A 54,361-nucleotide genomic window follows, 5' to 3' on the forward strand; every position below is an offset into this window, starting at 1 on the left:
CGCCCCCGGCAACCATGACCTGCCGGGTCGCCCGGAGCCGCGCCGGACCCCTGGCCCCCCAGTTCGAGCGCCAGAGGCGTCCGGCCCCTGGCGACGGGTCCACTTATCATGACACCGTCACGCGTCGGTAAGACGCACAGGCTACCCTCCAAACGGCTTGTTAACCATAACCGTCTAGGGAGCCTGCAATGCTACGTCGAGGATTTCGCGGCGTCGCGGCTGTTGCCGCCATGCTTGCTACGATGTCGACGCACGTTGCCCATGCCGAAGCCCTTCTGGGCAACGGAACTGTCGATCGCGTGCTGGTCTTGAGCATCGACGGCATGCACGCGGTCGATTTCGCCAATTGCGCCAAGGGTGTCTCGCCGATCGACGGCGGTACGCCCTATTGTCCGCAACTGGCAGCACTCGCTCAGCGCGGTGTCACCTACCAGCAAGCAACGACGTCGAAGCCGTCAGACTCATTCCCCGGCCTGACCGCCATCGTCACTGGCGGGTCACCACGGTCGACCGGTGCGTTCTACGACGTGAGCTACGACCGCTCGTTGTCGCCGCCGGCCAAGACGACGCCCTATGGCATCGTCGGTGGCGCCGATCTCTGCCCGCGCGTGGTCGGGACCCAGATCGGCTTCGACGAGGAGATCGACGTCGACCTGACCAGGATCGACGCCGGCGGCGGCATCGATCCTGGCTATCTGCCGCGCGACCCCAAGAATCATTGCGCCCCGGTCTATCCGCACAGCTTCATCCGCGTGAATACGCTGTTTGAAGTGGTGAGGGCCGCCGGCGGTTACACCGCCTGGTCCGACAAGCATCAGTCCTATGAGCTGGTGAAGGGGCGCAGCGGCCAGGGTGTCGATGATTTCTATGCGCCCGAGATCAACTCGATCCCGGTCTCTCTGCCGCAGGTCACGCTGACCGCCTGTAACCCCCTGCCCGACCAGACGGCCGTCGCCAACAGCAATGCCTGGACCGACAGTTTTGCCAACATCCGCTGCTACGACAGCCTGAAGGTTCAGGCGATCTTGAGCGAGATCAACGGCCGCCGGCACGACGGCGTCGCCTCCGCCCCGGTGCCAACCGTGTTCGGCATGAATTTCCAGGCGGTCAGCGTCGGCGAGAAGCTGATCGAAAGCAGCGCGGGTCTGACCGGTGGTTACACCGATCCCTATGGCGTACCGACTCCGGCGCTGCTCGACGAGATCAAGTTCGTCGATCATTCGATCGGCCTGATAGTCAACGCGCTCCGGGCGCGCGGCCTGCTCGACCGCACGCTCATCATCATCAGCGCGAAGCACGGCCAATCGCCGACGGACCCGAAACGCGTCCTGCGGATCCCGGCGGACAATGCCGGCCTTACAGCCCCCTCGTCGATCCTCAGCCCGAACGGCGTCGGCCGGGGCTACCCGGTCGTCCAGGCGCTGGAAGACGACATTTCCTTGATCTGGCTCAGCGAGAACAACCTGATTCAGACCGTGGGCAACGTGGCGCTGCTCGAATCCCATGCGAACCAGATCGGTGCCGGCGGTGGCCAGATCTATGCCGGGCCGACGCTCAACCTGATGTTCAACGATCCGGCCGTCGATCCCCGAACGCCGAATATCGTGGTCGCCCCCAACGTCGGCGTGGTTTACACCGGCGGCAAGAAGAAGCTCGCAGAGCATGGCGGCTTCGCCCATGACGACACCAACGTCATGCTCCTGGTGGCGCACCCGTCGCTCGCGGCGGCAACCATCAGCACGCCGGTCGCCACGGCCCAGATCGCGCCGACGGTGCTCGCCGCCCTCGGCCTCGATCCGGGCGCGCTCGATGCGGTCCGCGAAGAGGGAACGGCAGTCCTGCCAGCGCTGCAGCACTAGACCACTCTCAAATCCGACACGGTCGCTTCCCCTGCGCCCCATTCATGCTTGAATGGGGCGACAAAGCTTGGGAAAGACCGACGATGCAGATCGACGCCGACGACCGCCTGAATCGCTTCCTCGACGAAATCTTCCTGGAGGAACTGGCGCTGTCGCCGGAAACCGCGACCATGCTGGGGCGGGCCGAAGGCAAGGATCGCTGGGCCGACCAGTCGGATACCGGGCGCGAGGCCGAGTTCCGTCTGGCGGAGCGCGCGCTTGCACGGCTCGAAGCCGAATTCCCCATCGAGCCGCTGAGCCCGACGGGACGGCTCAGCCACCGCCTGTTCGCCGAGCGCTGCCGCATGCGCCTGGCACTCGAACCGCACCGCTGGCTGCTCTACCCGGTGACCCACATGCTGGGCGGCCATAGCCTGTTGCCGATGGTGCTGATCACCGCCCATCAGGTCGCCACCGCCGCCGATGCCGACGCCTATGTCACCCGGCTGCAGGGCCTCGGGCCGGCGATCGACCAGTTGCTGGCGGCGGTCGAGGCGCGACGCGCCCGCGGCGTCGCGCCACCGGGCCTGACCTATCCCAAGATGATCGCGGCGGCCCGCACGCTCGTCACCGGCGCGCCGTTCGATACACACGGCACGAGCCCGCTCCTGGCAGACTTCACCGCGAAGCTCGACGGGCTGGATCTGCCGGAGACCGAGCGGTCGCGCCTTGCCGCGGCCGCGACCGACGCCCTGCTCCGCTGCATCGGTCCGGCCTATCGCCGCTTCATCGCGACCATGGCGCGACTGGCGGCGGACGGACCGAGCGAGCATGGCTTGTCCGCATTCGAGGGCGGCCGGGCCGCCTATGCCACCCTGCTTCGCCGCGAGACGACGCTCGACCTGTCCCCGGCTGAGGTCGGCGCGTTCGGCCACGGGGAACTTGCGCGCATTCACGATGAGATGCGCGCAATCATGCAGCGGCTCGAGTTCCAGGGCACCCTGCAGGATTTCTTCGCCTGGATGCGCGCAGCGCCGGAACTGCATTTGCGCAACGACGCCGCGGGCAAGGCAGAATACCTCGCCCGCGCCCAGGCGACGGTCGACGCCATGCAGGCCCGCCTGCCCGATATCGTCGGCCGACTGCCGAAAGCGGCGCTCGAAGTGACGGCGATGGCCGGCTTCAACGAGGGCTCGGCTACCGCGGCCTTCTATAATCCGCCGGGCGACGGCGGCAGCCGGCCAGGCTATCTGGAAATCAACCTGCTCGATGTGTCGCAGAACCCGATCTACCAGATCGAGGCGCTGATGCATCATGAGGGCGTGCCCGGCCATCATCTGCAGATCGCCGTCGCCATGGAATTGGACGGCCTGCCGCTGTTCCGCCGGTTCGACATCTGCAACGCCCACGCGGAAGGCTGGGCGCTCTATGCCGAAAAATTCCCCAAGGAGCTGGGCTTCTACCAGGATCCTCATGCCGACTTCGGGCGGCTGTCGATGGAGGCGTGGCGCGCCAGCCGGCTGGTGGTCGACCCCGGCATCCATCACGACGGCTGGAGCCGCGACCGGGCGATCCGCTTCATGACCGAGAACACGGCAGAATCGCCGCTCAACATCGCGATCGAGGTCGACCGCTATTTCGTGTTTCCGGGCCAGGCGACGTCTTATGCGATCGGGCTGATCGAGATCCTACGCCTGCGCGCGGCGGCCGAGACGGCGCTCGGTGACCGCTTCGATCTCCGTGCCTTCCACGACACGCTCCTCGGCGGCGGCTCGGTCCCCTTGCCGATTCTGCGGGAACTGGTCGAGGACTGGGTGGCGGCGCGGGCGGTCCAGCCGCCGGCAGATCCGTAGCGACTCCCGGCGGCTACACCCGGCGCTTGGCGGTCTCGTCGGCATGGTCGCTGACGGCAGAGACGCATGCGGCGCCTGTTCTCAGCACGAAAGCAACCAGGTGCAACGTCGAACTGCCGGCGTGGAGAGCCGCAAGGTCCAAGGCGTTGATTCCGACTTGCGCTGCAGACCACAGCCCCTTGGATTTGTCCTTGTCCTGGAGGGCCTGGATAACACCAACCCCCGAACTGAAGATCGCGACCACGTCGATCGCTTCCGATGTGGCCGTCCCAAAGGCCGGATTGAATTCCTTGACCATGTCGCCGGCGCCGCCCGCGAGTGCCGTAACCAGCGACGCGCCGTGGCGATCCACCTTGAGGAAATTTCCGTAGGAGGCGAGATGGGTCCTGAGCGCCTCGGGATCCCCGAGCGCGCTTCCGGTGATCGGGACCGCCAGCGCCATAGAACTGTCGCCCGAGACCATCGCGACCGGGGTGCCGGTCGACGGATCGAGCGCTGGGCGCAGCAGCGCTGGAATATACGACGGCGCGGCTCCGATTTTCATCTTTTGCCCTCAAGGTCGGTTCAGCCCCAAGCAGCCCGGCGCTCGGTCCGACACGCAGGATAGTTCAGAGCCGGCGGAGACGATAGCCGCAACGGGGGTTTCAGCCGCTAGGCTGCCGCCGGCGGTACCACCAGCACCTTGTCGACCCGGTGGCCGTCCATTTCCTTCACTTCGAAGCGCCAGCCCTCGACCGAGATATGGTCGGCCACCTTCGGCACGCGCTTCATCCGCGCCATGAGGAAGCCGCCCAGCGTATGGAAGTCGCCGGTGTCTTCCTCGGGCAGGTTCTTCAGGCCCAACGCATCCTTGACGTCGTCGACCGGGGTCAGGCCATCGATCAGCCAGGAACCGTCCTCGTGCCGAATGATGCCCTGCTCGCCCGGTTCGCCCAGTTCCGCGATGTCGCCGACCAGCGCCTGCAAAATGTCGTGAAGCGTGACCAGCCCGTCGAAATCACCATATTCGTCCACGATCAACGCCAGGGGCTCGCCGGACTTTCGCAGCGTTTCCAGCAGCTTGAGCGCCGGCACCGTGTTCGGCACATAGAGCGGCGGGCGGATCAACGCACGCAGGTCGATCGGCTGGCCGGAAAGCGAGGCGGCCAGCAGGTCCTTGACCTGGAGGATGCCGACGACATTCTCGGGCCCGCCCTCGACGACCGGGAAGCGCGACAGGTCGGACGCCTTGATCTTCGCGAGATTGTCTTCGAGCCCATCCTCGATATCCAGCAGCTCGACCTGGGTGCGCGGCGTCATGATCGCGTCGACATGGCGGTCGCCCAGCCTGAGCGCCATCTGCACGATGGCGGATTCGGCCTCGTGGAATTCGCCGGCGGCGGCGCCCTCGCGCATCATCAGATTGATCTCTTCGTCGGTCACCGGCGCCGACTTGCCGCCGGACAGCGGCAACAGCTTCAGGACGAGATCGGTCGCCCCGCTCAAAAACCATTCCGCTGGCGAAACGACGATAGTGACCACAGTCATGAACCGGGCGAGGAAGATGGAGATCGCTTCGGGATGGGCGATCGCGATGCGCTTCGGCACCAGTTCGCCCACGACGATGGTCATGAAGGAGATCGTGATCACGATCAGGCCGACGGCGATCGCGTGGGAATAATCGGCCAGCGCCGGAATCGTCTCGATCGCGGCCGCCAGCGGGATCGCGAAACTGTCGCCGCCGATGGTCGACACGCTGACGCCGATCAGCGTGATGCCGATCGAGACGGTCGAGAGAAACCGCCCGGACTTGTTCAAAAGCGCCAATGCGGCGACGGCTCCGCGATGGCCGTTGTTGGCAGAGGCCTGCAGCCTGGTCTTCCGCGCGCCCACGAGCGCCAGCTCCGCCATGGCGAAGACGCCATTCAGCAGGATGAGGAACAGAAGGAGGATGATTTCGATCAGCATGTCCGGTCAAACGATCATAGCACGGGGTCCCGTTCCATTCGACCGGGCTCAAGCCGTTCGCCCATAAAAGAAAAGCCGCCCCGGAGGGCGGCTTTCCAAAATCGGTCGCGCGGAACCGGAGCCGATCAGCGCGAGTAGAACTCGACCACCAGGTTCGGTTCCATCTGCACCGGGTACGGCACGTCCGCGAGCTTCGGCGCGCGCACATACTTGCCCTTGAGCGCGGCGCCGTCGACTTCGTGGTAGGTCGCGAAATCACGCTCGCCCGAGGCGACGGCCTCGATAACCAGCGCCATCTGCTTGGACTTGTTGCGCACCTCGATGGTGTCGCCGTCCTTGACCTGGTACGACGCGATGTTGACGCGCTTGCCGTTCACGGTCACGTGGCCGTGGTTGACGAACTGGCGGGCGGCGAACACGGTCGGGACGAACTTCATGCGATACACGACCGCGTCCAGACGGCGCTCCAGCAGCTCGATCAGGTTCTCGCCCGTGTCGCCGCGACGACGAACGGCCTCGTCGTACAGGCGGCGGAACTGGCGCTCGCCGATGTTGCCGTAATAGCCCTTGAGCTTCTGCTTGGCCATCAGCTGCGTGCCGTAGTCGGTCGGCTTCTTGCGGCGCTGACCATGCTGGCCCGGACCATATTCGCGGCGGTTGAGCGGGCTCTTGGCCCGGCCCCACAGGTTGACACCGAGGCGGCGATTGATCTTGTATTTGGATTCTTGACGCTTGCTCATGGCACTCTCGTTTTCGGGACCCCTTATGGGATCGCCTTTTGTCCCGGTAGTCCCGCATCGGACCTGCCCTCAGGCCATGCGGGCGGGGTGTCCTCTCGATCGGAAGACCCCACATTCCCGGGAAGGGAAGGCGCGGAATATACGGTCTCAGGCGCTGCTGTCAACCGAACCCGGCCCGATGCATGGCCGATACGCATCGAGGCGCCGTCAATCCCGCTTACGGATCGCCACCAGGGACGCGATCACGCCATGCAGCGTCTTTACGTCCTGCTCGGTCAGTTCGGCGCGGGTCAGCAGGTTGCGCACGTTGCGGATGGTGTGCGCGCGCCGCTCCGGCGGATGGAAGAAGCCGCCGATCTCCAGCTCAGCCTCCAGATGGTGGAACAGGTGCACCATGTCGCCATGGGTCGCCGGCGTCGAGATCAGCGGCGTCACCTCATCGGCCATCGGTTCGGCCGTGCGCTTGCGCCATTCCCAGCCGACCAGCAAAACGGCCTGGGCCAGGTTGAGCGAGGTGAAGCCGGGATTGAGCGGAAAAGTCACCGCGGCATCGGCGAGTGCCACCTGGTCGTTGGTCAGGCCCGACCGCTCGCGCCCGAACAGCACCCCGCATTGGCCACCCTGCCGCATCTCCGCCACCATGCGGTCGGCCGCCCGGTCGGGCGACAGGATCGGCTTCACCATGTCGCGCGTGCGCGCCGTCGTGGCGTAAACGTGGTTCAGGTCGGCGATCGCCGTCTCGACCGTGTCGAACACGCGGGCGCCGTCGATCACGACGTCGGCGCCGGCCGATGCCGCGCGTGCCGGCTCCGACGGCCAGCCATCGCGGGGATTGACCAGGCGCAGGTCGGTCAGGCCGCAATTCAGCATGGCCCGCGCCACGGCGCCGATATTCTCACCGAGTTGCGGCTCGCACAGGATGACGGCCAGGCCTTCAGCCATGGTCAGACCTCCGCGCGCCGCCAGATCGTCCCGTTCGCCCCGTCTTCGAGCGAAATGCCGGCATCGGTCAATTCCTTGCGCAGCCGGTCGGCCTCGGCGAAATCGCGCGCGGCGCGGGCGTCGATGCGCGCGGCGATCAGGCGTTCGACCTCGGCATCGTCGAGCCCGCCGGCCCCCGCCGGACGCCAGCGGAACCAGGCTTCCGGATCGTCGCCCAGCAGGCCCAGCACTTCGCCGCTCGCCAGCAGGGCACCCTTGGCAGCGGCCTTGGCGGGCAAAGTCCTGGCCTTGTTGAGCTCGGTCGCCAGCTCGTGCAGCACGGCCTGGGCCTGGGGCGTGTTGAGATCGTCCATCAGCGGCGCCAGCACCGGCACGTCGTCCGGATAATCCGGCTCGATGTCGGCCACGGCACGCAGCGCCCCGTAGAAGCGGTCGAGCGCGCCCTTGGCCTCGCGCACCCGGCCGTCGTTCCAGTCGAGCGGCTCGCGGTACTGCGCCGACAGCATGGCATAGCGCAGCGCCTCGCCCGGGAAGCGCTGCAGCAGGGCATGGACGGTCTCGATGTTGCCCAGCGATTTCGACATCTTCTCGCCGCCCAGGTCGAGAAAGGCATTGTGCATCCAGACATTGACGAACGGATGGCCGTCATGGGCGCACAGGCTCTGCGCCTGCTCGTTCTCATGGTGCGGGAAGATCAGGTCGACGCCGCCGCCATGGATGTCGATCGTCCGGCCCAGCAACGCCTCGATCATGGCCGAGCATTCGATGTGCCAGCCCGGGCGGCCGAGGCCCCACGGGCTGTCCCAGCCCGGCTCGCCATCCTTGGCCGGCTTCCACAACACGAAGTCGGCCGGCGCCTGCTTGTAGGGCGCCACTTCGACCCGGGCGCCGGCGATCATGTCGTCGAGATTGCGGCCCGACAGCGCGCCATAGGCCGGCATCGAGGCGACGGAGAACAACACATGCCCCTCGGCGGCATAGGCATGGCCCTTGTCGATCAGCCGGCCGATCATCCGGACCATGTCGTCGATATGCTCGGTCGCCCGCGGCGTCAGGGTCGGCGCCAGCGCCCCCACGGCCGCCATGTCGATGTTGTATTGCTCTGTCGTGCGTTCCGTCACCTGGCGGATCGTCTCGCCGCTCGCCGCCGCCGCCGCGATGATCTTGTCGTCCACGTCGGTGATGTTGCGGGCATAGGTGACATGGTCGGCGCCATAGAGCTCGCTCAGCACGCGGAACAGCAGGTCGAACACGATGACCGGCCGCGCATTGCCGATATGGGCATAGGAATAAACCGTCGGCCCGCAGACATACATGCGGACGTTGGACGGATCGATCGGCCGGAAGTCTTCCTTGCGGCGGGTGGCGGTATTGTAGAGGGCGAGCGACACGGGCGCTTCTTTCCAGCGAAAACGGCAAATCCGAAGGGTTTTATGCGGCCCGGCGGCCGCGCAGTCCAGCGCTAGTCCGGACAGCCACACCTACAGAAAACGCCGCTCACCTTAAGCCGCATGGCCTGCGAGCCTGCCAAGCGCCCGCTCCCGCCCGATCAGCGGCAACAGACGCGCCAGTTCCGGGCCATGGTCGACGCCGGTCAGGGCCAGCCGCAGCGGCAGGAACAGGTCGCGGCCCTTGCGACCCGTCGCCTCCTTGACCGCGCCGGTCCAGGTGGACCAGCTGGTCTGGTCGAGCGGGCCGGCCGGCAGCAGGCCCGCCGCCGTCGTCAGGAAGTCGGCGTCGCCCGTGACCGGCGTCACCGGGCCCTGGACCACGTCCCACCAGGGGGCAGCATCGCCGACCCGCAGCAGATTGCCGCGCACCGCGTCCCAGAACGCCGCATCGGCACCGGCCGGCAACCGGTCCGCGACATCGGCGAACGACAACAGGTGCATCAGCTTGCCGTTCAGATGCTCCAGCTCGACGATGTCCAGCTTGGGCTGGCTGCGGCCGAACTTGCCGATCTCGAATTCCTCGATCAACCGAGCCCGATCGGTGCGGATCTCGATCGGATCCGAGGTGCCAAGCTTGGCCAGCAGGCTGAGGATCGACATCGGCTCGATGCCGTCGTCGCGCAGGTTCTCCAGGCTGATCGAGCCGGCGCGCTTCGACAGCTTCCCGCCCGAGGCATCGGCGATCAGCGAGAAATGGCCGAAGGTCGGGACAGTGCCGCCCAGGGCCTGGAACAGCTGGATCTGGACCGCCGTGTTGGCGACATGGTCCTCGCCGCGGATGATGTGGGTGACGGCGAACTCGACGTCGTCGACCACGGACGACAGCGTATAGAGCGGCTGGCCGTCGGCCTTGATCAGCACCGGGTCGCTGAGGTTCTCGGCATGGAACTCGACCGCGCCGCGCACCATGTCGTCCCAGGCGATCCGGCCGCGTTCCAGCTTGAAGCGCCAGGTCGGCTTCTCGCCGTGCCGGAGGCGGGCCTCGATCTCGTGGGGCGTCAGCTTGAGCGCCGCCCGGTCGTAGATCGGCGGCCGGCCGCGTGTCTGCTGCAACTTGCGCTTCAGATCCAGCTCTTCCGGCGTCTCAAAGCAGGGATAGAGCCGGCCGCTCGCGCGCAGGCGATCGGCCGCGGCGTCATAGGCCGCGAACCGGTCGGACTGCCGGGCGAACAGATCCCAGTCGAGCCCCAACCACGTGAGGTCGGTCTCGATCGCGGCGGCATGGGCTGCGGTCGAGCGTTGGAGATCGGTGTCGTCGATGCGCAGCATCAGCCGCCCGCCCGACTTGCGGGCATAGAGCCAGTTGACGATGGCGGTTCGGACGTTGCCGAGATGCAGCCGGCCGGTCGGGCTCGGTGCGAAACGCAGAATGGGGGTCACTCAGCCGCCCTGAAAGGAATTGGTGATGGGATAGCGCCGGTCCCGCCCGAAGGCGCGGCGCGTCGTCTTGACGCCCGGAGGCGCCTGCCGACGCTTGTACTCCGCCCGGTCCAGCATGCGCCAGACTTGCATGACGGTTTCCGACGCATGGCCGCGCGCCACGATCGCCTCGACGGCCATTTCGCGCTCGATCAGGCATTCCAGAATGTCGTCGAGCGTATCGTAGGGCGGCAGTGTTTCGTTGAGGTTCAGCGCTGCCGCTTGCGGTTTCGTGATGATGCGCCCGGGCATGACCGGACCGTCGGGGCCGAGCGCGCCCGCCGGCTTGTTGGCATTCCGCCAGCGCGCGAGTGCTGCCACGGTCGTCCCGTAGACGTCCTTCAGCACGGCATAGTCGCCGTAGAGCGGGGCAAGGCCGATCGACATGTTGGATTTGTTCGCGATCGACAGCACCATCCAGCCGAACGCGTCCGACAGTGCCGTCAGCGTCAGGCCGCGGGCGCGTGACCGTAGGTTTCCCCCAGGAAAGTCGCGTCCGGCGAGGGCCGGGGCCAGCATGGCGCCGAACGCTTCGACCACCGGCGCGATCCCGATGGTCCGCAGTTCGACGTCCAGCAGGTTGGATGCCTGCGCCGCGTCTTCCTGCCCATCAGCGGCCGTGTCGCGATCGGGCATCGTCACGCAATGGACCCGCTCGGAGCCCAGCGCATCGACCGCGACCGCCGCCGCGAGGGCCGAATCGATGCCGCCGGACAGGTCCAGCACCACGCCCGGGAATCGGTTCTTGTCCACATGGTCGCGCAGGCCCAGCACCATCGCCTGATAGGTCGCGGCCAACCCCTCTTCCGGCCGCGCCATCGGACCCGGCTCGATCACCCAGCGCTCGTCGTCGTCGAAGCGCCAATCGGTCGGCACGATCGCCTCCCGCCAGGACGGCGCCTGCAGCTGCAGCTTGCATTGCCGATCGAGCGCGAAGGAGCTGCCGTCGAACACCAGCTCGTCCTGGCCGCCGATCTGGTTGACGGCGAGCAGCGCCAGCCCGCTTTCCCGGACGCGCTGGACCGCGAGCAGGATGCGCTCGTCCTGCCGGTCGGCCTCGAAAGGCGAGCCGTTCAGCGCGATCAGCAGCTGCGCACCGGTTTCCTCCAGCGTCTCGGTCACATCCGGCGTCCGCATATCCTCGCCGATCATGACGCCCAGCCGCACGCCTCGAAACGCCATCGGTCCCGGCGGCGGCCCGGCGGTGAACACGCGATTTTCGTCGAACACGCCGCCGTTCGGCAAATCGTGCTTGAAGCGCACGGCCCGCAACTCGCCACGGTCCAGCAGCAGGGCCGCGTTATGGAGCTTGCCGTCCTGGCGCCAGGGCGCGCCGACCAACAGGGCCGTGCCGCCCGACGCGGTTTCCTGCTTCAATCCGTCGACGGCCCGCTCGATCGCATCGAGGAATGCCGGCCCCAGCATCAGGTCTTCCGCCGGATATCCCGCGAGGAAAAGCTCCGAAGCGACCAGCAGATCCGCCCCCTGCCCCCGCGCCGTCGCCAGCGCGGCCTTCAGCTTCGCCGCATTGCCGGCGATGTCGCCGACCGTCGGATTGAGCTGGGCCAGCGAGATCTTGAGACGATCGGTACTCGGCACGATGACGCCCTCGAACGCGCGGCACGGAATGATCCGGACCGCCTTGCCGAAACCTAGGAACCGGACCCGCGGGTGTCAACGTGGGGGGGCCCGTCGCGGCCGCGCATGGCCGGGTGTCGCTCCAGGACGCGAGCCAAGCGATGGCCGCATGGATGTCATCCTGCCGCGCGTGGGACGAGACCGCGCGTAGATGCGAAGCTAAGGTAACGAACCGTACCTGGAGTCCGCCCATGTCGCCCACGGTCAATCATCGCATCACGCTTGCCGCGCGCCCGGTCAATCGAGCGGTGCAGCCGGCGGATTTCCGCCTCGACACGGCGCCGATGCCGGTGCCGTCAGCGGGCGAGGTACTTTTACGCACGCTCTACCTGTCGCTCGACCCCTACATGCGCGGCCGGATGAGCGAGGCCAAGTCCTATGCCCAGCCCGTGCAGATCGGCGAAGTCATGGTCGGCGAGGTCGTGGCCGAGGTCGTCCAGTCGAACGACCCGACGCTGGTCCCGGGAGATACCGTGCTGGCGCGCATCGGCTGGCAGGAATATGGCGTGCTGCCGGCCAAGGGGCTGATCAAGGTCGACGGCGCCAGGGCGCCGCTGTCGCACTATCTGGGCGTGCTCGGCATGCCCGGCATGACCGGCTATTTCGCCCTGCTCGACATCGGCAAGCCCAGGCCGGGCGAGACGGTGCTGGTCAGCGCCGCCGCCGGCGCGGTGGGCCAGGTGGTCGGCCAGCTCGCCAAGCTGAAGGGCTGCCGGGTCATCGGCATCGCCGGCGAGGCGGAGAAATGCGCCTATGTGACCGGCGAACTGGGCTTCGACGCCGCGATCGACTATCGCGGCAAGGACACGGACGCGCTGGTCGCCGAGCTGGCGGCCCTGGCACCCCAGGGCGTCGACGTCTTCTTCGACAATGTCGGCGGCATCATCCACGATGCCGCCATGATGAGCCTGGCACTCAAGGCCCGGGTCATCATCTGCGGCGCCGTCGCGATCTACGACCGGTTGGAGACCCAGGACACCGGCGCCCGCTGGATGCGCACCATCCTGGCGAAGCGCGTGCGGATGGAAGGTTTCCTGGTCTTCGACTACGAGCCGCGCCGCGCGGAGTTCCTGGCCGACATGACCGCCTGGCTCAAGGGCGGGCTGATACGCTACCGCGAGGACGTCACCGAGGGGCTGGAGCGGGCGCCGGAAGCCTTCATCGGCCTGCTGACCGGCAAGAATCTCGGCAAGCAGCTGATCCATGTCGCGAACCCGTCCAGCCGATGAGAGCGGCCAGGCTGCTTGCGGCAGGCGCGGCGATCGTCATCGCCCTTTCCTCGTGCTCCGCGTTCGCGGCCGGCGCCCATAGCGGTCCATTGACGGTCTATTCGACCCGGCACCAGGCCGAAGATGCCAAGATCTTCGCGATGTTCACCAAGGAAACCGGCATTCCGGTCGACCTCGTCGACCAGGATTTCGAGCCGTTGTTCGAGCGGCTGACCAAGGAAGGCGCCAACACCCCGGCCGACCTCGTCCTGTCGGTCGGCGCCGCCACGCTGTCGCGCTGCGCCGACGCGGGGCTGCTGCAGCCGATCACGTCGGACGCCGCACTGCAGGCCGTCCCGGCCAATCTGCGCGACAAGAACGATCAATGGATCGGGCTCGCCTATTGGGCGCGCGTGATCGCCTATCAAAAGGACCGGTTCCAGGCGACCGACGTCGCCGACTACGAAGATCTGGCCGATCCCAAATTCCAGGGTCAGATCCTGGTCCGCTCCGCCTCCAGCCTGTATAGTCAGGCCCTGGTCGCCTCGATGATCGCGAGTCTCGGCACGGCGCCGACCGAGACCTGGGTCCGCGGCCTCGTTGCCAACCTGGCACGTCCGCCGCAGGGCGGCGACACCAACCAGCTGCAGGCGATGGCGGATGGCGAAGGCTCGGTCTCGATCGTCAATACGCGCTATTGGGCCCGCTTCGCCGCCTCGGACAAGGTGACGGAGCAGGAAGTGGTCGCCAATGTCGGCATCGTCTTTCCCAACCAGGCGAACCGCGGTACCGAGGTCGATATCGCCGGCGCCGGCATTTCGCGCTGGGCCAAGCATCCGCGCGCGGCGACCAAGCTGCTCGAATTCCTGCTCAGGCCGGAAACGCAGAAACTGTTCGCTGCCGCCAACCTCGAATATCCGGTGGTGGCCGATGTCGAGCCGGCTGCGGTGCTGGCCGGCCTCGGATCCTTCAAGATCGACGGACTGGCCGTCGCCAAGCTCGGCAAGTTCGCGCCGGAGGCCGACGCGGCGATGGCGCGGGCAGGCTGGGAATAGCCGAACACGCCGTTTCGAACCGGGAGCAGCGACATGAGCCAGTCGGACGAGGATGACGCCCCGCTCTGCCAGGGACCGGACCCGAAGCCGCGGCCGCCCGGTTATGCCCTGCCGCCTGGCGCCACGGATTGCCACGCCCATGTAATCGGGCCGTTCCAACTGTTCGAGCTGCAGGAGGACCGAAGCTATACCCCGCCAGAGGCCCCTTTGTCGGCCTATCGCACCTTGCTCGACACCCTGGGCCTGGAGCGTGGCGTGGTGGTGCAGCCGAGCGTGTTCGGCACCGACAACGCCTGCACCCTCGACGCGCTGGCCAAGCATCGCAACCGCCTGCGCGGCATCGCGGTGATCGACCATACGGTTTCCGACGAGGCGCTGGAGCGGATGGCCGGCAACGGCATCCGCGGCATCCGCCTCAACATGCTGTATCGCGGCGGGGTCTCGACCGACCATCTGGAGGCGCTCGCCAAGCGCATCGAGCGGTTCGGGTGGCACATCCAGCTGTTGATCGATTGCCGCACGCTGCCGATCCTGGCACCCAAGCTCGCCCGCCTGCCGGTCGACATCGTGGTCGACCACATGGGCCACATGCCGGCCTCGGCCGGGGTCGGTCATCCGGGATTCAGGCTGCTGCTGCAGATGGTCCGCGACGGGCGGACCTGGGTCAAGCTGAGCGGGGCCAATCGCACCTCGACGGCGGGCGCGCCCTATCACGACACGATCCCGTTCGCCCATGCCCTGCTCGATGCCGACCCGACCCGCCTGGTCTGGGGCAGCGACTGGCCCCATGTCGCGATCGACGGCTATATGGCGAACGACGGCGAATTGCTGGACCTGCTGAAGCTGTGGGTGCCCGACGAGCGTCAGCGCCACCTGGTGCTGGTCGAGAACCCCGCCCGCCTCTACGGCTTCGGCGACTGACGCCCAGCGTTTGGTAACGAACTGTTGCCATCGCCCCGTCCGCAAACATGAGACGCAAAAATTTGGTCGGCGCGGGGCGGCCGATCCCTATAATCGGGCCATGAGCCGATCGCCGCACATCATGATCGTGGACGACGACGAACAGATCTGTTCGCTCCTGTCCAAATTCCTTAGCCGCTACGACTATCGCGTCACGACCGCGCGGGACGGCAAGCAGATGTTCCGCGCGCTCGAAGTCAGCGCCATCGATCTCATCATCCTCGACCTGATGCTGCCCGGGGACGACGGCTTCGATCTGTGCCGGAAGATCCGGGCCAACTCGTCCGTGCCGATCATCATGCTGACGGCGATGCGCGAGGATACCGACCGCATCATCGGGCTGGAGCTGGGCGCCGACGATTACCTGGGCAAGCCATTCAACACGCGTGAGCTGTTGGCCCGGGTCAAGGCGGTGTTGCGGCGCAGCGCGCTCCGCCAGCGTCCGCCGGAGGAGATCATGTCCGGCACGCTGGGGTTCGACGGCTGGCGGATCGACCTCACCAAGCGCGAGCTGCGCAATCCCGAGGGTGCGCTCGTGCAGCTGACCGGCGGCGAGTTCGACCTGCTGGCCGCCTTCGCCGATCATGCCGGCCGCGTGCTGACGCGCGACCAGTTGCTCGACATCGCGCGCGGACGGGCCTCGGAAGTGTTCGACCGGTCGATCGACGTTCAGGTCAGCCGGCTGCGTCGCAAGATCGAGGTCGACCCGAAGGAACCGCTGCTGATCAAGACCGTGCGCAGCGGCGGCTACATCTTCTCCGCCAATGTGACCCGGTTCTGATGGCGATGCAGCACCTGCTCCGCGATACGATCGCGCTGCGACTGGCGCTGACCACGCTCGCGACGGTCCTGGTCGCGGCGATAATCGGCACCCTGTTCATGCTGCTCAACAGCAACCTCGCGCGACCGCCGCTCGAACATTCCGGGCTACTGAACGAGGTCGGCGTCGGGTTGCGCATGCTCGACGCAGCGCGGCCCGACGAGCGCCCGGCCCTGGCCGCCGCCGCCGGCGGCAGCGACCATTTCATCACCTGGTTTCCGGCATTGCCCGAGGCCGAGGCCGCCATGCTGCAGCCGCCGGAGGAGGACGGCCCGCTCGACGAACTGCAGGATCCCTTGCGCAAAATCCGGATCCTCGACACGAAGCTGCTGCCGCCCGACTCGCCCTTGTTGTTTCGTCATGGGCACCGCCTGCCCGATCCGCGCATCATCGCGATCCAGCTGCACGACCGCAGTTGGGCGCTCTTTACGGTCGGCGAGCAAGGCTGGGGCTTGTCACGGCCGCAGCGCCGGCTGATCGCGCTCGCCATCGGCATCCTGTCGATCATTCTGGTCGCCCTCGCGTCGACTCGCCTGCTCGCCCGGCCAATCGAGCATTTCACTAGCGCCGCCGAACGGTTCGGGCGTGATCCGAAGGCGGCACCGATCGCCGAGCTGGGTCCGGTCGAGCTGCGCCGCGCCGCCCGGGCCTTCAACGGCATGCAGGCGAGCGTCCAGCGCTTCATCGAGGATCGCACGCAGATGGTGGCCGCGATCTCCCACGACCTGCGCACGCCGATCACCCGGCTTCGGCTGCGGGCGGAATTCGTCGAGGACGAGGAACAGCGCGAGCGCATGCTGGGCGACCTCGACCAGATGGCCGAGATGATCGAGGCGACGCTCGCCTTCGCCCGCGACGACGCCGCAAGCGAGGCGCTGACCCCGCTCGACCTGCCGAGCCTGCTGGAAAGCATGGTCGACGAAGCGACCGACGCGGGGCACGAAGCCGCCTATCTGGGGCCCGCCCATCGCATCTGCCACGGCCGGCCGGTGGCGCTGCGCCGCGCCTTCGGCAACCTGGTCGACAATGCGATCAAATACGGCGAGGCGGTCGAGATCACCCTGGCCGAAACCGATGGTGGCTACCGCATCGCCATCGCCGACCGGGGGCCAGGCATCGCCGTTCCCGACCATGAGCGGGTCTTCGCGCCGTTCGTCCGCCTCGAAGCCTCGCGCAACCGGGATACCGGCGGCACCGGCCTCGGCCTGTCGATCGCGCGCTCGATCATCCGCGGTCATGGCGGGGAGATCGATCTGGAAAACCGGCCCGAAGGCGGCCTGCGGGTGCTGGTCAGCCTGCCGGGGTAAGACCGTCAGCGCGTGACGACGACCTCCAGATATTCCGACGGCACCGCCAAGCCGGGCCCACCCTGGCGCTGGAAGCGTTGCAGCAGGTCCCGCAGCCCCTGCTCCAGCTCGGCCTGCCGCGTTTCGTCCAGCGCCAGGAACGCCTTGTGCACCGGACCGTAGAAGGTGCGGAACACGGTCAGCCAATGGTCGGCCGACCGATAGCGGAACGTGAAATGGCGCGCGGTCGTCTCGATCGCCGCCACACCGGGAAACAGACTGTGCAGCCGATCGACCGTGCCCCAGGCGGCGGGCGACAGGACGCCGGGCGGCGGCGGCAGGAAGCTGCCGATCAGCTTGAACAGTTGGCCGATGAAACCGTTGGGCGTCCAGTTGGCGAGACCGATACGCCCGCCCGTGCGGCAGACCCGCATCATCTCGGCCGCCGCCGTGGACTGATGGGGCGTGAACATGACGCCGAAGGTCGAGAGCACGACGTCGAAAGCCCCATCGGTGAATGGCAGCGCCTCGGCGTCGGCCTCCTGGAACGTGACATCCAAGCGTTCGGCCGCCGCCCGCTCGCGCCCGCGCTCCAGCAGTGCCGGGACGTAGTCGGTCGAGGTCACCGTCGCAAAGCGCCGGGCGGCTGCCAGGGTGGCGTTGCCGTTGCCGGCGGCGACATCCAGCACGCGCTCGTCGGCGCGCAGGTCGACCGCCTCGCACAATGTCTCGCCCACGATCTGCAGCGTGGTGCCGACGATCGCATAGTCACCAGCGGCCCAGGCGGCCATCTGCCGCGCCTTGAGGGCCGCGAAATCGGGCTGGGGAGCGTTCGGGGAGACGGACATGGCGGGGCTCGACTCAGGACCTCGGGGAAGCCCGAGCATGCGAGCTTCGCCGCCGATTGTCGAGGTATCCCGTTACGTCAAGAGACTGCGGCGAGCGCCGAGCCGGAGAGGCGGCCGGTCGCATGGCGGCGGGACTTCAGTTCCTCCGCCATCAGGAAGGCCAGTTCGAGCGACTGGCTGGCGTTGAGCCGCGGATCGCAATGGGTGTGGTAGCGGTCGCCCAGCGAGCTGTCGCTGATCGCCTGGGCACCGCCGATGCATTCGGTGACCTCCTGGCCGGTCATCTCGAAATGCACGCCGCCGGCGTGGGTTCCCTCTGCCTCGTGCACGTCGAAGAAACCGCGCACCTCCTTGATGATCCGATCGAACGAGCGGGTCTTGTAGCCGGTCGAGGAGGTATGGGTGTTGCCGTGCATCGGATCGCACACCCAGACGACCTTGCGGCCCGCCTTCTTGACGGCGCGGACCAGCGGCGGCAACAGCTGCGTCACCTTTTCCGAACTCATCCGCGTGATGAGCGACAGACGGCCCGGTTCGTTCTCCGGGTTCAGGATATCGATCAGACGCAACAGGTCGTCCGGATTGGTCGACGGCCCGGCCTTGAGGCCGATCGGGTTCCGGATGCCGCGCGCGAACTCGACATGGGCGCCGTCGAGCTGGCGCGTGCGATCGCCGATCCAGACCAGATGGGCCGAGCAGTCGTACCAGTCGCCCGAGGTCGAATCGACACGGGTCAGCGCCTGCTCGTAGGGCAGCAGCAGCGCCTCGTGCGAGGTGAAGAAATCGGTCTCGCGGATCTGCGGGCTGGTCGAGGAGGTAAAGCCGCAGGCCGCCATGAAATCCAGCGTTTCGGTCAGCCGGTCGGCCAAGGCCTTGTAGCGCTCGCCCTGCGGGCTCTCGGCGACGAAACCCTGGTTCCACAGATGGACCTGGTGCAGGTCGGCATAGCCGCCGTTGGCGAAGGCGCGCAACAGGTTGAGCGTGGCCGCCGACTGGCTATAGGCTTGGATCATGCGCTGTGGATCAGCGACGCGGGCGGTCGAGGTGAAGTCCATGCCGTTGATGATGTCGCCGCGGTACGACGGCAGGCTGACCTCGCCGATCGTCTCGCTGGATGCGGAACGCGGCTTGGCAAACTGACCGGCCATGCGGCCCAGTTTCACCACAGGCACTGCCGCGCCGAACGTCAGCACGACGGCCATCTGCAGCATCACGCGAAAGGTATCGCGGATGTTGTTGGCCCGGAATTCGGCGAAGCTTTCGGCGCAATCGCCACCCTGCAGCAGGAACGCCTTCCCCTCCGAAGCGTCGGCGAGCGCGCTCTTCAGGCGCCGCGCCTCGCCGGCGAACACGAGCGGCGGAAAATTTCGCAGCAGGCCCTCGACCGTGCCCAGCGCCTGGGCATCGGGATAGTCCGGCACCTGGACGATCGGCCGGCTGCGCCAGCTATCGGGGGACCATGTCTCGACCATTTTCCGCCTCGTCTCTTCTCGTCTCGGCCGCTATTCAGCCGCTTTCGCCACCGGGTCGGGAAGCTTGTCGCGCAGGGTGACGAACTCCTCGGCCGCGGTCGGGTGGATGCCGATCGTCTGGTCGAACTGTTTCTTGGTGGCGCCGCATTTCACGGCGATCGCCATGCCTTGGATGATCTCCGGCGCGTCGGTACCGACCATGTGGCAACCCAGCACGCGATCGGTCGCGCGGTCGACCACCAGCTTCAGCATCGTCCGCTCTTCGCGGCCGGTCAGCGTATGCTTCATCGGCCGGAAGCGCGAGCGATAGACGTCGATCGCACCCACCTTGATGCGCGCCTCCGCCTCGGTCATGCCGACGGTCGCGACCGGCGGCTGGCTGAACACGGCGGTCGGCACGTCGGTCGGGTCGAACCTGGTCGCATTGTCGTTGAACAGGGTTTCGGCCAGTGCCCGCGCCTCGGCGATCGCCACCGGCGTCAGGTTCAGCCGGTTGGTCACGTCGCCGACTGCATAGATCGACGAGACCGAGGTCTGCGACCATTCGTCGACCGAGATCGCCCCGAACTTGTCGGTCGCGATGCCGACGTTCTCGAGCCCGATGCCCTCGGTATTGGCATGGCGGGTCGAGGCATAGGCCTGGGTGTTGGGTTCGCGGCCGGTGGCGTAGAGCACCTCGTCGACCTCGATTGCATCTCCGCCCGTCGTCACCAGGGTCAGGCCCTGGGCACCCTTCTCGATGCGCGTGATCTCGGTGTGGTTACGGATCTCGATGCCGTGGCGGACCAGCGCCTCGGTCAAAGTCTCGCGCACGTCGTCGTCGAAGCTCTTCAGCACGTGGCCGGCGCGGATCACCAGGGTGACCTCGCTGCCCAGGCCGGCGAAGATGCCGGCGAATTCGACCGCGATATAGCCGCCGCCGACGATCGCGATGCGCTTGGGCAAAGCCGGCAGGTCCAGCGCCTCGTTCGACGAGATCGCATGCTCGATGCCGGGAATTTGCGGCGCCACCGGCCGCGCACCGGTCGCGATCATGATGCGCTGCGTCGTGAAGCGCTCGCCGCCGACCTCGACCGTATGCGGATCGATGATCTTGCCGCGCTTCTCGTACAGCTTCACGCCGCTGTCGCTCAGCAGCTTCTTGTAGATGCCGTTCAGCCGGTCGATCTCGCGATTCTTGTTCGCGATCAAGGTCGCCCAGTCGAACCTGGTCTCGCCGATCGTCCAGCCATAGCCGGCGGCGTCGGCGAAATCCTCGGCGAAATGCGCGCCATAGACCAATAGCTTCTTGGGCACGCAGCCGCGAATCACGCAGGTGCCGCCGACCCGGCTGTCCTCGCAGATGCCGACGCGCGCGCCATAGGACGCCGCTCGGCGCGAACCGGAAACGCCGCCCGAGCCGGCACCGAGGGTGAAGAGATCGAAATCGTAGCTCGCCATGATATCCGTCGATGCCGCCTTGAGAGAGATACCGTGCGCCGGTCCGAAGGGCCGGTACGCTAGTCCCGGACGCGCGGGTTGCCCAGGCCCTTTACGCAGGCGGGCTCTGCCGCCGACGCAGGGATGGTGGCGCAGAGATAAGGTGGCCCGGGCGGATCCCCAAGGGAATGCGTAAAAATCCGGAGCGGATCCGGCCGGCGAACCGTTCGCCCGCTGTCGCCGCCACGTCAGGAACGCTCCATGGCCGAGAAATGCCAGAAACAGAAGATGCTCGCCGGCGAACTTTATATCGCCGACGACCCGGAACTCGCCGCCGACAATCGGCGCATCGCCCAGTGGATGGACCGCTACAACGTCACGCAGACCCATACGGCCGAGGCCCGGCTGGCGCTCCTGCGCGAGGCTTTCGCCGAGGTCGGCGACGGCACCAACGTCCGGCCGCCGTTCCATTGCGACTACGGCTACAATATCCGGCTCGGTCGCGGCGTGTTCATGAACTTCAACTGCGTCGTCCTGGACGTGGTCGCGGTGACCGTCGGCGACGGGACCCAGATCGGGCCCGGTGTCCAGATCCTGACGGCCGACCATCCGCGCGACCCGGCGCTGCGCGCCCGTATGCTCGAGTTCGGCCGTCCGATCGCGATCGGCGCAAATGTCTGGATCGGCGGGGGCGCGATCATCCTGCCGGGCGTCACGATCGGCGATGGAGCGCTGATCGGCGCCGGCAGCATCGTCACCCGCGATGTGCCCGCGGGGACGGTCGCGGTCGGCAATCCTGCGCGGCCCAGGCCCGCCTAGCGCGCCGCCCCGTAGCCGTCGGTCAGGGTCCCCAGGAACGCAATGACGTCGTCGATCTCCGCCGCATCGAGCGCCGGCTTGTCACCCGGCTTGCGGTCGAACGGCGGGTCCACATTGACGTTGTCGTGATAGATCGCCGGCAGGTCGTCGTATTTCTCGACGGTGCCGTCGGGCCGACGCGCATACCATTTGCCCGGATCCGTATCGCGCTCGACGTAGAATTCCATGACCTGGCGCAAGCTGTGGAACACGCCGTTGTGCATGAAGCTCTGCCGCAGCGCCACGTTGCGCAGCGAGGGCGTCTTGAACAGCCCGCAATAGGTGGGGCGATCACGAAAATCCGTCCGGTCGGGACCGCACAGGCCCAGATCGAAATAGGCCGGATCATCGTTCACGGGGATGGCCCGGTTGCGCGGCACGCCGATCGCGATCAGGCCGTAGTCGGTGAATTCCGGCGGCGAGCCGTTGTTCGCCGGCCGGCTGATGTGGCAACTGGAGCAATTGCCCTTGTCCGGATCCTCGAACAGGGCAAGGCCGCGCGCCTCGGCCGGGCTGAGCTTGGCCTTGCCGGCCAGGAAGGCGTCGTACCTGCTCGAATAGGGGTAGAACACGCGGTAGTCCTGCTCATAGACCTCCAGCGCCTCGACCGCCGCATCGAACACCTGATCCGGCATCGTGAGTTTCACCCCAAGGATGCGCCGCAGCGCCGTAGCATAGCCGGCCTTTTCCAGCCGGGCCGCAGCCTCGGCCGGATCCCGGTTTGCCATCTCGCGCGCGGACAGCAGAGGAATGCGCGCCTGATCGCGGCCGCGATCGACCCGGCCGTCCCAGGTCAGACCGCCGGTCGGGCCGTTGTCGGTGCTTCCGTCGCCATCGTCGTCGCTGTCGAAATAATGCTCGGTGAAGGGCGGCGTCGCCTCGAGATACGTGAGCGACGGCGCCGCACGCGTGCCGGTCTGCGCCATGTCCGTCCCGCCCATCTGCACCGGCAGCGCATTGGCCGGTCCGAACCCGTGGGCCGGGCTATGGCAGGACGCGCAGGACAATTGGCCCGAGGCGGACAGGGTCGGATCCCGGAACAGGCGCGCGCCCAGGGCCTGGAGCGCCGTGGTCTGGCGGCGCGCGGCGGCACGCGAGATCCCGCCGGACGGTGCATCGGCAGCGGCGACCAGGCACAGAACCGCCGGCAGGAACAGCCAGAGCCGCGATCGGAATTTTTCGCGGAGCTTCCGCATAGGCTTCACACTTCTATGGTGCCCTGACACGATGGGATGGGTTCCCGGCGGGAGATGATCATGAAAACAAGAAAACTATTGTCGGCAACCGTTACCGGTTTGCTGGCGCTCGGCGCCTCGACTCCGGTTTCAGCCGCGTCCAAGCCCGCAGCGCCAGCGTCCGGCATCGACCAGATCGACACCGTGGTCGTGATCTATGCCGAGAATCGCAGCTTCGACAATCTATACGGCAGCTTTCCCGGCGCCGATGGCCTGAAGCAGGCGTCGCCCACCAGCCTGAAGCAGCTCGACCGCGACGGCTCGGTCCTGGCCGAATTGCCGCCGATCTGGGATGGCCTGACCGCCAAGGGCGTGACGCCGCCGGTGATCCAGGCGGTGACCGAGCACATGCCGAACGGGCCCTTCGCGATCGACGATCCAAAGGGGCTCGATACCAAGCTCAACGTCGTCACCCACGATCTCTGGCACCGGTTCTACCAGAACCAGATGCAGATCGACGGCGGCAGGAACGACCGGTTCGTGGCCTATGCCGACGCCGGCGGCGAGGTCATGGGCCATTACGACGGCAGGAAGCTGCCGATGTGGAAGATCGCCCAGAAATATACGCTGGCCGATCATTTCTTCATGGCCGGCTTCGGCGGTTCGTTCTTCAACCACATCGAGTTGGCCTGCGCCTGCGCACCGATCTATCCGAACGCCGACAAGAGTGCCGCCAAGGACTCGATCTCGGTCGTCGAGGCCGACGGCACGACGCTGAAGATCGCCGACAATTCGCCGAAATCCGCGATCGGCGGCATCCCGAAATTCGTGCGCGACGGCAACCTGACGCCCGATTTCTACGCGGTCAACACGATGCAGCCGCCGTACCAGCCGAGCAACAACAAGCCGGCGCCGGGCGGCGATCCGGCCTTTGCGGACCCGAGCATCCCCACCACACTGCCGCCGCAGACCCAGCAGACCATCGGCGACCTGCTGTCGGCCAAGGGCGTCACCTGGGCCTGGTATGGCGGCGCGTTCCAAGCGGCACTCGACGGCAAGGGCGGCGCGCCGATCTACTTCCAGACGCACCACCAGCCGTTCAACTATTTCGCCAGCTTCGCGCCCGGCACCCCGGCCCGCGCCGAGCATCTGAGAGACGGCGGCATCGACGGCGCCGAGTTCGTCAAGGCGATCGACGGCGGCAAACTGCCCCAGGTCAGCTTCTACAAGCCGCAGGGCAACCTCAACGAACATTCGGGCTATGCCGACGTGAAGTCGGGCGACGAGCATCTGGCCGACCTGGTCCATCACCTGGAAAAGAGCCCGCAGTGGAAGCACATGCTGGTCGTCGTGACCTATGACGAGAACGGCGGATTCTGGGACCATGTCGCCCCGCCCAAGGCCGACCGCTTCGGCCCCGGCACGCGCATTCCGGCCTTCATCGTCTCGCCCTATGCCAAGCGTGGTTTCGTCGATCATTCGACCTACGACACGACGTCGATCCTACGCTTCATTGCCCACCGTTTCGACCTGCCGACCCTGCCCGGCATCAAGACGCGCGACGAGGCGCTGGCAGCCCACGGCAGCCCGCCGCTGGGCGACCTGACCGGCGCGCTCGACCTGAGCGGCAGAAAGGGCATCTGACGTCCGATCCGCGTTCAACCTTGCGATCGAACGCGGATCGATCGGCACTTGCCATCCCGCTCATAAACTTGTCATGAATTCTCCGCGTTGGATGGGATGCCGGACGGCCCCCGCCCACCGTTTCCTTGCAGGCTTTTTTTGGGGCGCGACCACGGCACGAGCCCCGTGTCCGTCCAAGAAAAGACGACAGGAACCAACGGAAGTACCCTGGGGAGAACTTCATGTATCGCGCGAGCAAGCCCTTGTGGATTGCTGCCGTCGCCCTGTCGGTCGCCTGCCTGTCTTCGACGGCTTGGGCCAACGACAAGATCACCTTGATGGTGGGTGGGGTGGAAAAGATCATCTACCTGCCGGCGGCGCTCGCGGAACAGCTCGGCTATTATCGCGATCAGAACCTGGACGTCGACATTCAATCGGAGCCCGTCGGCGTCGAGGCGGAGGATGAATTGCTGGCGGGCGCCGTCGATGGCGTCGTCGGGTTCTACGACCATTCGGTCGATCTCCAGGCACGAGGCAAGTTCATCGAATCCATCGTGCTGATCGGTCAGACGCCCGGCGAGGCCATTCTGGTTCCGACACGCCTCGCGCCCGACATCCGATCGCCGGCCGACTTCAAGGGACGCGCCCTCGGCGTGACCGGACTCGGCTCGTCGACCGACTTTCTCATGCAGTATCTCTCGATCAAGCACGGCGTGCCGGTCCGCAACATCACCCTGATCCCCGTCGGGGCCGGCAACACCTTCATCACGGCGATGCAGCAAGGCCGTATCGACGTCGGCATGACCACGGAGCCGACGATCTCGCGCCTGCTCAACAGCGGTGCCGCCCATGTCCTCGTCGACATGCGTACCCCGGAAAGCACGCGTGAGGCGCTGGGCGGGACCTATCCGGCGGCCTGTCTCTACGTTCAGTCGTCCTGGGCGCAACAGCACCATGACCTGGCGCAACGGCTGACGACCGCGCTGGTCAGGACGTTGCGTTTCATCGATACGCACAGTGCCGTCGAGATCGCCGATTTGATGCCGGCGGAATATTATGCCGGTGACAAAGCCGCTTACATCAAGGCGTTGCGCGACGGCAAGGCGCGGTTCACTCCGGATGGCAGGATGCCCATCGACGGTCCGCCCACCGTGCTGGCGGTATTGAGCGGCTTTTCGAAAAATCTCAAAGGCAAGGCGATCGATCTTTCGAGAACCTATACCGACTCGTTCGTCGACGCGGTCAAATGACGACCGATCGAAAGGGCCGCTGCTTGGGATCTTCGCTCACTCTTCCCCTTCGGGCAGCGTGACTTCGACCAGCAATCCTCCGCCGGATGGCGAATCGAGCAGAACGACCGTGCCGCCGTGACGATCCGCGATTTCGCGAACGATCGACAATCCAAGACCGCTGCCTTCGGTGTCGGTCCCCAGGATACGATAGAACCGGTCGAACACGCGTTCCCTCTCGGCGACCGGAACACCCGGGCCGTCGTCCTGAACGCGAAGGACGGCCAATTTCTCCCGACGACAGATGCTCACGGCGATCGCTCCGCCGTCCTGCCCGTAGCTCATCGCGTTGTCGACGATATTCATCACCAGTTCGTGCAACATCGCGCCGCTGCCGAGGATCGTCGCCTGGTCGGTCTCGACGTCGAAGCTCAGACCGATATGTTTCGCCAGCGCGCGGTCGGCAACTTCCTCCAGGACATGGCGGGTAATGGCGATCAGGTCGACCGGCTCCCGCGTCAGTACCTGCGCCCCAGGCTCGACCTTCGCCAGCGTCAGCAGTTGGTTCGTCAAATGGACCATCTGATCGATGCCGTCTTTCATGGCGGCAAGCGAACGGTCCTTCTCGTCGGCCTGCGCCTCGCCCAAGCCATAGGAGATCTGGGTCTTGAGCAGGGTCAAAGGGGTTCGTAGCTGATGCGCCGCGTCGGTAATGAAGCGCCGCTGGACGTCGATCTGGCTACGGACCCGTTCGACCGATTGATTGAGCGCGCTCACCAGCGGGCGCAGTTCCATCTGCACCCGCTCGATCGCGATCAGCTCGAGCGTGTCCGGCGCCCGCTGGGCGATCTCGTCGCTGATGCGGGCGAGCGGCGCCAAGCCCCGATTGAGGCCGAACCAGGTGAGGGCGGCTGCGATGACCACCAGGAAGAACTGCCGCTTGACCTCGTCGATCCACAGATCGTCGATCATCTGCTGATAGGCGTGCAACGTCTGGCCGACGATGACCAGCGCGAAGCGATGCTCGCCCACGCCGATCAACGGCTGGCGCAGTGCAACCGCGCGAATCGGCTGCCCGCGGAACGTCGCAGTGAAATATTGGGGCTCCAGCCCTTCCACCATCCGGCCCGGCCCGGGCACGTCGGAATAGCCGGCGAGCAACGTGCCGTCGGAATCGATGATGCGGTAGATGGCCCGGTCCTGATAGGCGGAGGCGAACATTTCCAAGGCGGATGGCGGGATGATCGCCTCGACCACGCCGTCCGTGACCTTGATCTGTTCGGCGATGGCATGGGCCGAGCCCACGAGCGTGCGATCGGTGACGATGCCGGCCACGAGCCTCGCATCCGAATACCCCTGCCAGGCATTGAACAGAACCAGAAAGACGAGAGGGGTCAGAAGCCAGCGAAGTATCTGCAGATGCAGGCTTTTATTGAACATGGTCTTTTCTGAGGGCATAGCCTAGGCCGCGGAACGTGACGATGCCGACGTCGCTTCCCTCCAGCTTCTTCCTGACCCGATGGACGTAGATCTCGATCGACGCGATGTTGGCGCTGTCGTCGAAGCCGAAAACATTCTCCATCAGGGTCGCCTTGCTCACGGTCGCCCCCGCTCGCAGAACCAAGGTTTCCAGAACGGCATGTTCGCGCGGCGTCAGGACGAGGTCCATCTCGCCCAGGAAGAAATGCCCGCTGGTGCGATCGAGCCGAAGCGAGCCGCACTGGGCGATCGGGCTCAATTGTTCGTGGCGCCGGCGCAGGCGCGCACGGATTCGGGCCTCCAATTCCTCGATATCGAACGGCTTGGCCAGGTAATCGTCGGCCCCGCCGTCCAGCACGGTGACCCGGCTCGTGATGGTATCGTTGGCGGTCAGAATCAGGACGGGGGTCGTGCTGCCGCGGCAGCGCAATCGTGACAGGACCTCGGCGCCGCTCAGGCGCGGCAGCGCCAGATCGAGGATGACCAGCGAGTATTCCTGGGTCCTCAACGCATAGTCGGCGTCCTCGCCATCGTAGACGCAGTCGATCACATACTTGCTTCGGCGAAGCAGCATCGAGATCCAGTCGGACAGTTTCCGATTATCTTCGACAATCAGAAGCCGCATGCCACTCCCCCGCGGGCCGAACCTCCAGCCTCGCGTTGCCAACTTACCGATCCGGCGCGCTCCTGGCCATCAGGTCGATGATCGGAGATCCACGCGTCTCGATCGACGCCATGGGGAATTCAGGCCAACAGGCGGAACAGCTCCGATTGCGACGAGATCCCGAGCCTGCCATAGGCCCGCTTGCGGTATGTAATCACGCTGCTCTTCTTGATGTCGAGTTCCAGCGCCGTTCCTTCGGCCGTCATGCCGAGGAGCGAGCGGACGCAAACGTCGAGCTCGCGGGCCGTCAGACCGCAATCCAACACGATCAGGCGGTGTCGATAATATTGCAGAGCCTCGGCTTTCGATCGGGGCAGGCCCGCAGGGATGGGCCATCCCGGCGAGGACAGGCTGGGCGCGATCTGGATCGCGAGCCGCAGCACCTCCTTCGCAATCGAATTCTGCAGTTGTTCGTACATCTCGACGCTTCCCCCCACCCGATCAATCCCCCTTGTATCCGAGCGCCCTTTCCGGATCTGACGGACCGTATCTCAAAGTAGCACCCCAAGCTTTCAAGTAGCTTTCAACCAGTATCAATCGGGCTGCCTCACTCCTCATCAATGGGGACAGCCTGTCCCCCCTGCGATGGTCAGATGATCTTTTGAATTCGTGCCAGAATTTGAATTGCTTCGGCTAAATCGGATTACGTTCCGGCCGCCAGAGGCGTCGATCATCAAGAAAATGCGGGGGACGTAGATGTCTAAGGCGAAGTTTTCATCATTTTTACTAGGGACAACGGCGCTGATTCTCATCGGCACGCCGGCCTTTGCTGCTACATCCGATGACATGAAGGCGGAAATCGCGGCGCTGCGGGCACGCCTAGATCAATTGGAGGCGCAGCAGGCGACCACCGCATCCCAGGCGGCGCAAGCCGCTCAGACGGCCCAGGCTGCGCAGGCCGCTCAAGCCGCCCAGGCGGCCCAAACGACGCGGGCCGTTCCGGCCGCCCTGCAGAAGGATCAGAACGGCAACGTCCTGGGCATTCTGAACAACCCGGTCATGCTGTATGATGACAGCAATACCAGCGTGCGCCTCTACGGCCTGATCGAAGCCACGCTGAGCGACGCGACCAACCAGAACGCCAAGGGCAATTCCGCGATCGGGTTCCAGACCGCCTGGTTCAGCGGCAACCGCCTGGGCTTCGATGCCGACCATGCGCTGGGCTTCGGCGACTCGATCGGGCTGTCGGGATTGAAGGTCATTTCCAAGTTGGAAACGGAATTCGAATCGCCGACCGGCAACGCTGACACACCCGGCGTCATCTTCAACCGCGACGCCTGGGTCGGTTTCGAATCTGACGATCTGGGCAAGCTGACGTTCGGGCGTCAGAACACGTTGACCCGCGATTTCACCCAGACCTGGGGCGACAGCTACGGTACTTCAGGCGTGACCCTGAACGAGGGCGGTTACAGCAACGTCAACAACTTCAAGCAGCTGATCTTCTATTCGGCGAGTTCGACCGGCACGCGCAACAACAGCGCGGTGGTGTGGAAGAAGAAGTTCGGCGATCACTGGGTCGTCGGTCTGGATTATGGCTTCGGCTCGAGCGGCGTCGGCGGCAGCGGCAGCGGCGGTCCGGGCCAGTTCAACGCCGGCGGCGGCGGGACGCCCGGACAGTTCGCGCTCGGCAGCAACCAGGCGGCCTCAATTGCCTACAACAATCTCGCGATCGGTCCCGGCGCCCTGAGCGTCAACGTCAATTACGACCGGGCCAACAACCAAAATCTGATCAATCAAGCCGAATTGATCGGCGGCAACTATGTCGTCGGGCCGTTCCGCCTGAACGCCGGTTACATCCACTACACCGCCGAACAGGGCGTCAACAACAGTGCCGGCACGCGCACGGACAATGCCTGGACCCTCTCGGGCAGCTATTGGCCGGCACCGAAGTTCGAGACGGATCTCGGCTACGTGCGGATGGACGGCACCCATGCCGGCAACTGCGGCGGCAACACGCTGTTGCCGTTCCTGCAGGGCGCCTCTTGCGTGACCCGCGCCACGGTCGCCAACGGCGGCAGGGGCACTGTCTTCGGCTCGCTGATCTTCCATGCCGACAAGCAGACCGAGTTCTATCTGGCCTCGGACTATCTGAAGGTCGACGGTGGCTGGTCGGTCGGCGATGCCCAGGGCAACGTCGGCGGAATCGGCCATGGCGATGCGCATAGCGACGAACTCGAGGTCGCGACCGGCTTCCGGTTCAAATTCTGACCGGTAGCACCTGACCAACGATCCTAAATCAAACGACAGGGCCCACCGGTCTTCCCGAGACCGGTGCGGATCCTGCCGTTCGATCGTCGCTCCTCCCGTATCGCCGTGTTGCCGGCGTCCCCTGTCCGGAGAAAATCACCATGACCGACGCCACGATTCCGTCCGTCGCCAAGCCGGCCGAAGGCTTCTGGCCCCAGGGCTGGTGGAAAATCGTCGACTATAAGATCGGTATCATTCCCTTGCCGATCTTCGTCATTCTGTTCGCCCTGATCGCCGGCTTCGCCCTCACCGGCAAGGTCCCGTCCGACATCCTGATGGCGACGGTGCTGCTCGCCATGGGCGGCTTCACCTGTGCCGAGTTGGGCAAGCGGCTGCCGATCTTCCGCAACGTCGGGGCGGCGGCGATCTTCGCCACCTTCATTCCCTCGTTCCTGGCCTTTCATCACTACCTGCCCGCCTCGATCCTGGGCTCGGTGACCGAGTTCACGAAGTTCAGCAACTTCCTCTATCTGTTCATCGCCTCGATCATCGTCGGCAGCATTCTGGGCATGGACCGTCGCGTCCTCATTGCCGGCTTCCTCAAGATCTTCATTCCGCTGGCATTGGGCTCGCTCGCGGCCGCCATCGTCGGCACGCTCGTCGGCATGGCGGTCGGGCTCGGGGCCTACCAGAGCTTTTTCTTCGTCGTCGTCCCGATCATGGCCGGCGGCGTCGGCGAGGGCGCCATACCGCTTTCGATCGGCTATGCCGGCATCCTGCATCAGGCCCAGGGCGACCTGTTCGCCCAGGTCCTGCCGCCGGTCATGCTCGGCAGCCTGACCGCCATCCTGTTCTCGGGTGCGCTGAACCATCTGGGCAAGCGCTATCCCCATCTGACTGGCGAAGGCCGGTTGCAACCGGATGGCGATCCGGAAATCGAGCCTGGCGAAGAGAAGCTGGGTGAGATCCCGGACGTGACCACGATCGCCGCCGCCGGCATCACCGCCGTGACGCTCTATCTGATCGGCGTCATGTCGCAACGCCTGTTCGATTTCCCGGCGCCCGTCACCATGCTGTTCATCGCGGTCGCGCTCAAGCTGTCGCGCGCCGTCTCGCCGTCGCTGCAGAACGGCGCCTTCATCGTCTACAAGTTCTTCTCGACGGCGGTGACCTATCCGCTGCTGTTCGCGATCGGCGTCGCCATGACGCCATGGGACAAGCTGGTCGCGTCCTTCACGATCCCCTACATCGTCACGATCGTCGCGACCGTGGCCGTGCTGATGGCAACCGGCTTTCTGGTCGGCCGACTGCTGAAAATGTACCCGATCGACGTCGCCATCGTGAACGCCTGCCACAGCGGCCAAGGCGGGACCGGCGACGTGGCGATCCTGACGGCGGCGAACCGCATGCAGCTGATGCCGTTCGCACAGATCGCGACCCGGATCGGCGGCGCCATTACCGTAACGTTGACGTTGATCACTCTGGTCTGGTTGCAGTCTTAGGCGGTAGGCTACCAAAGCAGCAGGCTCGGTTGAATTCAGATGTCGTCCGGGGCCAACGCCTGGCATCGGCACAAGCCAGGAAGAACAATGGAGGAGGTTCGTCATGCGCCGCGTGATCCTGACTGTGGTCGCCATCGCCTCGGTCTTCGCCACGAGGGCAAAGGCCGAGGATTTTCAGGGACATTTCAGGCCACGCCCGCCGGAAATGACCGTTGAGAACGGTAAGTTCTCAGGGCCGATCAAGGACGTCATCGAAGAGGCGCTCCACACGGCTGGCATGACCATCAGTTGGGCGGACGTACCTTTCGCCCGATCGTTGAAACAGCTGCAGGACGGCGATCCCGTCCTCGTCCCGCGCTACAATCGGACACCGGATCGTGAGGCCTTCAGCCTGTTCCTGGGGCCGATCGCGGTGCAGAAGCGGCAAATCAGGTTCGCCGTCCGCCAGGGCGACGAGCATCGCATCAAGTCCTATGCGGACCTGGCAGCCCTCTCGATCGGCGTGAAGCGTGGAACCGCCTACTTCGACCAGTTCGACAAAGACAAATCTCTGCACAGGGAGGAAGCGGTCGACGACCAGAACCTGCTGCTGCCCCTTCGCGCCGGACACCAGGACGCGGCCATCGTCGTCGATCAGATCCCTTTCGAGAATGCGGCCAAGGCAATGGGCTGGGGTGGATACGCCTGGGCGGATTGGAAGGTCGACATCGAGCAAGGAAACTATTACGCGATCGCCAAGTCAGGGCCGCTCGCCCCAAAGGCGGCGGCCATTGATGCCGCGCTGAAAGCGATGGCGGCCAATGGCCGCGTAAAGGAAATCTACGCCAAATACGGCCTGGATCCGGAGCATGTCGAATGAGCGGAGTCCATCGCACACTCGCGCGCACCCGCCATCGACAACCCGCCTGTTCCGGCATGTTCGCCTGACGAAAGACGAGCGCCAATCACGTCGGAGGACACATCGTGACGCAAGGTAGTTCCCAGGCGGCTTTCGGGTTCGTTCGTCGCAGCCTGATGTTCCGTGTCCTCCTGCCGATTGGCGCGTTGCTCGTGGTCCTGGTCGCGGGCACGGTAGTCGGCGTCGCTGTCAAGGACGACGAGACGGCGCGCGACACACTTACCGCCAAGGCCAAACTGATCGCCGACATTGCCGGCCGCGGCACGGCCGATGCTATCTGGAATCTGGACGCGCAACTGGCAAAGGCGTCGCTGGCGGCGCTGGCTGCCGACCCGGACTACGTCGGCAGCGAGTTGACCGACGACCATGGGGCCGCACTCGCCAGCGATGGGGCCAAACAGGCCAAGACGGGTTCACTGATCGTGGAGAAGGTACCGGTCGTCCGGATCGATCAGGGCCGGCAGAAGGTGGTTGGCGCGCTCGAACTGCGCATGTCGACCGCGCGGGCCGATGCCGCGATCAAGCGGGCGACCTGGGTTCTGGCGCTGGTCGGCATCAGCGCGCTCATCGTGGTTTGCGGGTTGCTGCTCTGGATCCTCAAGCGCTCTATCCATCCGATCGTGGCCTTGACCGAGGTCATGGCCAAGCTCTCGTCGGGTGAACTCGGCATCGCGATTCCCGCCCTCGACCGGATCGACGAAGTCGGCCGCATGGCCCACGCGGTCGAAGTGTTCAAACGCAATGCCGTCGAGGTCGAGCGGTTGAACATTGAACAAGAAGGCCTGAAGGAACGGTCCGAGCGCGATCGGGTCGAACTGCTCGATCGCATGGCAGGCCAGTTCGAATCCACGGTGTCGGCCGTGCTGGTCAGCGTGACCGAGGCTTGTTCCCAGATGAGCAAGCGGGCAGAAGCCATGGCCGGTAAGATGACGGCGGCCGAGCACAGCGCCCACACGGTGATGCGCGCTACCAACAGCACGTCGGATAACGTCCAGACCGTGGCGGCGGCGGCCGAGGAGCTCTCCGCTTCGATCGCCGAGATATCGAGCCGGGTCAACGACAGCGCCACGATCGCCGGCGACACGTCGAACGCGGCCGAGAAGACGTCGGGCACGATCGCCGAGTTGTCGACCCAGGCGCAGAAGATCGGCAGCATCATCAGCCTGATCCACGACATCGCGAGCCAGACCAATCTGCTGGCCTTGAATGCGACGATCGAGGCGGCGCGCGCCGGAGAAGCTGGCAAGGGATTCGCCGTCGTAGCGTCGGAAGTGAAATCGCTCGCCACGCAGACGGCACGCGCAACCGATGAGATTTCGGAGAATATCCAGGCGATCCAATCGGCGACCGCACGGGCCGTAGGCGAAATCCGAACGATCGCCGAGGTCGCTGGTCGTTCACGCGAGATCGCAACCGGCATCGCCGGGGCGATCGAAGAACAGAATGCAGCGACGCGAGAGATTTCGTCGAGTATCTCGTTGGCCGCGTCCGGCACGCAGATCGTCGCCGAAAACATCTCGACGGTCGACGAGAATATCTCCGAGGCGAGCGTGGCAGCGCGCGAGCTGCTCACGGCCAGCCTCACGCTCAGCGAGCAATTCCGGTCTCTCGACCATCAGGTCCAGACCTTCGTCGCAACCGTCCGGGAAGCGCGCTGAAGCGGCAACTGAGTGCGCGTAGGGGACTTACGCCCCGCCTGCCCCTTCGGCGATGAGCCAGGCCCTGAGTCGGGCGATCTTCGGCCGGTTGGCGATGGCTTCCGGGCAGACGAGGTGGAAACCGTGCCGGCCCGGCATGTCGAGCGTGAATGGCCGGACCAGCCGGCCCTGCATCAGGTCGTCGCCAAGGATGGTCGAACGGCCCATGGCGACGCCCATGCCGGTTGCCGCCGCCTCGAGCCCGACGCCGATGTCGTCGAACAGGATCAGATCGCGCGGCTTCAGGTCCGGCAGACCGGCCGCCTTGAGCCAGCGCGGCCAATAGGGCCGATTGATCAGGTCGAACAATACATGATGCTGCAGATCCTCCGGCCGTCGGATCCCCGTCGGGCCGTCGAGCAGCCGCGGGCTGCACACCGGATAGACCTCGTCCTCGAGGAACCGGTCGGCCTTGAGGCCGGGCCAAGGCCCGACCCCGTGCCGGATCGCCGCGTCGACGCCCTCGCGCGCGAAATCGGTGTAATAGTTGCTGGTCAACAGATGCAACTCGATGCCCGGAAACCGCTCCCGGAACCGGCCGAGGCGAGGTGCCAGCCATTTGACCGCGAAGGAGGGCGAGACATTGACCGTCAGCACGCCCTTGACCTCGTGCTCGACGACCTCGGCGATGCCGTCCGCCAGCCGGTCGAACGCGTCGGTCACGATCGGCAACAGCGCTTCGCCGGTCTCGCTCAGTACCAGCGCATGAGGCATGCGTTTGAAGAGGAGCACGCCCAGCCGATCTTCCAGGCCGCGGATCTGATGGCTGACGGCGCTCTGCGTCACGCTCAACTCCGCAGCAGCCCTGGTAAAACTCAATAAGCGGGCGGCGGATTCGAAGGCGCGCAGACCATTCAGAGGCGGCAGGCGACGGTCCATGAGGCACCCCATGAATTTATCTCATGAACCCTAGAGAAAGCTGCGTTTGTCGGCAAGGGGATGCGGGATCAGGTTACCACTCAACGGCAACCACGCCGAAACAGACGAGACCGAGACCTGAAATGTTCGCCACCGCCGGCCGTATCGCCATCGCCTCTCCCGCCCGCTCCTCGATCATCGCGACCGTCGCCCTGTGGGCCGACCGCGTCGCCCAGCGCCGCGCGCTGGCGTCGCTGAGCGTCGAAGCGCTCAAGGACATCGGCATCGATCCGGCCGACGCGATGCACGAAGCTGCAAAGCCGTTCTGGGCTGTCTGACCGGATCAGTCGCCCGGCCGGCATCGCTGGTCCCGCGCCATCGATTGCTCCCGCCCAAGGCGGGAGCAATATCGCCGCGCCAGCTTGGCGAAGGTTTCCGATGCAGGGGTAAGCGAAGCCGAAAGGCTTCGTGGCGCGACCAAGATTTGCCGCCGAGTCTGCCTGTCCGACTATTTTACACTTCGACATCCGGCGCGCCGCTCCAGTGCCGATTTTCTCAAGCTTTCTCTCAGGGGCATGATTATTGCCTGCCCTGCTCCCATCAATAGAGGATGGGGGTCCGAAATGCGCAAGTTCGTTCATCTGAAAATCTTTGCGCAGGCATCGGTCTGCGTGGCCGTATCCGCGGACGCAAACTTCGATGATTTCCGCTCCGTCGCGAGCTGTTTGCCGTCCTAGCCGGCGTCAATCGTCACCGCCGATCGGTCCCCGCCGATGACCAGTCCCACACCGCGCCGATCGGCAACGATGCTGACGGAGCCGCTGTCGGTCTATCTCGACCTGGTTCGCCTCTGCGCGGCCCTGTCGGTCGCGCTCAGCCATGTGTGGGCCGTGGTGTTTCCGGCTCATCTGCTGCCCTGGCCCGGGCATGACGCCGTCGTCGTGTTCTTCGTTCTTTCAGGCCTCGTGGTCGCCCACGCGACGGATCGGCCCGACCGGCCGGCTGCCGTCTATGTCGAACACCGCCTCGCCCGGATCTGGTCGGTAGCGATCCCGGCCCTGGTGCTGTCCGCGATCGCTGCCCTGTTCGTCCCGGCCGGCGTGACGATGCACGCGGCAACGCCCATCACCGACGTCGGCACACTGTGGCAGGCGCTCGGCCTGAGCGCTGTCTTCATGGCCCAGTCCTGGAACCTCGACCTGACGCCGCCGTTCAACTCGCCCTATTGGTCGCTGAGTTTCGAGGTCTGGTACTATGCCCTGTTCGGTCTGTGGGCCTACCTCCACGGGCGCGTTCGCGTCCTTGCCCTGCTCGCCTGCGCCGCGATGGCTGGGCCGAAAATTCTGCTGCTGATGCCGGTCTGGCTGTTCGGCGCCGCGATCTACCACGCCCGGTTTCGCTTGTCGGGGGCTGGGGCGCGGGCGCTCTTCGGCGTAACGCTTGCCGCCGGCCTGCTATTTTTCTGGTTCGATTGTTCGGTCAAGCTCCGGGATCTGGCATTCGTCACCTGGCCTGGTTTCATGGCGACGCTGCATGGCGCCAACCAGTTCATCGGCGATACGCTGCTCGGCCTGATCGTCTCCGCCCATTTTGTCGCGGTCGCCAACCTGCGCGGATCGCCGGCGGTGCAGCGGGCGAAAGCCCCGTTGAAGCTCGCCTCCTCCTTCACCTTCTCGATCTATCTCTACCACATGCCGCTGTTCGCGCTGCTGTGGGGCGCCTTCGGGCTGCGCTCCCCCGCGATAATATTCCTGTTCCTAGGCTTGGCGATCATCGCCATCGGCATGGTGACGGAGCGCAAGCTGGCGGCGTGGCGCGGCTTGATCAGACGACTCATCGCAGGATCGACCGCCGCCCGAACGGCCGCCATGCCATTCGGGCGGCGTTTCCGGTTTTCCCTTATGAAATTCCGCCCAGGCACAGGTACTTGACCTCGAGATAGTCCTCGATCCCGTATTTCGAGCCTTCGCGGCCGAGACCGGATTGCTTCACGCCGCCGAACGGGGCCACCTCGGTCGAGATGATGCCCTCGTTGATGCCGACGATGCCGTATTCCAGCGCCTCGGCGACCCGGAAGATCCGGCCGATGTCGCGGCTGTAGAAATAGGCGGCGAGACCGAACTCGGTATCGTTGGCGAGCTCGATCGCTTCCGCGTCGGTCTTGAAGCGGAACAGCGGTGCCAACGGTCCGAAGGTCTCCTCGCGGGCGACCGCCATGTCCGACGTGACGCCGGTGATGATCGTCGGCTCGAAGAAGCTGCCGCCCAGGCTGTGGCGCTTGCCGCCGAGCGTGATCTTGGCGCCCTTGGCCACCGCGTCGGCGATGTGCTGCTCGACCTTCTCGACCGCCTTGCCATCGATCAGCGGGCCGATCACCGTGCCCTGATCGAAGCCGTTGCCGACCTTCAACGCCGCGACCGCGTCGGCGAGCTTGCCGGCGAACGCATCATAGACCTTGTCCTGGACCAGGATCCGGTTGGCGCAGACGCAGGTCTGGCCGGCATTGCGGTACTTGGAGGCGATGGCGCCCTTCACGGCCGCGTCGAGGTCCGCGTCATCGAACACGATGAACGGCGCGTTGCCGCCCAGCTCCATCGAGCATTTCTTCACGCTCTCTGCCGCCTGCTTCAGCAGCACGATGCCGATCTCGGTCGAGCCGGTGAAGGTGATCTTGCGCACGATGTCGTTCGACGTCATCTCGCCGCCGATGGCGGACGCGCTGCCAGTGACGACGCTGAACACACCCTTGGGAATACCGGCACGTTCGGCCAGTTCGGCCAAGGCCAGCGCCGAATAGGGCGTGGCAGTCGCAGGCTTCAGCACCATGGTGCAACCGGCAGCGAGCGCCGGGCCCGCCTTCCGGGTGATCATGGCGGCGGGGAAATTCCACGGCGTGATCGCGGCACAGACGCCGATCGGCTCCTTCAGCACGATGATGCGCTTGTCGGCCGCATGAGCCGGAATGGTATCGCCGTAGATGCGCTTGCCCTCTTCGGCGAACCATTCGATGAACGAGGCGGCATAGACGATCTCGCCCCGGGATTCGGCCAAGGGCTTGCCCTGTTCGGCCGTCATCAGACGCGCGAGATCCTCTTGGTTCGCCATCATCAGTTCGAACCACTTGCGCAGGATATTCGCCCGCTCCTTGGCGGTCTTTGCCCGCCAGCCGGGCAGCGCCACGTTCGCCGCCTCGATCGCCCGGCGCGTCTCGTCGGCGCCCATGTTCGGCACTGTGCCCAGTTGCTTGCCGGTCGCCGGATCGGTGACCGCGATGGACTTGCCGCTGTCGGCGGCCGACCAGGCGCCGTCGATATAGCCCTGCTGGCGGAACAGCTTCGTATCTGTCAACTGCATGACATTCCTCCAAGGAAGCAGCGATCCGCGCCCGGTCCCGATCTCGTGTCCGGGACTGGTATTCTTTGCGGATCGCCTGATCAGTTTCGCCGGAAATCTCCGATGCCGGCAGAGTTTAAACCGGATTTCCCCGGCTTTGCACGCGCTGCCCCCGGCCCTTTGCCTGAGACGCCGCCGGCATTCAGGCGCGCTTGAATTGCTTGCCGAGGCGCAGGCCCTGGCTTTGGTAGTTCGACCCGATGCCTTGACCATAGAGCTTGTCGGGCCGCTGGGTCAGCCGCTCGTAGACCAGGCGGCCGACGACCTGGCCATCCTCGATCAGGAATGGCACTTCGTGGGCGCGCACTTCCAGCACCGCCCGGCTGCCGGCGCCGCCGGTCTCGCCCAGGCCGAAGCCCGGATCGAAGAACCCGGCGTAGTGCACACGGAATTCGCCGACCAGGCTGTCGTAGGCCAGCATCTCGGCAGCATGGTCGGCCGGCACCACGACCGATTCCTTCGAAGCCAGGATGTAGAAATCGTTCGGATCGAGGATGATGCCGGTCCCGCCTCGGCGATAGACCGGTTCCCAGAAATCGAGTGGTTCGTAGTGGCCGATGCGATCCAGATCGATCAGGCCGGTATGGCTGCGCGCCCGATAGCCGACGAGGCCGGTCTCCGGATCACCCTGGATATCGACCGTGAAGGCGATGCCGCCCTTGATGTTTTCCTGCCCGGGTCCTGCATCGTTCAGGCTTACCGCCTGGTGCAGCGCGCGCAGCGAAGTGTCGTTATGGCTGGGCGCGCCCCGGCGCAGGCGCAGCTGCAGCAGCTTCGTGCCGGTATGGACGCGCACGCTGAAGGCGCGCGGGCTGATCTCGGCATACAGCGGTCCGGTATAGCCGGCCTCGACCCGGTCGAACTCGGTGCCATGGTCGGTGATCAGGCGGGCGAACAGGTCGAGCCGCCCGGTCGAGCTCTTGGGATTGGCGAGCGCGGTCAGGCCCGGCGTCAGCGCCACGGACTCGAGCAACGGAACGATATAGACGCAGTGGCGCTCCAACACCGCGCCCTCGGTCAGGTCGATCGCATGCATCTCGACCGTGTCGAGCCGCTGCTTCACGGTCGCGTGCCGGCCCGGCAGGAAACTGGCACGCACCCGGTAGGCGACGGTCCCCAGACGCAGGTCGACGCTCGCCGGCTGGACCTGATCGTCGGGGATCGGTTGCGACGCCGAAATCACGCCCTCGGCGATGAGCGCCCGCAAGGTCTGCGACGGCAGGATCCCGGTGTCGAATGTCATCTGGTCGCCGTCGCTCATCCCTGGCCGCTCGCTGTCGTCTGGTCTGGTTGCAGACGACCAAGGAAGCATCAAAGCCGGCGCGATACAAGCCGAGGCGATCACGCGAAGCCATGGAAGGCCGCGGGACCGTGGGTCGAGGCCCGGTCACTTCCGGCGCGGCGACTTCTTGCGGCCGGCCTGCTCGCCCTCCTTGCGGGCGACGAACAGCTTGCCGGCCTGCTGGGCGGCGCCCCGGTTCAGATAGTTGCCGCACTCGAAGCGCTGCCCGTCGAAAGTCACCGCCAGTTCGAACTTCTGCGGACCGACCTCGCGGATATCGATCGTTGCCGCCGTCGGCTGAGCCATGGATGCTTCCTCTGAATCGCGGGACGAGTTTAGCCGCCGTTCACGGCGCCGCCAACAGCAGTCCGGCCAGCGCCAGGACCAGCGCCGGCGGCATGACGATCAGGCCGAGACGCAGGAACTGCCAGGTGCCGACATGAGCACCTTCGCGCCGGAGGGCCACGAGCCACAGGATGGTCGCGAGCGAGCCTGTCACCGACAGGTTGGGGCCGAGATCGATGCCGATCAGCAGCGCGCCGGTCACCGGTGCCGGCAAAGCGCCGCCGTCGGCGAAGGAGCCGGCGATCAGCCCGACCGGCAGGTTGTTCATGAGATTGCAGGCGAACGCCGAAACGAGCCCGGCGATCCAGGCGCCATCCGTGGCCGAGCGGTCAGCGGCACTCTGTAGTGCGTCGGCGACCGCGCGCAGCACACCGGTCTGCCCGACCGCGGCGACCAGGACGAACAGGCCGGCGACCAGGGGTAGGACGCTCCAGGAGATGCCGCGCAGCAGAGCCCAAGGCGCCGCCCGCCGATGGAGCAGTACCGTCGCCACGGTCAGGCCGCCGGCCAGGAACGTCGGCAGGCCGAGCGGCCGGTCGAGCGCCGAGGCGACCAGCAGCACGAACGCCGTCGCGACGATGCCGGCGGCGGCCAGCCCGCCGCCCGGCGGCAGGCGCGGCAGTGCCACCTCAGTCGCGATAGCATTGCGCAAGGCTGCGCGCTGGGTCCAGCGCAGGGCGGCATAGGTCGCGGCGATGGCCAGGACCGAGGGCAGCGCGAACTGGGCGAGCCAGTGCCGCAAGGGCGGCATATGGCTGCCGAAGATCACCAGGTTGGCCGGGTTCGAGATCGGTAGCACGAAGCTTGCCGCATTCGCGATGAAGGCGCAGACCAGAAGGTAGGGCAACGGCTCCGCCTTGGCCGCCCGCGCCGCAGCATAGACCGCAGGGGTCAGCACCACGGCGGTGGCGTCGTTCGACAGGAACGTCGTGACCAGGATGCCGACCAGATAGACCAGCGCGAACAGGCGGCCGGCCGAACCGCACGCCTGCCGGGTCGCGAGTGCGGCCAGCCAGTCGAACAGCCCTTCCTGCCGGGCCAGGTCGGCCAGCAGCATCATGCCGATCAGGAACAGGTAGACGTCGGTGCCCTGGCCGACCGCCCGCAGCGCATCCGTCCAGGGCAGCAGACCGGGCAGGACCAGTGCTGCCGCCCCGGCGACGGCCCAGATCGCCTCGGGCCAGCGCCAGGGCCGCAGGATTACGCCGGCGACGGCGAGCGCCGAGACGATCCAGATGATCTCGGCGGAAATGGCGGGCGGAACGATGCGTCAGGCTCCCGTCATCGGTCGAAGCCGCGCCCCATGCCGCCGAAGCGACACAGGGCGGTCATTCTCAGGCTTCCAGCGTCGCATCCAGGGTGATGTCGGCCTTCAACAGCTTGGACACCGGACAGCCGGCCTTGGCCATGCCGGTCAGCTTCTCGAACGTCGCCTGATCGGTGCCGGGGATCCTGGCTGTCAACGTCAGATGCACCGCCGTGATCGCGAAGCCGCCCTCGACCTGCTCGAGCGTCACCTTCGCGCTCGTCTCCATCTTTTCGGCGGTCAGCTTGGCTTCGCCCAGGATCAGCGACAACGCCATGGTGAAGCAGCCGGCATGGGCCGCCGCGATCAGCTCTTCCGGATTGGTGCCCTTCACGCCCTCGAACCGGCTCGCGAAGCCGTAAGGATGGGCCGACAGCGCGCCGCTCTCGGTCGTGATTGCACCCTTGCCGTCCTTCAGTCCGCCCTGCCAGACGGCCGAACCCTTGCGGTCGATCTTCATGTGAACTCTCCTCGAAGCCATTGCGGGAAAACGACGGGTCGGCCCGACGACTATGCGTCAAGTTCGGCCCGGCGCGAAGCCCGCGTCGTCGATCGAGAAGAGATCCCTGCCCTACTCGACCGTGACGCTCTTGGCGAGGTTGCGCGGCTGGTCGACGTCGGTGCCCTTGTGGACCGCCGTGTAATAGGCCAGCAGCTGGAGCGGGATCGCATAGAGGATCGGCGCGACGAACGGGTCGCATTCGGGCAGGCGGATGGTCGCGAGCGTGCGGCCCGGGAAGGACGCGATGCCGTTGGCGTCGGACATCATGATGACCTTGCCGCCGCGCGCCAGCACCTCCTGGACGTTCGATGCCGTCTTCTCGAACAGCTCGTCGTGGGGCGCCACGACGATGATCGGCATCTGTTCGTCGATCAGCGCGATCGGACCGTGCTTCATCTCGCCGGCGGCATAGCCCTCCGCATGGATGTAGCTCAATTCCTTGAGCTTGAGCGCGCCTTCCAGCGCCAGCGGATAAGCGGTGCCGCGCCCCAGGTACAGCACGTCGCGCGCATCGATCAGCGACTTGCCGAGCGTCTCGATCGCCTCCTCGTCGGCCAGCACCTCGGCGATGCGCGACGGCACTTCGCTCAAGGCCGTCGCCAGTTCGGCCTCGCGCGCCGCGTCGATCTTGCCGCGCGCGCGCGCGGTCGCGATCGCGAAGCAGGCGAGCACGGCCAGCTGGGCGGTGAATGCCTTGGTCGAGGCGACGCCGATCTCGGGCCCGCACAGGGTCTGCAGCATCACGTCGGCCTCGCGGGCCATGGAGCTTTCAGGCTGGTTGACCAGCACCGCGATATGCTGACCCTGGCTCTTGGCATAGCGCAGCGCCGCCAGCGTATCGGCCGTCTCGCCCGATTGGGAGATGAACAGCGCCAGCCCGCCGGCCGGCATGTCCGCGGCGCGATAGCGGAATTCGCTCGCGATATCGACCTCGACCGGCATGCGCGCCAGCTTCTCGAACCAGTATTTGGCAACCAGCGCCGAATGGAACGAGGTGCCGCAGGCGACGATCGTCACCCGCGAGATCGTGGCCAGGTCGAACGGCAGATCCTCCAGCACGATCGACCGCGTCGTCGGGTTGACGAAGGCCGACAGCGTGTCGCCGATCACCGCCGGCTGCTCGCAGATCTCCTTGTGCATGAAATGGCGATGGTTGCCCTTGCCGATCATCGCACCCGACAAGGCGGTCAGCTTGATCGCGCGCTCGACCGGACGATCCTCGGCATCGAACACCCGGGCACCGGTCGGCGACAGCACCGCCCAGTCGCCCTCGTCGAGATAGCAGATGCGCTGGGTCAGCGGTGCCAGCGCCAGCGCGTCGGATCCCACATACATCTCGCCGTCGCCATAGCCGACCGCGACCGGCGAGCCCCGGCGCGCGCAGATCAGCAGTTCGGAATGGCCGGCGAAGATGATGGCGAGCGCGAAGGCGCCGTGCAGCCGGCGCAGGGTCTTGGCGACCGCCTGCTCCGGCGTGGCGCCGCTCTCCATCTCGCGGGTCAGCAGGATCGCGACCGCCTCGGTGTCGGTGTCGCTAGTGAAGCTATAGCCGTCCGCCATCAGTTCTCTGCGCAGGTCGGCGAAATTCTCGATGATGCCGTTATGGACGACGGCGACGCGGTCGGTCGCGATCGGGTGCGCGTTGCGCTCGACCGGCGCGCCGTGGGTCGCCCAGCGGGTATGGCCGATGCCGGTGGTGCCGGCGATCGGATCCGCCGCCAGCAGGTCGGCCAGTTGCTGCAGCTTGCCCTCGGCCCGGCGCCGCACGATCCGGCCGCCGACCAGGGTGGCGATGCCCGCCGAATCATATCCGCGATATTCGAGCCGACGCAGGCCTTCGAGCACCAAGGGGGCCGCTTCGCCCCGACCGATCGTGCCGATGATGCCGCACATGTCCTGATCCTTTCGAAAATGCTCCGTCCGCCCTGCCCCGCGCTGCGAGCGGCGCCAAGGGGCCAGCGTGACGGCAATGGGTTTATTTTTTGTGTTTGACGCTCTGGGCTGCGCGAAACGCCGCGGCACGGCCCGGTTTGTCGATCTGGCGGGCGCGGCCGATGGCGATCGCATCGGCCTCGACGTTCTGCGTCACCACGCTGCCGGCGGCAGTCATGGCGCCGTCACCGATCGTGATCGGGGCGACGAGCGAGCTGTGGGAACCGATGAAGGCACGCGCGCCGATCTCGGTGCGATACTTGCCGAACCCGTCGTAATTCACGGTGATCGTGCCGGCGCCGATGTTGGTGCCGCTGCCGACCGTGGCGTCGCCCAGGTACGTGAGATGGTTGGCCTTGGCGCCCCGGCCGAGCTGGGCGTTCTTGAGCTCGACGAAATTGCCGATATGGACGTCCTCGGCCAGCTCCGTGCCCGGGCGCAACCGGGCGAACGGGCCGATGACCGCGCCGGCGCCGATCCTGGCACCCTCGATATGGCTGAAAGACTTGATCTGCACCCGGTCGCCGACCGTGACGCCGGGACCGAACACGACATGCGGCCCGATGACCACGTCGCGGCCGAAGACGGTATCGGCCGCCAGGAACACGCTTGCCGGATCGACCAGGGTTGCGCCGTCGGCCATCGCCGCCGCGCGCAGGCGCTGCTGCAGGATCGCCTCGGCGGCGGCCAGGTCGGCCCGGGAATTGACGCCGACCAGCTCGTCGACCGGCGCCTCGACGACGCGGGCACGCCGCCCGTCGCCCCGCGCGATGCCGACGATGTCGGTCAGGTAGAATTCACCCTTGCTGTTGCCGTCCTCGACCCGGCCGACCAGGTCGAACAGGACGGCGCCGTCGATCACCATGACGCCGGAATTGCACAGGTCGAGCGCCAGGATCTCAGGCGAAGCTTCGGCCGCCTCGACGATGGCATCGAGGTCGCCGCCGGCATCGAGCACCAGCCGGCCATAGGCGTTCGGCGGCGCCACGCGCATACCCAGCACGACGACCGCGGCATCGGTGCGCTGGCGCTCGGCCACCATGCGGCTCAGGGTCTCGGCCGTGATCAGCGGCGTGTCGCCATAGACCACCAGCACCGCGTCGAAACGGCGGCCGCCCAAGGCATCCTGCGCACAGCCGACCGCGTGGCCGGTGCCGCGCTGTTCCATCTGATGGGCGAGCGCGTGCGGTGCCGCGGCCTTCTCGACGCCGGGCATGTCCGGTCCCGCCACCACGACCATCCGATCGGGATCGAGCCGCCCGCATGTGTCGATGACATGGCGGAGCATCGGCTTGCCGGCGATCTCGTGCATCACCTTCGGCAGGGCCGATTTCATTCGCGTCCCTTTGCCGGCCGCCAGGATCACGATCGCCAGCCGGTTCCGAGACATCGCACCTTCCATGAAGCCTTCCCCTCTTCGAGCGCGACTTTGCGCCGCCAGACGGGGCAGAATGTGTCATGTACTCCTTACTGTTTCCGAAACAAAATTTGTGAATCGACATGACGGCGAAGCAATTGCTCCTGTTCGACCTCGACGGCACGCTGATCGACAGCGCCGGCGACCTGCACCACGCCATCAACGAAATGCTGACGGCGGTCGGCCGGGCGCCGCTGACCCTGCCCCAGGTGGTCGGCATGATCGGCAACGGCGTGCCGACCCTGGTCAAGCGGGCGCTGGCCGCCAGCCCCGGCGATCCGGTCGAGCATGCGGACGCGATGGCGCGCTTCGACGCGGCCTATGACGCCGATCCGACGACCTTGACGACGATCTATCCGGACGTGGCGGAAACCCTAGACCGGCTGGCCGCCGCCGGGCGCGTGCTGGCGGTCTGCACCAACAAGCATGTGGATTCGGCCCGGCATATCCTGGCCGACCTCGGCCTGGCCCGGCATTTCGGCCACTTGATCGGCGGCGACAGCCTGCCGTTCCGCAAACCCGATCCGCGCGTCCTGACCGACACGCTGGCGACGCTGGGCATCGCCCCGGCCGACGCGGTCATGATCGGCGACAGCGAGGTCGACGCCGCCACGGCCGAGGCCGCCGGCGTCGATTTCATCCTGATGACCTACGGCTATCATCATGGGCCGGTCGAGACGATTCCGGCCCGCGACCGGCTCGACCGTTTCGCGGATCTGGTCCCGCTGCTGGGCTGACGCCGTCAGGTCGCCGGCAGTTCGATGGCGAGCGATATGGCGAGTACCCGCAACGCGCGCCGCGCCTCGGTGAAGGACAGTCGGTCGATGGCGCTCGCCAATGGTCCGATATCGGCCCCCTGATCGCAGAGCGCGGCCTTCAGCGGGCCGAGTTCCCGACGGGCGGCAAGCGAATTGCGTCCCAGCAGCGCGTCCAGTTCGGCCATCAGCCGCGGCAGTTCTCCCGCCGGAGCCGCCGCGGTCGGGGTTGGGACGGCCGGGGCCGCCACTTCGGCCGCCGAGCCCAATCCGCCGACCACCTCCGCCATGGCGTCATCCAGCATGGCGAGTGCCGGGTCGAGGGCAGCGGCGTCGCCGCCCCGGATTCCCGTTTCGACCGCCGCCGCCGCCGCGGCCAGGCGCACCGCGGACAGATTGCCGGCCACGCCCTTCAGCGTATGGGCATGGCGCAGGGCCTCTTCCACGGCACCGTGGCCGAGCGCCGATCGGATCGCCGCCACGGCATCGGCCTGCGACTTGCCGAACTCCGCCAGCAACCGGGCCAGCAGCTTGCGATTGCCGCCCAGGCGGGCGAGGGCGGCGGGAACATCGATGCCGGGCTGATCTTCCATGAGCATGATCTCGGTTGGTGCCGTCTCCTGCGGAGCCGGCTTTGGAGCCGTGCGCGGCTGATCGATCCAATGACGCAGCCGTGCAATCAGATTATCCGGGTCGACCGGCTTCGGAATGTGATCGTTCATCCCCGCCTCTAGACATTGCCGACGCTCTTCCTCGAGCGCATGGGCGGTCAAGGCGATGATCGGGAGATCGCCGAGGCCAAGCTGCGCACGGATCGCCTCGGTCGCCTGATATCCGTCCATTCCAGGCATCTGTATATCCATCAGGACCGCATCGAATGTCACGCCCGACGCGAGCCGCTCGACCGCTTCCCGACCACCGCGTGCGGTCTCGACCGAGGCACCCGCCGCCTCGAGCAGTTCCAGTGCGATGACGCGATTGACCTCGTTGTCGTCGACCACCAGGACGCGCGCGCCTTCCAGCCGGACGTCGACGGTGGCAACGGTCGGCGGCGGCGGCTGATCGTTGAGGACGCTCTGCGAGCGGAATTGCGCGGTGAAGAAAAAGCGGCTGCCGTCGCCGGGCACGCTCTCGACGCCGACGGTGCCGCCCATGGATTCCACCAGATGTTTCGAGATGCTGAGGCCCAGCCCGGTGCCGCCGAACTTGCGGCTGGTCGAACTATCCGCCTGGGAGAACGCCTGGAACAGCTTGCCGGCCTGTTCCCCGGTCAGGCCGATGCCGGTGTCGCGGACCGAGAATTCGAGATCGACCGGGCTGCCTTCCGACAGGCGTGCGACCGTGACGGTGATACCACCGGACTCGGTGAATTTGATCGCGTTGCCGATGAGGTTGGTGAGAACCTGGCCCAGGCGCAGGGGATCGCCGACCAGGCGATGCGGCAGTTGTGGATCCAGCTCGAACTTCAGGGTCAGTCCCTTGTCGGCCGCGCGCTCAGCGAACAGGTCGCGCAGATGGCGCACCGTGTCGGCAAGATCGAACGGGACTTCCTCCAGCCGCAGCTTGCCGGCCTCGATCTTGGAGAAATCGAGGATGTCGTCGATGATGCGCAGCAGCGACCGGCCGGCACGCTCGATCATGACCAGGTATTCGTGCTGGTGGGCGGTCAATTTGGACTGGAGCACGAGATGCGTCAGGCCCAGCACCGCGTTCATCGGCGTGCGGATCTCATGGCTCATATGGGCCAGGAATTCGGTCTTGGCCTGGGCCGCATGCTCGGCGCGCTGACGTTCCGTCTCACTCACGCCGGCGAGCGCCCGCAGATCGCCGGCCTGCCTGGCCAGCAGGTCGCGGCTTTCCCGCAGTTCCAGCTCGACCTGCGTCACGTCGGTCATGTCGTTCAGCACGACCAGGTATTTCGAGCCGGAGATGGCGACATAAGGCTCGGTCACGCGCTGGCTGCCGTCGGCACAGGTCAGGCGGCAGATCGGCGGCTCGCCCGGCCGCCCCGCCTCGACCTGCGCGAAATAGTTGCCGTACCGCGCGGCCATCGCGGCCTGCTCCGCATCGCCGCCCAGGATCGGCGCCCAGAGATCGTCCTCCCGAGCGAAGTCCGCGACGGTATAACCGTAGAGTTCGACGAAACGGGGATTGGCGTATTGGACGCGCCGCTCCGGCCAGCTGCCGACGAGCATCGGCAGCGGCGACGCCTCGATGAAGGCGCGCATCTGCGCTTCGCCCGCCCGCAGGTCGCTTTCGGTACGCTCGCGCGCGTCGAGCAAGCCGTTGAACCGGTGGACGAGATCGACGATTTCCGTAGGGCCGCGCTCCGGCAGCCGGGTATCGAGCCGCCCGGTCGTCGCGGCCTCGGCGGCGGCGATCAACTGGCGCAACGGCCGCACGATGCGGCGGCCGCTGATGAAGGCGACGACGACGGCGAGCAGTGCGAGGCTGCCGACCAGGCCCGCATCCCAGCGCAGCCGTTGCCACACCCGTCCCAGCACGGCCTCGCGCGGCACGGATACGACGGTGAACCAGTCCGCTCCGAAGACCGGCACGACGCTGGCGATGACCGGACGGCCGTCCGGTCCCGGCAGGTCGATCCAGCCCTGCGCGCCGCGGTCTGCCGCACGCAGCAGCATCGGCCCGTCGAGCCGGCGTCCGATCCATTCCGCGGGATTGCTGTTGCGGGCCACCACGGTCCCCGTGCCGTCGAGGATCGTCACGATCGCATCGGGCGGCAAGACGCCGTCGAATTGGGATGGCTGGTAGTGCCAAAGGTGGATGGAGGCCGCCAGCACGCCGCCCAAGCCGCCCTGATCGGACATGACCGGCATCGCGGCCACCACGGTCCATTCGCCCGAGGGCCCGTCGAGCAGCGGCGAGCTCAGGAAGAACTTGCGATCGTCGAGCACACGGTGAAACCACGCCTGGTCGGCGAAATTACGCGGCGACGTGCCGGGCAGCACCGGCGTCGAATTGCAGATCAGATTGCCGTCCAGGCCGATCAGCATAATCGAGATGTAGCTGGGCTGCAGCCGCGGGATGGTCGCGATCACGGAATCGCAATGTTCGGGATCAAGGGCCTGGACGGCGGGACGCGTCACCGCCCCCAGCAGCATCTGGCGCGTCTCGATCACGTCGCGCTGAACGCCGGCGGCGATCAGCCGGGCGAAGCCCAGGGCCTCGTCGCCGGCTGCGGCGATTTCGCGTTGGGACGCCAGATATTGCTCGTAGCCGACGATTGCGACGAAGGGCAACATGATGGCCGCGACCAACCCGATCATCCGGGTTCCGATCGACCAGTGCCTGCCCATTCCGGCTCCTTAGGACGTTGACGCAAGCCGGTCTGCCATCCGGTCCGGACCGACGATCCGAACCGGCGGAGCCGGCCGTTTCACGAGAGCTGCTGCAGGAACTAGGCCAGGGCCCGTTCCAGGACACGGGCCACGTGCAGGGCCGGTCGGGCGGTTCCGTCGGCGATCTGATGGCGGCAGCTGGTGCCGTCGGCGACGATCAGCGCGTCCGGCGGCGCCGCGCGCACCGCGGGAAGAACCGACAGCTCGCCGATCCGCATCGAGACGTCGAAATGCTCGGCTTCATAACCGAACGCGCCGGCCATGCCGCAGCAGGTCGCCTCGATGGTCTTGACCGCCAGGCCAGGCACCAGCTCCAGAACGGTCACGGCGTCCGGCACGAGCCCGAACGCCTTCTGATGGCAATGGCCATGGAGATAGGCCTCGCCGACGCCGATCGGCTGCAGCGCCAGATTGAGCCGGCCGGCCCGCTGCTCGAGCGCCAAGAACTCCTCGAACAGCATCGCGCCGGCGGCCAGCACCGTCGCCTCCCCCCCGGGCAGCATGGCGGTATACTCGTCCCGCAGCGTCAGCAGGCAGGACGGTTCCAGCCCGACGATCTTCGCGCCCCGCGCGAGATAAGGCGCCAGCGCTGCAATCAGGCGTCGGGCCTCGATGCGGGCCTCGTCGATCAGTCCTGCGGCGAGGAAGGTCCGACCGCAACACAATGGCCGGCCGACACGCGGCGGCTCGACGACGCGATAGCCCGCCGCCAACAGCACCCGCCGCGCCGCCCGCAGGTTCTCCGGCTCGAAGCTGCCGTTGAACGTGTCGGCAAGCAGCACGACTTCGTTTCCGTCGCCTTCGGGCGCCGACGGTTGCCACGCATCGCGCCGCCAGGCCGGCAAGGACCGCCGGCTCGACAGCCCGAGGAATCGCTCGCCCAGCGCCGCGACCGCCGGAAGCCGGTTCCGCAAATTCAGAATCGAGGCGAAATGCCTGGCATAATGCGCATAGCGCGGCAGGTAAGCCACGAGGCGCTGGCGAGCGGTCAGCCCGTGCCGCCTCTGCCAATGGTGCAGGAATTCGAGCTTCATCCGCGCCATGTCGACCCCGGTCGGGCACTCGCGTTTGCAGCCCTTGCAGCCGACGCATAGATCCATCGTCGCCTTCATCGCATCCGAGGTCATCGCATCGGGACCGAGCTGGCCGGACAAGGCCAGCCGCAGGCTGTTCGCCCGGCCGCGCGTCACGTCACGCTCGTCCTCGGTCGCGCGGAAGCTTGGGCACATCACGCCCGGATCGGACTTCCGGCAGGTGCCGTTGTTGTTGCACATCTCGACCGCGCCGAGGAAACCGCCCCAGTCCGACCAGTCGAGCGCGGTGTCGATCGGCAGCGCCTGGTAGCCGGGCGCATAGCGCATCAGGCTGCGATCATCCATGCGCGACGGTCGGACGATCTTGCCGGGGTTGAACAATCCGGCCGGATCGAAGGCGTCCTTCACCCGCTCGAACGCACGGACGATGCGGGGCCCGTACATCTGTTCATGGAATTCGGAGCGGACCAGCCCGTCGCCATGCTCGCCGGAATGAGCGCCCTTGTATTCGCGCACGATGGCGAAGGCTTCCTCGGCGATCCGGCGCATCTTGGCGACGTCGCCGCCGTCCTTCATGTTCAGCACCGGACGGACGTGCAGGCAGCCGACCGAGGCATGGGCGTACCAAGTGCCCTCGACGTCGTTGCGGCCGAACAGGTCGGTGAGGCGCGACGTGTAGTCGGCCAGATCGTCGAGCGGCACCGCGCAATCCTCGATGAACGAAACCGGTTTGCCGTCGCCCTTCATCGACATCATGATGTTGAGCCCAGCCGAGCGCACTTCCGCCAGCTTGGCCTGGAAACCCACGTCGATCGCGGGCACGATCGCATCCGGATAGCCCAGGTCGCCCATCAGCTGGTCCAGGTCGGCCATCTTGCGCAGCAGGGCCGTATGATCCTCGCCGGAGAATTCGACCAGCAGCAGCGCGTCCGGCTCGCCGCGCACCGCCCGCTCGATGGTCGGCGCGAAGGCCGGGATGCGGCGCGCCAGGTCGATCATGGTCCGGTCGACCAGTTCGACCGCGGAAGGACTGAGCGTCACGATGTGCCGCGTCGCCGCCATCGCCTCGTAGAAATGCTTGAAATGGCAGATCGCCTGGACCCGGTGCTTCGGCAAGCGATGCAGGCGCAGCTGGATCTTGGTGAAGAAACCCAACGTGCCCTCGGACCCGACCAGCAGTTTCGCCGGATTGCGCGGCGTCTCGCCCAGGGTCTCGATGTTGTAGCCGCCGACCTTGCGCAGCACCTTGGGGATGCGCGCTTCGATCTCGTCGGTCTCTTCGGCGTGGAGGTCGCCCAGAACGCGCATCAGGTCGGCATAGCGGTCGGTGGCACCGGGCAGGTTGCCACCGGTCGCGGCGAACCGGGACCGGCTGCCGTCGGCCAGGATCGCGTCCACCGCCAGCACATTATGGACCATAATGCCGTACTGGATCGACCGGGCGCCGCATGAATTATTGCCGGTCATGCCGCCGATCGTCGCCCGGTTCGCCGGCGATACATCGATCGGAAAGCTGAAGCCCGTCGGCTTCAGGATCTTGTTCAGCCGGTCGAGCACGATCCCGGGCTCGACCGTGACGGTGCCGGCCTCGACATCGGTCTCGAGCACGCGGTTGAGATGACGGCTGGTGTCGATGACCAGGGCACGCCCGACCGTCTGGCCGCATTGCGAGGTGCCGGCCCCGCGCGGCAGCACCGGCACGCCCTCTTCGCGCGCGATCTCGATGGCTGCCGCCACGTCGGCGGCAGTGCGCGGGATGACCACGCCGATCGGCTCGATCTGGTAGATCGAGGCATCGGTGGAGTAGCGGCCGCGGGTGAAGGGATCGAACTTGACCTCGCCCTCGAGCGCGCCGGCCAGACGCCGCGCGAGCTTGGGATCGCCCGGCCGCACCCGATCCCTTGCCGCCATCCGGTCGCTCCACTTTGCATGCAATTCAAAATCGCGGGCACGCTAGCATCGTTCGCCGGTGAAGAATAGCGTCCGGCGATTGCATGCAAAGACTCGACGCGACGACCGGCTGTGCGCGGATCCAGCCTGTGCCATCATGCCGGCCCCGTCGAACGATCCCGAGGAAAACGCCTGATGCGTGCGCCTGACCGATCGATCCATGCGTGGCGACATGGCGTGCTGCTGCTGGCGCTCATGACCGGCGCCTGTGCGGCGCCGCCACCGCCCAACACCGCGGATATCGACAGCGGCCATTTCGACGTCCGGCTCGCCCGAATGTATCTCGACGGCAACGGCGTGCCGCGCGACGAGACGAAGGCGGCGTATCTGTTGTCGAACGCCTCGGCCGTCGGTGACGTCGATGCGAAGGAGATGCTGGCGCGTCTCTACGCGGAAGGCCGCGGCCTGAAGCGGGACGACGAACTCGCCACCAGCCTGTTCCGCACCGCCGTCGATGGCGGCAACGTCGCGGCCCTGACCGATCTCGGGCGCATGGTGGAGACCGGTCGCGGCACGCCGCCGGATCCGGAGTCGGCGCTCGAGTTCTATGAGCGCGGCATGGATGCCGGAGACCCGGCAGCGCGCGAAAATTATCAGAGATTGAAAAAGTCTCTCGAGACACCCCCGGCGAAATCGGTGCCGGCCGCAGCGACGCCGCAGATCAGCTCGGAGAAATTGGCAGCACCGGACTGATCGCTGGTTGCGTGAATTAATTCACGCGGAACAACTCTTTTTCCGCTGTTACGAAGCCATACATTCGGATACATTCTGTTACATGGTTCGACGCGATCGGGCCAGCGCGCGACACGCACCTTTGATCTTTTGAGCACGCACCTTCAGCTCTTTTGGACGGCCGGGTCTATGATCCGGCCGTCTGCATTTCTGGGGCAAAGGATCAAAAGATAGTTGATCTGAACCCAGGTACCTTCGTCGGCGTGGCCGGCCCCGGAAGCAGCGGCTCCAAAAGGCCCCACTCCGCCTTCGTCATGTCGCTTGAATACCGCAGCCCTTCGCGCTGATACTGCGGATTAAGTGATTTTAGGCCACATCATCTGGTGCCTTCATCGTCGTTCGCAGCCACGGACGAACCACAAGGGTTTGAAATCACTAAACCCATTCTGGGTCAGCCTCTGAGACGACCAAACTTGTGAGACAGGCATGAAGTCGAATTCGGAATGGCAGGCCTGGGGCAAATTCGACCCGCTCTGGGGCGTTGCATCATGGAGCGGTCGGGAGCGCCAAGGAGCAAACCCATGGACCGACGAAGAGTTTTATAAGCTCGGCGATGACTGGGATGACTTCAAAGCCACCTGGCTCGCGTTGAGTGGCTATCGGCCCGGAACCATTCTCGAAATTGGCAGCGGCGCTGGGCGGATTACCCGGAAGCTCGCCGAGGATTTCGCGGTCGTGATCGCCAGCGACGTTTCGCCCGACATGCTTGAGTACGCTCGCACGCGCATCAAGGCTCCCAACATCCAATGGACATTGTCGAACGGCGACACTCTTCCGGCCGGCGATTCATCGATCGACGCTGTTTTCTCCTGTCACGTTTTCCAGCATTTCCCCAACAATGCCGCCCAAATCGCGACATTCAGAGAGATATTGCGAATCCTAAAGCCCGGTGGAAGTGCGCTGATTCATCTGCCGATGCACATCTTCCCGGACGTAAACCACCGGTTTTGCGCAATTGCTAGATCCGGCTACCAAGCTTTCGCATGGTTGTCGACCATCAAGGCAGCGATACGGCGCTCTCTGCAACACTTGGGCGGTAAGCCCTACATGCATGGCGTATCTTACGAAATGCAAAAGCTCGTCACCGATCTCAGAGAAGTCGGGTTTGGCCAAATACACCTGGCTTGCGTAACGGTCGGTGGCGCCCCCGCTCCTCACACCTGCGCGCTGGTCCAGAAGCCCGATCCGTCGGGCATATAAAGCACGCGGCAACGTTCACTGCCGACTTAGGTCTTGTTGAACAATAACTACGTCAGGGCTGGGTTCGCGGAGCGATGGTGTAGTTCCA

At 66.1% G+C, this 54,361-nt stretch carries 43 protein-coding genes and 1 pseudogene; 19 read left to right on the forward strand and 25 right to left on the reverse strand.

Annotated elements, in window-relative coordinates:
• Positions 1-242 precede the first annotated feature (242 nt).
• Together VGV37_RS27840 and VGV37_RS27845 are read left to right on the forward strand one after the other, a co-directional pair.
• Complete coding sequence (locus VGV37_RS27840) at positions 243-1,859, forward strand: alkaline phosphatase family protein (RefSeq protein WP_326883078.1); 1,617 nt, start codon at positions 243-245, stop codon at positions 1,857-1,859.
• Between the two features lie 83 nt (positions 1,860-1,942).
• On the forward strand, positions 1,943-3,691 hold the full coding sequence (locus VGV37_RS27845; protein ID WP_326883079.1) for a DUF885 domain-containing protein: 1,749 nt from the start codon (positions 1,943-1,945) through the stop codon (positions 3,689-3,691).
• A 13-nt stretch (positions 3,692-3,704) separates the two neighbouring features.
• On the opposite strand, the gene VGV37_RS27850 is transcribed toward VGV37_RS27845, so the two are convergent.
• The 7 genes from VGV37_RS27850 to VGV37_RS27880 form a co-directional block, all read right to left on the reverse strand.
• A complete protein-coding gene (locus tag VGV37_RS27850) occupies positions 3,705-4,235 on the reverse strand; it encodes a hypothetical protein (RefSeq protein WP_326883080.1) in 531 nt (176 codons plus the stop codon).
• Between the two features lie 107 nt (positions 4,236-4,342).
• Positions 4,343-5,638 (reverse strand): hemolysin family protein, encoded by a 1,296-nt coding sequence (locus tag VGV37_RS27855; RefSeq protein WP_326883081.1) that lies wholly within the window; start codon positions 5,636-5,638, stop codon positions 4,343-4,345.
• A 125-nt stretch (positions 5,639-5,763) separates the two neighbouring features.
• Complete coding sequence (rpsD, locus tag VGV37_RS27860; RefSeq protein ID WP_326883082.1) at positions 5,764-6,378, reverse strand: 30S ribosomal protein S4; 615 nt, start codon at positions 6,376-6,378, stop codon at positions 5,764-5,766.
• 207 nt (positions 6,379-6,585) lie between these two features.
• Positions 6,586-7,320 carry an RNA methyltransferase gene (locus VGV37_RS27865; RefSeq protein ID WP_326883083.1) on the reverse strand — a complete coding sequence of 245 codons (735 nt, stop codon included), beginning with the start codon at positions 7,318-7,320 and terminating at the stop codon, positions 6,586-6,588.
• A 2-nt stretch (positions 7,321-7,322) separates the two neighbouring features.
• Entirely contained in the window at positions 7,323-8,711 is a 1,389-nt protein-coding gene (gene cysS, locus VGV37_RS27870; protein ID WP_326883084.1) for a cysteine--tRNA ligase, read from the reverse strand.
• A gap of 111 nt (positions 8,712-8,822) precedes the next feature.
• Positions 8,823-10,151, reverse strand: coding sequence for a glutamate--tRNA ligase (gltX, locus tag VGV37_RS27875; RefSeq protein WP_326883085.1), 1,329 nt, complete (start codon positions 10,149-10,151; stop codon positions 8,823-8,825).
• Positions 10,152-11,789 (reverse strand): NAD+ synthase, encoded by a 1,638-nt coding sequence (locus VGV37_RS27880; protein WP_326883086.1) that lies wholly within the window; start codon positions 11,787-11,789, stop codon positions 10,152-10,154.
• 230 nt (positions 11,790-12,019) lie between these two features.
• Between VGV37_RS27880 and VGV37_RS27885 the strand changes: the two genes are divergently transcribed.
• The 5 genes from VGV37_RS27885 (at position 12,020) to VGV37_RS27905 (ending at position 17,178) form a co-directional block, all read left to right on the forward strand.
• A complete protein-coding gene (locus VGV37_RS27885; RefSeq protein WP_326883087.1) occupies positions 12,020-13,057 on the forward strand; it encodes an NADP-dependent oxidoreductase in 1,038 nt (345 codons plus the stop codon).
• Positions 13,054-14,091, forward strand: a complete 1,038-nt coding sequence (locus tag VGV37_RS27890; protein ID WP_326883088.1) for an extracellular solute-binding protein — start codon at positions 13,054-13,056, stop codon at positions 14,089-14,091. Before VGV37_RS27885 ends, VGV37_RS27890 begins: the two co-directional genes overlap by 4 nt.
• Positions 14,092-14,124: 33 nt before the next feature.
• Positions 14,125-15,012 (forward strand): amidohydrolase family protein, encoded by an 888-nt coding sequence (locus VGV37_RS27895; protein ID WP_326883089.1) that lies wholly within the window; start codon positions 14,125-14,127, stop codon positions 15,010-15,012.
• A gap of 121 nt (positions 15,013-15,133) precedes the next feature.
• On the forward strand, positions 15,134-15,832 hold the full coding sequence (locus tag VGV37_RS27900; RefSeq protein ID WP_414638123.1) for a response regulator: 699 nt from the start codon (positions 15,134-15,136) through the stop codon (positions 15,830-15,832).
• Between the two features lie 5 nt (positions 15,833-15,837).
• Positions 15,838-17,178 (forward strand): ATP-binding protein, encoded by a 1,341-nt coding sequence (locus VGV37_RS27905; RefSeq protein ID WP_326883091.1) that lies wholly within the window; start codon positions 15,838-15,840, stop codon positions 17,176-17,178.
• A gap of 5 nt (positions 17,179-17,183) precedes the next feature.
• Here VGV37_RS27905 and VGV37_RS27910 read toward each other — a convergent pair whose 3' ends face one another.
• The 3 genes from VGV37_RS27910 to gor all read right to left on the reverse strand — a co-directional run bounded on the left by VGV37_RS27910 (position 17,184) and on the right by gor (position 20,917).
• A complete protein-coding gene (locus VGV37_RS27910; RefSeq protein WP_326883092.1) occupies positions 17,184-18,005 on the reverse strand; it encodes a class I SAM-dependent methyltransferase in 822 nt (273 codons plus the stop codon).
• Between the two features lie 77 nt (positions 18,006-18,082).
• Positions 18,083-19,477: a class II 3-deoxy-7-phosphoheptulonate synthase gene (locus tag VGV37_RS27915; protein ID WP_326883093.1), complete on the reverse strand. Its 1,395-nt coding sequence runs from the start codon at positions 19,475-19,477 to the stop codon at positions 18,083-18,085.
• A 30-nt stretch (positions 19,478-19,507) separates the two neighbouring features.
• Positions 19,508-20,917, reverse strand: a complete 1,410-nt coding sequence (gene gor, locus VGV37_RS27920; protein ID WP_326883094.1) for a glutathione-disulfide reductase — start codon at positions 20,915-20,917, stop codon at positions 19,508-19,510.
• Between the two features lie 240 nt (positions 20,918-21,157).
• Between gor and VGV37_RS27925 the strand changes: the two genes are divergently transcribed.
• Complete coding sequence (locus VGV37_RS27925) at positions 21,158-21,715, forward strand: sugar O-acetyltransferase (protein WP_326883095.1); 558 nt, start codon at positions 21,158-21,160, stop codon at positions 21,713-21,715.
• On the opposite strand, the gene VGV37_RS27930 is transcribed toward VGV37_RS27925, so the two are convergent.
• Positions 21,712-22,950, reverse strand: coding sequence for a cytochrome-c peroxidase (locus VGV37_RS27930; RefSeq protein ID WP_326883096.1), 1,239 nt, complete (start codon positions 22,948-22,950; stop codon positions 21,712-21,714). The genes VGV37_RS27925 and VGV37_RS27930 overlap by 4 nt on opposite strands.
• 60 nt (positions 22,951-23,010) lie before the next feature.
• Here VGV37_RS27930 and VGV37_RS27935 point away from each other — a divergent pair, with 60 nt between their 5' ends.
• Together VGV37_RS27935 and VGV37_RS27940 are read left to right on the forward strand one after the other, a co-directional pair.
• Positions 23,011-24,573, forward strand: a complete 1,563-nt coding sequence (locus tag VGV37_RS27935) for an acid phosphatase (RefSeq protein ID WP_326883097.1) — start codon at positions 23,011-23,013, stop codon at positions 24,571-24,573.
• 221 nt (positions 24,574-24,794) lie between these two features.
• Entirely contained in the window at positions 24,795-25,802 is a 1,008-nt protein-coding gene (locus VGV37_RS27940; protein ID WP_326883098.1) for an ABC transporter substrate-binding protein, read from the forward strand.
• Between the two features lie 36 nt (positions 25,803-25,838).
• On the opposite strand, the gene VGV37_RS27945 is transcribed toward VGV37_RS27940, so the two are convergent.
• From VGV37_RS27945 to VGV37_RS27955, 3 genes are all read right to left on the reverse strand, one after another.
• Complete coding sequence (locus VGV37_RS27945) at positions 25,839-27,221, reverse strand: sensor histidine kinase (protein ID WP_326883099.1); 1,383 nt, start codon at positions 27,219-27,221, stop codon at positions 25,839-25,841.
• Complete coding sequence (locus VGV37_RS27950; protein ID WP_326883100.1) at positions 27,211-27,885, reverse strand: response regulator; 675 nt, start codon at positions 27,883-27,885, stop codon at positions 27,211-27,213. Before VGV37_RS27950 ends, VGV37_RS27945 begins: the two co-directional genes overlap by 11 nt.
• Positions 27,886-28,004: 119 nt before the next feature.
• Positions 28,005-28,343 (reverse strand): helix-turn-helix transcriptional regulator, encoded by a 339-nt coding sequence (locus VGV37_RS27955; RefSeq protein ID WP_326883101.1) that lies wholly within the window; start codon positions 28,341-28,343, stop codon positions 28,005-28,007.
• A gap of 367 nt (positions 28,344-28,710) precedes the next feature.
• Here VGV37_RS27955 and VGV37_RS27960 point away from each other — a divergent pair, with 367 nt between their 5' ends.
• From VGV37_RS27960 to VGV37_RS27975, 4 genes are all read left to right on the forward strand, one after another.
• The gene (locus tag VGV37_RS27960) at positions 28,711-30,132 is read left to right on the forward strand and encodes a porin (RefSeq protein ID WP_326883102.1); all 1,422 of its coding nucleotides are present in this window, start codon (positions 28,711-28,713) and stop codon (positions 30,130-30,132) included.
• A gap of 140 nt (positions 30,133-30,272) precedes the next feature.
• Positions 30,273-31,613 (forward strand): 2-hydroxycarboxylate transporter family protein, encoded by a 1,341-nt coding sequence (locus VGV37_RS27965; RefSeq protein WP_326883103.1) that lies wholly within the window; start codon positions 30,273-30,275, stop codon positions 31,611-31,613.
• A 103-nt stretch (positions 31,614-31,716) separates the two neighbouring features.
• On the forward strand, positions 31,717-32,472 hold the full coding sequence (locus VGV37_RS27970; protein WP_326883104.1) for a substrate-binding periplasmic protein: 756 nt from the start codon (positions 31,717-31,719) through the stop codon (positions 32,470-32,472).
• A gap of 104 nt (positions 32,473-32,576) precedes the next feature.
• Positions 32,577-34,169 (forward strand): HAMP domain-containing methyl-accepting chemotaxis protein, encoded by a 1,593-nt coding sequence (locus VGV37_RS27975; protein WP_326883105.1) that lies wholly within the window; start codon positions 32,577-32,579, stop codon positions 34,167-34,169.
• A gap of 27 nt (positions 34,170-34,196) precedes the next feature.
• Here VGV37_RS27975 and gcvA read toward each other — a convergent pair whose 3' ends face one another.
• Positions 34,197-35,099: a transcriptional regulator GcvA gene (gene gcvA, locus VGV37_RS27980; protein WP_326883106.1), complete on the reverse strand. Its 903-nt coding sequence runs from the start codon at positions 35,097-35,099 to the stop codon at positions 34,197-34,199.
• A 110-nt stretch (positions 35,100-35,209) separates the two neighbouring features.
• On the opposite strand from gcvA, the gene VGV37_RS27985 reads away from it, so the two are divergent.
• Both VGV37_RS27985 and VGV37_RS27990 read left to right on the forward strand, forming a co-directional pair.
• Positions 35,210-35,404: a DUF1127 domain-containing protein gene (locus tag VGV37_RS27985; protein ID WP_326883107.1), complete on the forward strand. Its 195-nt coding sequence runs from the start codon at positions 35,210-35,212 to the stop codon at positions 35,402-35,404.
• A gap of 468 nt (positions 35,405-35,872) precedes the next feature.
• Positions 35,873-36,997: an acyltransferase gene (locus tag VGV37_RS27990; protein WP_326883108.1), complete on the forward strand. Its 1,125-nt coding sequence runs from the start codon at positions 35,873-35,875 to the stop codon at positions 36,995-36,997.
• Here VGV37_RS27990 and gabD read toward each other — a convergent pair.
• The 7 genes from gabD to glmU all read right to left on the reverse strand — a co-directional run bounded on the left by gabD (position 36,966) and on the right by glmU (position 45,216).
• Positions 36,966-38,420, reverse strand: a complete 1,455-nt coding sequence (gene gabD / locus VGV37_RS27995) for an NADP-dependent succinate-semialdehyde dehydrogenase (protein ID WP_326883109.1) — start codon at positions 38,418-38,420, stop codon at positions 36,966-36,968. The two genes, VGV37_RS27990 and gabD, sit on opposite strands and share 32 nt — an antisense overlap.
• A gap of 181 nt (positions 38,421-38,601) precedes the next feature.
• Positions 38,602-39,720, reverse strand: a complete 1,119-nt coding sequence (locus tag VGV37_RS28000; protein ID WP_326883110.1) for a 2'-deoxycytidine 5'-triphosphate deaminase — start codon at positions 39,718-39,720, stop codon at positions 38,602-38,604.
• Positions 39,721-39,846: 126 nt separating this feature from the next.
• Entirely contained in the window at positions 39,847-40,047 is a 201-nt protein-coding gene (locus VGV37_RS28005; protein ID WP_326883111.1) for a hypothetical protein, read from the reverse strand.
• A gap of 40 nt (positions 40,048-40,087) precedes the next feature.
• On the reverse strand, positions 40,088-41,353 hold the full coding sequence (locus VGV37_RS28010) for an arsenic transporter (RefSeq protein ID WP_326883120.1): 1,266 nt from the start codon (positions 41,351-41,353) through the stop codon (positions 40,088-40,090).
• A gap of 67 nt (positions 41,354-41,420) precedes the next feature.
• Positions 41,421-41,852: an OsmC family protein gene (locus tag VGV37_RS28015; RefSeq protein ID WP_326883112.1), complete on the reverse strand. Its 432-nt coding sequence runs from the start codon at positions 41,850-41,852 to the stop codon at positions 41,421-41,423.
• A 111-nt stretch (positions 41,853-41,963) separates the two neighbouring features.
• Positions 41,964-43,787 carry a glutamine--fructose-6-phosphate transaminase (isomerizing) gene (gene glmS, locus VGV37_RS28020; RefSeq protein WP_326883113.1) on the reverse strand — a complete coding sequence of 608 codons (1,824 nt, stop codon included), beginning with the start codon at positions 43,785-43,787 and terminating at the stop codon, positions 41,964-41,966.
• 82 nt (positions 43,788-43,869) lie between these two features.
• On the reverse strand, positions 43,870-45,216 hold the full coding sequence (gene glmU, locus VGV37_RS28025; RefSeq protein WP_326883114.1) for a bifunctional UDP-N-acetylglucosamine diphosphorylase/glucosamine-1-phosphate N-acetyltransferase GlmU: 1,347 nt from the start codon (positions 45,214-45,216) through the stop codon (positions 43,870-43,872).
• A 110-nt stretch (positions 45,217-45,326) separates the two neighbouring features.
• On the opposite strand from glmU, the gene gph reads away from it, so the two are divergent.
• Entirely contained in the window at positions 45,327-45,980 is a 654-nt protein-coding gene (gene gph / locus VGV37_RS28030; RefSeq protein WP_326883115.1) for a phosphoglycolate phosphatase, read from the forward strand.
• 5 nt (positions 45,981-45,985) lie between these two features.
• Here the strand turns inward: gph and VGV37_RS28035 are convergent, their stop codons facing one another.
• Both VGV37_RS28035 and VGV37_RS28040 read right to left on the reverse strand, forming a co-directional pair.
• On the reverse strand, positions 45,986-49,285 hold the full coding sequence (locus tag VGV37_RS28035) for an ATP-binding protein (RefSeq protein ID WP_326883116.1): 3,300 nt from the start codon (positions 49,283-49,285) through the stop codon (positions 45,986-45,988).
• Positions 49,286-49,416: 131 nt separating this feature from the next.
• Positions 49,417-52,302 carry an FAD-binding and (Fe-S)-binding domain-containing protein gene (locus VGV37_RS28040; protein WP_326883117.1) on the reverse strand — a complete coding sequence of 962 codons (2,886 nt, stop codon included), beginning with the start codon at positions 52,300-52,302 and terminating at the stop codon, positions 49,417-49,419.
• 216 nt (positions 52,303-52,518) lie between these two features.
• On the opposite strand from VGV37_RS28040, the gene VGV37_RS28045 reads away from it, so the two are divergent.
• Positions 52,519-53,034: a tetratricopeptide repeat protein gene (locus tag VGV37_RS28045; RefSeq protein ID WP_326883118.1), complete on the forward strand. Its 516-nt coding sequence runs from the start codon at positions 52,519-52,521 to the stop codon at positions 53,032-53,034.
• Positions 53,035-53,287: 253 nt separating this feature from the next.
• Here the strand turns inward: VGV37_RS28045 and VGV37_RS28050 are convergent.
• Positions 53,288-53,390 (reverse strand): annotated as a pseudogene (locus tag VGV37_RS28050) (IS5/IS1182 family transposase); the annotation flags it as partial.
• A 109-nt stretch (positions 53,391-53,499) separates the two neighbouring features.
• Here VGV37_RS28050 and VGV37_RS28055 point away from each other — a divergent pair.
• A complete protein-coding gene (locus VGV37_RS28055; RefSeq protein WP_326883119.1) occupies positions 53,500-54,273 on the forward strand; it encodes a class I SAM-dependent methyltransferase in 774 nt (257 codons plus the stop codon).
• Positions 54,274-54,361 lie beyond the last annotated feature (88 nt).

Origin of the sequence: Aliidongia sp. (assembly GCF_035943795.1) — a bacterium.
GTDB lineage: Bacteria > Pseudomonadota > Alphaproteobacteria > ATCC43930 > CGMCC-115725 > Aliidongia.

Coding starts and splice junctions, on each gene's coding strand:
- glmU (WP_326883114.1), bottom strand. CDS start 45,216: ATGTCTCGGAACCGGCTGGCGATCGTGATCCTGGCGGCCGGCAAAGGG.
- VGV37_RS27930 (WP_326883096.1), bottom strand. CDS start 22,950: ATGCGGAAGCTCCGCGAAAAATTCCGATCGCGGCTCTGGCTGTTCCTG.
- VGV37_RS27845 (WP_326883079.1), top strand. CDS start 1,943: ATGCAGATCGACGCCGACGACCGCCTGAATCGCTTCCTCGACGAAATC.
- VGV37_RS27945 (WP_326883099.1), bottom strand. CDS start 27,221: ATGTTCAATAAAAGCCTGCATCTGCAGATACTTCGCTGGCTTCTGACC.
- VGV37_RS27900 (WP_414638123.1), top strand. CDS start 15,134: ATGATCGTGGACGACGACGAACAGATCTGTTCGCTCCTGTCCAAATTC.
- VGV37_RS28015 (WP_326883112.1), bottom strand. CDS start 41,852: ATGAAGATCGACCGCAAGGGTTCGGCCGTCTGGCAGGGCGGACTGAAG.
- VGV37_RS27970 (WP_326883104.1), top strand. CDS start 31,717: ATGCGCCGCGTGATCCTGACTGTGGTCGCCATCGCCTCGGTCTTCGCC.
- gcvA (WP_326883106.1), bottom strand. CDS start 35,099: ATGGGGTGCCTCATGGACCGTCGCCTGCCGCCTCTGAATGGTCTGCGC.
- rpsD (WP_326883082.1), bottom strand. CDS start 6,378: ATGAGCAAGCGTCAAGAATCCAAATACAAGATCAATCGCCGCCTCGGT.
- VGV37_RS27915 (WP_326883093.1), bottom strand. CDS start 19,477: ATGGTCGAGACATGGTCCCCCGATAGCTGGCGCAGCCGGCCGATCGTC.
- VGV37_RS27865 (WP_326883083.1), bottom strand. CDS start 7,320: ATGGCTGAAGGCCTGGCCGTCATCCTGTGCGAGCCGCAACTCGGTGAG.
- VGV37_RS27885 (WP_326883087.1), top strand. CDS start 12,020: ATGTCGCCCACGGTCAATCATCGCATCACGCTTGCCGCGCGCCCGGTC.
- gor (WP_326883094.1), bottom strand. CDS start 20,917: ATGGCGAGCTACGATTTCGATCTCTTCACCCTCGGTGCCGGCTCGGGC.
- VGV37_RS27905 (WP_326883091.1), top strand. CDS start 15,838: ATGCAGCACCTGCTCCGCGATACGATCGCGCTGCGACTGGCGCTGACC.
- VGV37_RS28040 (WP_326883117.1), bottom strand. CDS start 52,302: ATGGCGGCAAGGGATCGGGTGCGGCCGGGCGATCCCAAGCTCGCGCGG.
- VGV37_RS27965 (WP_326883103.1), top strand. CDS start 30,273: ATGACCGACGCCACGATTCCGTCCGTCGCCAAGCCGGCCGAAGGCTTC.
- VGV37_RS27910 (WP_326883092.1), bottom strand. CDS start 18,005: ATGTCCGTCTCCCCGAACGCTCCCCAGCCCGATTTCGCGGCCCTCAAG.
- VGV37_RS27855 (WP_326883081.1), bottom strand. CDS start 5,638: ATGCTGATCGAAATCATCCTCCTTCTGTTCCTCATCCTGCTGAATGGC.
- VGV37_RS28005 (WP_326883111.1), bottom strand. CDS start 40,047: ATGGCTCAGCCGACGGCGGCAACGATCGATATCCGCGAGGTCGGTCCG.
- VGV37_RS27985 (WP_326883107.1), top strand. CDS start 35,210: ATGTTCGCCACCGCCGGCCGTATCGCCATCGCCTCTCCCGCCCGCTCC.
- gabD (WP_326883109.1), bottom strand. CDS start 38,420: ATGCAGTTGACAGATACGAAGCTGTTCCGCCAGCAGGGCTATATCGAC.
- VGV37_RS27955 (WP_326883101.1), bottom strand. CDS start 28,343: ATGTACGAACAACTGCAGAATTCGATTGCGAAGGAGGTGCTGCGGCTC.
- VGV37_RS27895 (WP_326883089.1), top strand. CDS start 14,125: ATGAGCCAGTCGGACGAGGATGACGCCCCGCTCTGCCAGGGACCGGAC.
- VGV37_RS27935 (WP_326883097.1), top strand. CDS start 23,011: ATGAAAACAAGAAAACTATTGTCGGCAACCGTTACCGGTTTGCTGGCG.
- VGV37_RS27925 (WP_326883095.1), top strand. CDS start 21,158: ATGGCCGAGAAATGCCAGAAACAGAAGATGCTCGCCGGCGAACTTTAT.
- VGV37_RS27850 (WP_326883080.1), bottom strand. CDS start 4,235: ATGAAAATCGGAGCCGCGCCGTCGTATATTCCAGCGCTGCTGCGCCCA.
- VGV37_RS27840 (WP_326883078.1), top strand. CDS start 243: ATGTCGACGCACGTTGCCCATGCCGAAGCCCTTCTGGGCAACGGAACT.
- VGV37_RS27950 (WP_326883100.1), bottom strand. CDS start 27,885: ATGCGGCTTCTGATTGTCGAAGATAATCGGAAACTGTCCGACTGGATC.
- VGV37_RS27890 (WP_326883088.1), top strand. CDS start 13,054: ATGAGAGCGGCCAGGCTGCTTGCGGCAGGCGCGGCGATCGTCATCGCC.
- gph (WP_326883115.1), top strand. CDS start 45,327: ATGACGGCGAAGCAATTGCTCCTGTTCGACCTCGACGGCACGCTGATC.
- VGV37_RS28035 (WP_326883116.1), bottom strand. CDS start 49,285: ATGATCGGGTTGGTCGCGGCCATCATGTTGCCCTTCGTCGCAATCGTC.
- VGV37_RS28055 (WP_326883119.1), top strand. CDS start 53,500: ATGAAGTCGAATTCGGAATGGCAGGCCTGGGGCAAATTCGACCCGCTC.
- VGV37_RS27960 (WP_326883102.1), top strand. CDS start 28,711: ATGAAGGCGGAAATCGCGGCGCTGCGGGCACGCCTAGATCAATTGGAG.
- VGV37_RS27940 (WP_326883098.1), top strand. CDS start 24,795: ATGTATCGCGCGAGCAAGCCCTTGTGGATTGCTGCCGTCGCCCTGTCG.
- VGV37_RS27990 (WP_326883108.1), top strand. CDS start 35,873: ATGCTGACGGAGCCGCTGTCGGTCTATCTCGACCTGGTTCGCCTCTGC.
- VGV37_RS28000 (WP_326883110.1), bottom strand. CDS start 39,720: ATGAGCGACGGCGACCAGATGACATTCGACACCGGGATCCTGCCGTCG.
- glmS (WP_326883113.1), bottom strand. CDS start 43,787: ATGTGCGGCATCATCGGCACGATCGGTCGGGGCGAAGCGGCCCCCTTG.